Origin of the sequence: Clostridium sp. AM34-9AC (assembly GCF_003480225.1) — a bacterium.
Taxonomy (GTDB): Bacteria; Bacillota; Clostridia; order Lachnospirales; family Lachnospiraceae; genus Acetatifactor; species Acetatifactor acetigignens.
In genome coordinates this window covers 1-57,671 of sequence record NZ_QUIU01000026.1, presented here as the reverse complement: position 1 = coordinate 57,671, position 57,671 = coordinate 1, and the positions used below count along the sequence as shown (strand labels likewise).

The following is a 57,671-nucleotide window of genomic DNA, read 5'->3' as shown; positions in this document are numbered from 1 at the left end:
GCAGTGCTGTCTCTCCAGACCGCCTGCCCCTCACACCGGTTTACTTTCTACTTATTATACTCTTGTCTTAACATACCTGTTCCGCACACTCACACGGCCTGATCGTCACGTTACTCACCCTCTGGTCTACGAGGTAACCGCAGGACTTCAGTCCCGCCCGGATCACGGAATTCCATTTTTTTGCTGAAAGATGATGTATCGAACCGTCATCCAACTCAATGGTGCAGGCATTTTCCATCATACAATTTTCAGAGTAAGCTACCTTATACATGTTCTTACGGCTGATAGCACCGATCTCTTCTAACAGGTTGACCATGCGGTATACGGTTGCAACTCCCAGCTTGTCATCCTCTTCCAATGCCCGGTAGAAGATTTCCTTACAGCTGGAGCATTCATTCTGGAGGATAATATCAATCAGCCGGAGACGCTGCTTCGTAATACGGCAGCCTTTTTCTTTCAGCTTGGTCAATATGATCTCTCTCTGCATTTTCGTGGTCTGATAGCTTACCTGTTCCTTAGTGTCCACAATGACCTCCGCAGTGGCTGCAATCGCCACCGCACTGAATAGATTTTCCATTCTTTTTGTCTTTTATCATTTTGCGGACAATCAATGCGACTACACCGGCCAGTATCGCCAATACAACTACGGTTCCCATAGACTGCCTCCTTACTCTTATTTTGAAATCCTGCGGATCCTCTTATCGAAGATCCGCAAGTAATGTTACGTTTCTATCTGTTTACTTCTCTCACAGGTATCTGGCTTTGCCTGCAAGCAGTCACGCCGGACACCTGTGGGAAAGTTCTATCATTTATTTTACTTATGCAGCCTTCTCGGTGTCAACCTTCAGAGTGGTGCTCTCCTTGTAAGGGCGGAAGAGCAGATAAATGAAGCCGATGATCAGAAGGAATGCTACAACAGTTCCGATACCGAAAGAGCCGTTAAGGATCAGGCTGCCGATCTGGTTTACACACAGGGATACCACATATGCCAGACCACACTGATAACCAACTGCGATCCAGAACCATCTGGTGTTGTTCATCTCACGCTTGATCGCACCCATTGCTGCGAAACAAGGTGCGCACAGCAGGTTGAATGCCAGGAAAGCATAACCGCTTGCTGCAGTAAAGTGAGATGCCATGTTAGCATATATGGAACCCTCGCCTGCGCTGTAGAGGATACCCATAGTACCTACGATATTCTCCTTAGCTACCAGACCGGTGATGGATGCAACAGTTGCCTGCCAGTTACCGAAGCCCTGAGGGATGAAGATCCATGCCAGGCACTGACCGATCTTGCCCAGGATACTCATATCGATCTCATCCTCAGCCAGCATACGGAAGCCGTCCTCGGTGAATCCGAAGTAAGTAGTAAACCATACAACGATGGTGGACAGAAGGATGATGGTACCTGCCTTCTTGATGAAGGACCAGCCACGCTCCCACATGCTGCGCAGTACCGTACCTACGGTAGGCCAGTGGTAAGCAGGAAGCTCCATAACGAAAGGAGCAGGATCGCCCTCGAAGATCTTGGTCTTCTTCAGGATAATACCGGAGCAGATGATTGCTGCGATTCCCAGGAAGTATGCGGAAGGAGCAACCCATGCTGCGCCGCCGAAGATAGCACCTGCTACCATGGCGATGAAAGGAAGCTTAGCACCACAAGGAATAAATGTGGTAGTCATAATTGTCATCTTACGGTCTCTGTCGTTCTCGATGGTACGGGAAGCCATGATACCGGGAACACCACATCCGGAACCGATCAGCATAGGAATGAAGGATTTACCGGACAGACCGAACTTACGGAAGATACGGTCCATGATGAAGGCGATACGTGCCATGTAACCACAGGACTCCAGGAATGCCAGGAAGATAAACAGTACCAGCATCTGAGGTACGAAACCAAGCACTGCACCGACACCGGCTACAATACCGTCAAGGATCAGTCCTTTCAGCCAGTCGGCACATCCGATCGCATCCAGACCGGACTCTAACAGTACGGGGATACCGGGTACCCAGATACCGTAGTCTGCGGGATCGGGAGCTTCTCCGCCGTCTGCTACGTATACATCAACTGCCTCTGCCAGCTCAGCACCGGTGTAAGTAACATCCTCGGTTGCCAGAGTCTCTTCATCTTCCAGAGTATACTCTGCGGTAGCGGATGCATCGATGCCTGCCGCGAACTCCTGAACAGCTGCTACTGCTGCTGCGGGATCATAGTCCTCAGACTCGCTGTCGATGACTGCTGCCAGAGCTTCATCGCCGTCAGCTTCTACGAATGCGTTGATCACATTCATTGCATCGTCATAAGGCTCGGCTGCTTCTTCATAAGCACCGGTTCCGATGGTGAACAGATGCCAGCCATCACCGAATACGCCATCGTTTGCCCAGTCGGTAGCCCAGGTACCGACGGTAGTTACGGATACATAATATACGATGAACATAACCACTGCGAAGATCGGCAGTGCCAGCCATCTGTTGGTCACGATTTTATCGATCTTATCAGAAGTCGTTAACTTCTGACCTTCTTTCTTGGTATAACATTCTTTGATGATAGAGGAGATGTATGTGTATCTCTCGTTGGTGATGATACTCTCAGTGTCATCATCCATAACAGTTTCCAACTGCTTGATCTCTGCGGATACATCGGGAACGCTCTTCATCTGTGCCTGGATCTTGTCATCCTTCTCTAACAGCTTGATAGCGAAGAATCTCTTCTGTTCCTCGGGAACATCGGTCAGTTTCTTCTCTACGGTCTCGATCACGCTCTCAACCTCAGGTGCGAATTTATGTACCGCAGCTGCTGCACTCTTCTTCTGTGCCAGTTCGATCGCTTTTTTGGTAGCGTTCTCGATACCGGTCAGTTTCAGAGCGGAGATCTCAACAACGGGGCAGCCCAGCTTCTCAGAAAGCTTGCCTACGTTGATCTTGTCGCCGTTCTTGTTCACGATATCGATCATGTTGACAGCCATGACAACGGGGATACCCAGTTCCATCAGCTGTGTGCTCAGATATAAGTTACGCTCGATGTTGGTACCGTCTACCAGGTTCAGGATTGCATCGGGTCTCTCACCGATCAGGTAGTTACGTGCTACCACTTCCTCCAGAGTATACGGAGACAGGGAATAAATACCGGGTAAGTCCATGATGATCACGTCATCACCGTTACCGCCGTACTGTTTCTTTAATTTACCTTCCTTTTTCTCAACGGTTACGCCGGGCCAGTTACCTACGAACTGGTTGGAACCGGTCAGAGCGTTGAAAAGTGTTGTTTTACCGCAGTTAGGGTTACCTGCAAGTGCAATCTTAATTGCCATTTTTCTACCTCTTTCCTCTAAAATCATACTTCTCATAACTATTCAGAGCCTCATTCACAAAATCGTCTCTTCGAGACTTTCCTTTTGCTCATGTGATTAGCCTTCACTAATTAGTTCCAGCTAACCTTCCTGTTAAAAAAAAGATCATTTACTCAACGCAAATCATCTCAGCGTCTGCCTTACGAAGAGACAGCTCATAGCCTCTGACAGTTACTTCCACGGGATCTCCCAAAGGAGCAACCTTTCTCACATAGATCTCAACACCTTTGGTAATGCCCATGTCCATGATACGTCTCTTGACAGGACCTTCACCATTCAGTTTGGTTACCTTTACGGTCTGTCCGCAGGGAACTTCCTTCAATGTCTTCATTTTCTCCTCCTATTAGCATCTTTTGGTACAGCTGCCCGCTACACCATGATTTTATTGGCCATATCCTTGCCGATGGCTACTCTGGATTCCTTGATATTCACAATCAGGTTGCCTTCGGTCTGGGACACAACTGTCACTTTACCACCTACTACAAATCCGAGGGTCTCTAAAAACTTCCTCGTCTCCTCTTTGCCGCCGATCCTCTGGATCGTGTTCTCTTCACCGGCACCTACCATACTCAGGGGCATCATACACACTTCCTTCCCTTCAATAGTATTTAACTGCTTGTGGTTTCTCATTAGCTCTTAATGAGATTCATTCTCAATTCACGTGGTTAGTATATACTAACCTTTTTTTACTGTCAATATATTTTTTCGATTTTTTTCATAGAAATCTCGTAGGAATTTCTTATTGATATTTTTTCTCATTAAGTTGAAATCTTGCATTTCCTACCCTTTTCTGCTATGCTTATTGTAATGCCTGCGGATGGTTAAGTTTCCACATGTAGAGCAGGTATTTCGGTTCAAAATGCTATGTATGGGAAGGGTATGGTCATTACATGAAAATACAGGAATCTGCTGAGAATTATCTGGAAACGATCTTAGTGCTGAAGAAAAAGAACGGTGTGGTCCGTTCCATTGATATTGCCAACGATCTGGGTGTGTCCAAGCCCAGCGTCAGCGTAGCTATGAAGAATCTCCGCAATGGGGAATATATTGAAATGGACAAGGAAGGCTACATCACCCTGCTGGATAAGGGGCGGGAAATTGCAGAGAAAATCTATGAACGTCACACATTTCTTACGGACTGGCTGACTTCCATCGGCGTGGATCCCACCGTGGCTGCTGAGGATGCCTGCCGGATCGAGCATGTGATCAGTGCAGAGACTTTCACTGCTATGAAAAAGACATTGAAGACGAAATAGAACTCACAGTAACTCATTGCATATATTTGAACGCAAGAACTCCCGGTGCGATATTGCTCCGGGAGTTTTGTTATTATCATAAGCTCATTACCTGCGCTCATTAAATCTTAATTGTCACCCATTTTCCCTGTCGGAACCGAATCGACGCAAACAGAAATCTGGATACCTGATCCGCCAGAATACCCATCCAGATACCGGTCATTCCCAGTCCCAGAGTAAACCCGAAAATATAGGATGCCGCCGTACGGATCAAAGTAACGCTGATCGTAGAAGCTACTGCCGTGTATGCGGTATCTCCCGCACCGCGCAGGCAACCCATGTAGATGACCTGAGACACCTGGAACAGGACAATGATACAAATGCAATGAATAATATTCACACCGTACGTAATAATATTTTCTTCTCTAAAGAACATCCGGTAGATGGTCTCCCCTCCGAAGAAATAGATAACCGCCAGTGCAACAGAGATTCCCATACCGATACGTCTACAGATAGCTCCATAGCTTTTCGCTTTCTCCGGGTCACGTTCGCCCAGACTCCGGCCGATCAACGCCACCGCCGCTACCTGCATACCGTCACCGAATGAAAACGTCAGACCGAGGATATTCATGCCTACCTGGTGTGCCGCCATGGCTTCCGTACCCATTTTCGCTGCCATCATAGCAGTCGACATGAATCCGATACGCATCAATACCTGCTCAATAAACACGGAATAGCCGACTTTGATGATCTCCAACAGCGGTTCCAACCGCAGTCTGATGTGATGTTCGATCATATACGGAATACTGATAAATCCTTCTTTCGGACAGATCGAGATGATGCTCATCACGCATGCCACTACCGTACCGAATACCGTAGCAATGGCGGCTCCGGTGATTCCCAGTGCCGGGAATCCGAAATGGCCGTTGATCAGCAGGTAATTGCCGCAGATATTCACCAGATTGGAGATCAGGTTCGTCCTAAGGGCGATCATCGTATTGCCCGCGCCGCGCTGTGCCGCATTGATTCCCATGGACAATACATTGAAGATCATGCCACCCATGATGATCCGGTAGTATCTCGCTGCCATGGCATGCGTGTCCTCACTCGATCCGCAGAATTCAATGATCTGATCCGCGAATCCCACCGTCAGTGCACTGATGATCACCGCTGCCACAATGCAAAAGCAGATCGTCATCACCAGAATCTCGTTGGCCGCCTGCTGCCTCTTCTCTCCAAGTCGTCTCGCCACCAGGGCGGAGATTGCCACATTCGCTGCAATGAACAGTGCCAGCCCCAGGAACTTCGGCTGTGTGGTCAGCCCTACCGCTGCCACCGCATTGGCTCCGAGCGTACTCACCATAAAAGTATCCACCATACCCGCCAGTGCGATAAAAAAGGATTCGCAGACCGCCGGCCACGCCAGCCGGATTGCTTCTTTTGTCAGGGAACCCTGTGTGTGTTCTGTGCTCATAGCTATGTTACCTATTACCTTTTCTTGGATATTTCCTTTTGCTGATAGTCATAATGCTTTATTACACTCTTAATCATACACCAAAACCTCCGTTTGCCGATAGTCCCAAATTTTTGTCCTCTTTTTATAGCCAGACACATAATTTTTATCTCATTTTCATACAATACTAATCAGACCATACGCGGATATTGACACATGCAAAATCGTATTTTCAAAGGAGGCTCCCATGCAACTCTCCGACAAATTTCACAATATTCACTGGAAAAACCTCATCACTGCCGTTGCCATCCCTCTGGCGGTAGGCGGACTATCCGCCTGGATCACCAAAGACGGCATGAAAGCCTTTGAAGCAGTGAATCAGCCTCCACTGACGCCGCCCATGTGGCTCTTCCCGGTGGTGTGGAGCATCCTGTTCGTCCTCATGGGAATCGCCTCTTATCTCGTTGTCATGCAAAAAGGTGAGGACACGAAAGCCCTCACCCTGTATGCTGTACAGCTTATCTTTAATTTTTTCTGGTCCATCTGGTTCTTCAACCTGGGATGGTATCTTTTCGCCTTTTTGTGGCTGGTCGCTCTGTGGATCCTGATCATCGCCACTACCGTTGCCTTTTACCGCATCTCGAAGCCTGCCGCATGGCTGATGCTGCCTTATCTGGTGTGGGTTGCGTTCGCGGGGTATCTGAATCTGGGGGTGTGGTGGCTGAACCGGTAAGTACGCATTTTTATTAGTTTTTCCCCTAGTGCACACATAATACTGGATTAAAAAATGTGGGAAGACGAATCTTCCCACTCGTTAATGTTCATCTCTTTATGGCTTGATTACCAAAGGTTAATGGAGACCTCTCTATAATTAGAATATGGCAATTCACTGACTGTGTCGACTGCATATTGAAAAGTTTAAATTTTTCTGTGCTTTCCTTAAGCTCTTATTTTTCTAATCCGTATGTCCTTATCCGCCATCCGCTTTCTTGCTTCTCAAAGTCCATAAAAAGATAGAACGAGGAGTCTTCTCCTGCCGGCAAAAATTCCGCCTGTACTGTGTAGGTTACCCCCGTTTCATCCCCAACATCCGCTAATCCTTTTATCCAATTTATACAAACAGTTTCTTTTCCTTTAGATTCCCGGAACTCTGCATAAGTATCCGGTGTTCCACTGTAATCTTCCACTAAATACTTTTTAATTGTTTCCGAATCACCTTGAAAATAGGCCTCCGAAAATTCTTTTGCTATCTCGTATACTATTTTTCTATTCTCGCTCCCCGCCACTTCTCCTCTTATCGTCAGTGTATCATCCTGCGGCGCTAATAGTTCTTCTCTCTTATCGTAATAATTATCAATTAATCTAATATCTTCTATATACCACCCATCTTCCCGATAGGATGCCTCTGTACATTTTACCGTGCTTTCGTCATCGACTTCATATTATAATGAGATAAAACGAACCATCGTTTTTCCGTCTTTTTCAAATATGGTTGCCCCGATATAACTGTCTATCGGCCGCTTGTCATCAATCTTAACATCTCCGAATTTATCCGGCTGTTCTGAATCAATATTGGGATTGTGTATAAAGCTGTATGGATATTCCACCCAACCGCTATCCTCTAAATGCAGAATATAAATTTCAGTAGCACCATAATTGCTTCCGAAGATGTATCTTTCCAATAATACATCCGCTTTACCATCTCCTGACAGATCACCGGTAGTAATACGTGAACCATAAACGTATCCTTCGTAATCCTTTATTGCCGTATCTACGCCATTCACATTCGCTATGAGTCGTGTACCATCTTTTGCCAAGCCATCGATATCGCCGTTATCTACAACACGCACTATATCTTCTTTCCCATCTCCATCTAAATCTACACTTATTTCGGTTCCAGCTTCGATAGGAATGTGGGTCGTCTCTTTTTCTTCAGATGTGCGTCTGAGGTTCCGATGTCTCAACTTCCCGTGTTACATCCGCTGCCTGGGTCTGCGGCTCGGTATCGGTGATTTTAATCTGATCCGCCTGGGGCACACCGTCCCTGTGTTGATTTCTCGCCCCAAAAATGTAAGACAAAATAATCCCCAGCACAAGCACTGCTGCCACAACCGCAAATACTACTTTCTGCTTTTTGGTCATCTTTTTGTTTCTCCCCCAATTGTCTTCTATTTTCTTCTCTCGCAATATTTTCTTCCGTAAATGAAAAATATGGAATCTCCAGTTCTTCAACATTACCTTCGTTTGCATTCAGCCATTCCCTATAGTCCGTCTCATCGCCTTATATATTTTCAAAAAATTTCTAATCCTCTACAATCTCTTCTCCATAATCGTAGATAGGCATCTGACCGGAAACATAAACATCAATATTATAGATTTCACCGGTTGCTTCCCCCGGTATGCCGAATTCATGGAAACATTCTCCTAAAGCATAACGATAAATGGTATATCTCTCTTTGCCCATATAAGTATGTTTTTCATAAGAATCTCCATATTGTTCGACCATTTGAGAATAAGTATTTCCGGAATATATGCCTCTCGAGGTATATGCAAATGTTTCATTACTGCTGATTCTTATTCTGACACATTCTTTTTCAAGAAAATAAACTTGTATAAATTGAGTTTCCCCATCACCTACGTTATAATAATAATCATATTTTTTGTTATCCGAATCCTCAACCTTTTCATACAACAGCCCCATCTTATCCAACTTCCCCAATATTTCCTGCTCACCTTCATATAAGGAAACTGAAAAATCCCCTATATTGATAACGGCATCCCTATCTGTCTGTGCATTTGTTGCATTCGGCATTTCATCAATTTTGTTCCTTATAGCCGCTGCTGTTTCTTCTATACTTTTTTCTCCGTTAAAATAATACAACACCTCTTCCTGCGTAATCCCTATGAAAGGAAGGTCACTGCGTTGCATTACCTTCGTATTATTTATCATCTCCCTTACATCCTGTATATCCTCATCTTGTGCCGCATAAACATTTTCATAGGTACCGCCAATTTCGTATGTCAGAATAGGAAGTTTCTCTCTTTTTCCATCCGATGTCTGATAATATTCCTGCTTTCTGCTATCACTAAGCTGTTGGTCCAACACATCTTGCAATATTGAGAAATTCCAATTGGGAGCAATCGTTTTCTGTCCTTCCTCAGTAAAATAGCTTTCCACAAACTTCCATGCTTCTTCTTTGTGCGTGCTTTGACTGTTAATGGCGAAACAGTTGTCAAAAATAAATATTCTTCCCTTTCCCTCTGCTCCCGGAAATCCTGTATAGACTGCATCCTCACCCCATACGGATTTTTTATATAAATATTGTTGCATGTCACCTATGCACTCAAGATTGAATGGAATTTTTCCTTCCCGCATCAAAAGGTCATTCGTTTGAAACATCGCCTGTTGCGGTAATTGTTCTGCAATTTTTATATATTGTTCCAATCTGTTATCTTCCGTTTCCCCGGAATATCCTCCGCAGATTGCCCCTTCCTGTAAAAATAAATCCCGTGAAATCATAGGATCCTCTTCACATTCCCGAACGGCCCGCAAGGCTTCCTCGAAGGTAAAATTTTCTTTGTTCCTGCACCATTTTTCTTTTGTTATCAATGTATATAACACAAAATTCGTTGGCAACATATACAAGCCACCATCCGCTGTCAAAACATGATACGCAGAATCAACGATGTCCTCTTCCCCAATCACATCACTTTTCTCCAGATAGGGAATAAGATTCTCTATTGCGCCCTTTTCTCTAAGCACTTCCACATCCATCTCATCTGTCGAAAAACTAATGATATCAGGTCCTTTTCCTGTCAAAATATCATCATACAAACGACTAATTCCGTCGCTTGTATTTTCTTCGTAATAATCATGTATTGTGATTGTTATTCTGTCATTTTTACTATTAAAATCTGCTATTGCTTCCTGTAATGTCGACGCTCCCCCTATATCTCCAAGTATAATCTCCGTTTTAGGTTCTTCCAGCACAATTGTAGCAGTCTCTTTCTCCCATGCAGATGTTTTCGTCCCGGTGTTTATTTCTCCACATCCCATTAACAGCAAAGATGATACTGTACCTACAAGCAATAATGCTATTGTTTTAAAAGTTTTCATTCGTAATCCCCTCGCACGTCATCGCAATATCATTCTTTTTCCAACAGGTAAAAAAACAAGCACTGCTGCCACAACTTCCCACTGTATAACTTAACTTGTCTTCCGTAAATTCAGAAAAGGACGCACCTCTACGTTCTCCGGTCTCTTCCCATCATATAACAATTGCACATACTGTTCCGCTTCTTCATCGGAGACATCTTCCTGATCCGTAAATACTATCATTATTAGTTCAATTTCACTTTGTTCCGGCTGCTTTCTAATTATGTTCAGGGAATGGAAATACATCTCTCTGTAATCATCTTTCCAGGTGCCGTCTTCCGAATCGTTTTCAAACATGAAATAATCCGTTCCATCAAATTCTATATAACTTAAACTCCATAGTTGACTCGCTGTAACCAATTCCTCACTCACTAAATAGTGTACAATCACTAATTGCGCCGGTTGATTCTCTGATGTCTGCTCGTAAAATTCGTCCAGCAATTCTGCTCCGCTGCATTCCCTTGACTGCCAATCCAAGACATACACCGGATAATCTTTGAGTTCATCTATATTTAACGGAAGGACGGATAATTCCTGTCTGATTACTTCCGGATCGGTTTTCCCTTTTAAATTTTCCAAACTGAAATCTTCCAATAAATCAACCGGTTCAGTCTCTTCATTTGATACAGCTGTAGTCGTTATGGTATTAGGTGTCATCTCCTCGGTAACTTCTGAAGTATTCTGTTCTGTATCATTCTGTTCCGGTCTATTCTGCCCACAGCTTACCATGCTTAACATAATTATTAATAATGCCACACACCTCATCTTTGCTTTGTACATACTTTTTCTGAATCCTCCTCCCACAAGATTTTTCAAAAGCCTTTTACACAATCAATCATCCTTCTCTGCCATGAAATCCGGCATCTTTTTTCAGAAGCAAGCAGCCGATCACCTCTCCGTTATTTTTATTCAAATACTCTTCTAAGTACTGCAACAACCTCTTGATTCTCAATCCCATAATTTTTCAAGGAATTCTCATCAAACGGCTCTTGCTCCAACAATTTTATGAAAGTGTCTATCTCCGATTTCACTGTTGCAGGAAGATTTGCTGTGTTCTCCAGCATAAGTTCTGTTACAATTCTAAGAATATCTTTTTTATGCTTTTTGATATCATTGGAATCTACTGTTTCACCGCTTTCTTTCCTCTGTCTCAAATCAAGGTATGCTTTCGCCTTGAACAAAATCAAACACTCAGGTCGGAGAACGGAAAGACCTTTTACATTAACTTTTCCTTCTAACAACACCTTGTAATAATCGTCATTAAGCAGAATTGCTGACAGACTTGATACCGTATCATCAATGTGTATGGGGGTGATTCCGGTCATCTCTCGTAATTCAAAATCATTTCTGCAAAATAATTCAAGCATTTTAGGAAAAGATTCATCCTCTGGCTTGTCAAATCTATAGAACTGCGGTTTTTCTCCATTGGTTGCCTTATTTCTGTACTTTCCATCTTGAACAAAATTCCAAAATTTTTCTCCAAACTCAGGAGTCAATGCCTCTACGATCAAAACAATGTCAAGATCTCTTGTTGCTCTAAACGCTGTCTCGCTGTTTTCAAATACAATGTCACAGGCTGCACCGCCTATAAGTACATATTGGTTCTCATATCCCTGAAAGTATCTTCTAAAAGTATCCAGTCCTTTTACCATACGTATTCCTCCAGCATCCTCTTTATAGAAATACCAATTCTTTCATCCTGTTTCTCGCTCTCTGTAAGCGACAATGTCACACTCAATGGATCTTCCAGTTTCTTATTCTTAAAATCAATAAAGTATCCGAGTTCCAGAACAACGCATCCTATTTCTTCCCCGGAATGTACCTGCTTCATTTTTCTAATTCCGGATTCTGTTATTTCTTTTTTGGTAATTGCATAAGTCGGATATTCATTATCCGAAAGTAATGAGTACTCACATAGTGCAGTGATTCCTGCCTTTTTTCCCAATTGAATATCCTCTTTTAGTTCATACCTTGCAATCACAGGGTTTCTCAATATGACCCGTACATCATTCCACAGTTTCTGAATATCCGCTGGAACAGTTATCACCCTGGATTTACCCTTCATACCCAAAATATCCACATTCAGATACTCAATTTCATCAAAGCACCTGTTTGCAGACATTTTCGTAACGCCTAATCTTATTGCAGCTTTTGATGCAGTAACATTTTCCCATTTTTCATATATTGCAACCAATATAACTTTTTGTGTTAAAAATGAAATCAAATGAACCGGAGAAATTTTCCTTTCATTCTCATTGGACAGCAAATATCCGATAAAAGGCAAGTACACCTGCTTATCTTTCAGTACAAAGGGAATTCCCTCTTCCAATAATTTTTCTTTAATATAAAATGATGTAGAATCAAAAAAAATGGCACAATTAAGACCTGCTGCCTTTTCAATTTTAATCCAGTCCTTTCTAAGCACTGCCAGGCCAACATCTGCCTTGGGTTGAATTGCTATCCAGGGTGAACCGTTTGTTTCAACCTTATAAAAAGTGTATCTTCCACGAAAGGCTAGAGGCAGCTTCTCATTCAAATATTCAGTTTCTTCTATCATCACATTTTGACGCAATGTTTTTTCCAAAAAATTCTTCATATAGTCACCATTTTAAAAATGTAACTCTTTTTATGTTACATTTTTAAAATATCATATTTTTATTGCACATGCAATATTTAATGATAAGATAGTCGACCGATATCAATTATTTTGATATTTTCAATTTAAAATACCTGGATCACATAATCATAACTATAGGTATGCACATACAACCGGCCGTCCTTCTCTGCCATGAGATCCGGCATTTTTTTCAGAGGCAGGCGATCGATCACTTCTCCGGTGTTTTTATCCAGCTGATAGAGATAATCGTCCTCTGCGGTAAATCCATAGCCGCAGAAGATCACGTCCCCTTTCACGAGAAAATTCATGCTGTTATAAGTCTGGTCGGCACTTCGCCACAGCAGTTTCTCATTTTCCAGATCATAGGCAAACATAAAGCAGCTGTCCGGCTGCGCATAACCGTTCATTACCGAAGCCCCGTAAAAAATTCCGTTCTCAAGACAGGCATTATTACCGTTGACGTACCATTTGTCTGTCGGATATTCCAGCACGTACAGACAGTTCTCGCCATCAAAAATGCTGAGTTTTCCATCCTCCCACTGATAGGTATAATTTTCATCATAGAAGCAGTCCCAGTTTTCTCCGATCATGGGAAGGGAAACATCTTCCGTTGCATTGTACCATTCATCAGCAAAAGTAATATTGTTATACGTCTCGGAAAGGATTTCCAGGGAATAGGGCTGCGCCGCAGTTCCTTCCGGGTGAAATTCCGATACTCCGGTGAAATCTATCGTAATTTCTTTCGGTGCAATGGGTGTTTCCCGGGATTCTGACTCTGTGAGAGCTCCGGAAGTCTCTGTCTCATCTATTTTAGTGTCTGTATTGGAAATATTTTCGGTTTGTTTCTCCGCTTCGTTGTTCTCCGGTGCATTGGTCTCCCGGGCGCCACATGCCATTAACAGGCAGGCGGACAGTGCAAATGTTGCTAATCTGTATTGTTTTTTCATGATAATCTCCCTTACTGCTTAAAATTCTCGTAACTATTCAGAACCCCATTCGCGAAACCGCTACTTCGTAGCTTCTTCATTGATCATCTGTTCCTCTTCTATAACAGTAACAATACCTTCATATACGGTAAAGTAATATCGAATCTGCTCCTGTGTGTCCTCATACTGCCAACGTTCCCAGGAAGCTTCCTCAACAGACTTCACCAGTGTCAATGTACCATCGGCATCCGCGATGTTTTGCTGTAATTCCTCCAACATTGTCTTACCGACAAGGAATCTCCCATCCCGGCTGCTGCCGGCCTGAATCTGTATCCTGTCTAATCCACCGTTCTCGTCAAAATAACAATAGTATTTGCTGTTCTCTATATAGAGACTCGCATCCTCACTGGCGACATCGCATTGCAATCCGGCATCGGTACACAATGTCCGTACTTCGTCTCTTCGCATTCCCCATTGCATCCTTGACAGGACCTCTCGATTATACTCCAGGGAATAGACCACTGCCTTCACCGGCACAAAGGAAAAGGAGCAGCGGTGCGATCCTGCCTCATCCAGATCCCCCTCCATCACTGTGGTCACAGAATCCTTGCCAAGATTTTCTCCTGCTCCCAACAACGTACCATCTTCCAATAAGGCAAAATTATTATATCCATATCGAATAGCAGAGATATCTGCATCAAAGGTGCGGGCATCATCGCTGTGCCGGATTCCACCCAGCCATACCATACTGACCTTATCCAGTACCTTTTTGGGTTCTCTGACAAAGTCATGAACATTCTCACTCTTAGAAACACCGCACTGTCCAAAGATATTTAATCCCCAAAGATATAATTCTCCGTCTTCCGTGATTGCCGCTCCATTCCACGCATTGATGTCCACATAGATACAATGATCCAGAACTTTATGTGGTTCCAGATACATCATTTTTACCAGATTCAACGGATTCTCTGTTACTGACCAGTATTCATCATATCCCCCAACGGTCGTGCTGCTTGTCGTCCGAAGCTGTCCCCACCAATATACGGCTCCATCTTCCTTGAGTACGATAATGGCTTCCCTGCCGGCTCTGGCATATCTGACATTTTTCATTAACAGTGTGGGAGTACATACCCTGTCGTTATCCATGTCGCTATATACCTGCTTCACAGTGTCTTTTCCCAACAAAAGTCCTGCCATATTTAATCCCAGTCCGTAGAGGTTTCCATCCTCCGTCAGATAAATGCAGAAATTATTATTCCAATCGGCATCTACGGAAACCACATGATCTGCAATCCTCACATCATCAAACTGCCCCTTGTCAAAATCCGTCTCGTAACTGCCTGTTCCCAACTGACCATTCTCATTATAACCGTTCCCCCAGAGAATACCATCATTATCAATATAATAATGATTATAGGCAGTGACCCGCTCAGTGATATAATAGTTTTCAATACGAAAAGGACTGGGAGCTTGCAGTTCCTCTTCCTGCTGTATGTAAATTGTTGGCAGATTCTGTTCCTGTACTTGTCCTGTTTCTTCCGTTGTCACCATTTCTGTGAAGTCTTCCGATGTTTTCTGAGAAGAAACCGCACTTTTCTGTGTGAGCAGTACCAGTGCTGCAATGATACACAGTTCCACTGCCAGCGCCGCAAGCTTCCCTGCGGTCTTACGGCATTTTAAAATATGCCGGATCCTGCCCCGGATGTCACCTTCATCAAAACACACCGGTGCTGCAAATATCCTGCGTGCGGTCGTATCGGTTGCCATGGATAGCAGTACGGCGGCATATTCCTGTCGGTCCTCCGGCTCCAGATGTTCCGTCACTGCTTCATCACAGGCTTTTTCTATATCACAGCACAGCAGATAATATGCCAGCCAGACCACCGGATTCATCCAATGCACAATGCTAATCAGATAGGCCAGTATTTTCCACAGATAGTCCCGGCGGTGCAGATGGATCCGCTCATGCTGCAATACACAGTCATAAAATTCCGGCTTCATCTCCACCGGCAGATAAATCTGCGGCCGCAGAATTCCGAATACCATCGGCGTGCGGATGCCGTCCACGTAACGTACGCCCTCCTCTCCGGGGAGACATTCCGCCAGACGGCGTTTCATTCTTATATACGAAAAAATAAAATACGCGAGAAAGCAGGGGATTCCTGCCAGCCACAGGTATCTGACTGCAAATATCACCTGTGTAAAGGCGGCCGATAGGAAAGGCATGACTGCTGTGCCGTTGGACTGTGCAGCCGTCACAGGGAGCTCGTTCGATCCCGCTTCGAAATTCGTACCCTGCACGGTCGTCGCATCTGTTCCGTTCACCTGTTCCGGCAAGGTACTCTGTCCAGGTGTAACATTTTGCTCCGGCACAGCACTTTGCCCCAACACAATGCCCGTCCCAAGTCCCGTCACCACTGTCGGTCCATCCGTGCTCACCGCCTCTACCATCGACTCCGGCTGTGCCCACCAAAATCCATGCTCATTCTCGATCTTCCAGGGAAATATGAGATAGAAAAAGGCGATTCCCCACAACAGCACACAGTAGCGGTAGGAGATCCGCAGTCCTCTAAATACCATTCTGAGGATCCATACGATTCCTACGATGATGCTTCCCTGAATGCTCATTCTGATCAGTATCTGCATCATTGCCATCCCTGTCATTCCTTTTCTTCCCCGTTATTTTCTATGATCTTCTTCAGTTCTTTGATCTCTTTCGTAGACAACTTTTTCCGGGAGGTAAACGCCGCCACAAAAGCAGGCAGGGATCCCGCAAAGGACTCTTCGATGATCTCCTCACTCTGTCTCGCCTGAAACATCTGCCTCGACAGTAACGAAGTTACGGTTCCGTTCTCGCTGGTAAAAATCCCCTTCTGGCAGAGGCGCCGCAGGACTGTATAAGTTGTGGATTTCTTCCAGTTCAACTCCTGCTCGCATAGTTTCACCAGTTCCCCGGAAGAGACCGGCTCATGCTCCCAGATAATCTCTGCAAAACGCATTTCGATGGCGCCCATAGTATATTCCGACATTGCAATTCCACACTTTCTGCCCTCTGTGGCATCCGTTAAGTCTTATTATGCAAAATGGTTTACAAGTTGTAACACTTTTATGTTACATCCTGTAAACCATTTTTGTCAATGTCTATTTTTTCCTACAAAAGTAAAAGTTTCTCTTATACCGGAAACTTTTTTCATTTTTATCAAATGTATCCAGTATAAATTGTTCTCATCCCCCATTCGGCATCAGATCATTGAAAGTATCCCATGCCTCTTCCGCCGTATAATCCGCCAGCTTAAGCCACCCGGTGACACCATTCTCGGTCTCCACGCAGAGCCACTGCCTGCCGGCATCCAGATAAAGGAAATAGACTCCGTGATCTGCGTTGATGGTAAAGCGTTCACTGCCTGCGTCCGGAGTCCGATAGACTTCCAGATCTTTTCTGATCCCGTGCAGGGTCGACTGCTCCGGCAGATCATAGCGGTCTGCCGGAAGTTCCGCCAGTTTTCCGTCACTTCCAATGCGGTATACGATCCGCAAATTTTCTCTTTGCAGAATATAATCATAGCTCTGAGTGGTAATAATCTGGCCGTTTTCCACCCAGATCTCCCGGATATCCTGTGCGAAGCTTCCTACCTCCTGTAATTCCCCGTTCTCATAGCGGAACAGGAAACTCTCGTACTGTCCGAACTCGTCCCTTCGCATCAGCGCCAACAGGATCTGTCCGCCATCGGGACTGAAAGCGTAAATGCTGTTCCCCAGATTCTGTGCCGTCCGTGTCTCGCCTTGCATGGTATTCACCGCAAATATATATTGATCCAGCGGCGAATGATCCACTTCGTTTACTACCTGTGCCATTCTCGAACGCAGCAGAAGTTTCTCTGCGGTTCCGTCTCCGTCCAGATCCAACAGGGCATAAGTCTCCTGCTCCGCTCGCTCAGACAGATCGAATACAACTCCCACATTCGTCATAATATCCCGTCTCTGTGCTGCTGCATAAGCATCCGCTTCCTCTGTCGTCAGATCTGCCGCCACCTTCCCGTTCCAGACCGGCTGATTGGACAGAAGCGGAAGTTTCCTCTGGGCGGTTCCGCTGCTCTGACTCAGGATCCAATAGCCATCCTCCGCCGTAAGTGTATCTGCGGAGAAATCCTGTGCCTTCGACGGCAGCTTCCAGTCCGTGACCCCGTTTTCTCCGGTCTGTCCCGAAGTATCATATTCCCGGATCGTGTCGATCCAGATGTCCAGATCTCCCTCCTGATAATCAGAAGCTGCAAAATAGTACAATCGGACACTATCCTGTTGCTTCAGATAAGCCATCTCCTGACTGTAACTGTCAGACGTATAATATTTTCCCATATTTTGATAAACCGTGGACCGTCCCTGTGCCGCACATCCCGGGGCTATATATCCCGGAACCATACAGTTCAGTCCGGCTTCCTCCCCGGTGGCCGCATAAATACCGTAGCTGGAAACCTGATAAGTAGCAGCAACATCCGCAAAAGATCCGGGGGATACCTTTACATACACCCATTTTTTCGACAGTTCTGCCACGGTAGCCCAATCTTCATCCCTGGGTCCGTATTCCGCATAGACCACTCTGGCCTGATTTTCTCCGTCCAGAGGACCGGTAGAATGCCTGCCTATACTGTCGATATCTCCCAGTGACAGCAGCCAGATCTGACTGCTCTCCTCCGCAAATACCATCGGAATGTCTATAGCAGTGCCATCGGCAAAGGTATACTGTACATTCGCCACTGCTCCCTCCCCGGGACGATTCGGATCCTCCTGATAAAAATAATACTGCATTCCCGGCTCATAAAGCAGTTCCGTCATTTCCCCGCTGCCACCCTGTAGATTCAGCAGAGCTTCCGCAGCCTTCACCGGATCCTTGTAGGTCTCATGGGCAGCGGCATCTCCGTCTAAAATCCGCTGATGCAGTTTCCGCGCCGCAACACCATTGTAGCCAAGATATTGGATGCCGTCCTGTCCGGCAAAAGACTGGGCATCCTCCAAGGCAGTCACATCAAACAGGGCACTGAACTCTTCCCTGCTGTGGATACCCTGCTCAAATACCGTCAGCCATTCCGTTTTGGCAGCCTCATAATCCACTTCATCCGTCGCAAACTCCCCTGTTGCAGCTTCCTCGGTTGCATCTGCCCCGTCGGTTGCCAGCGCCGCATCTGCCTCAGTCTCTGCACCGCTATCCGCATTTGCAACATCCGCTGCATCCGTTCCACTACCCGGGTTACTGCACAGGCACACCACCAGTACCACGATCACTGCTGCCGCGCCAATCATGACCCAGAATGGCGGCTTGCGATAATCCAGTACATGACGAATACGATTCTTCACATGGTCTTCGCCAAAAGAAAGCAGTGCGCAGATGGAACCGCCCCGATAACGCTTCCACTCTCCGCCGGAAGCCTCCTCCAGCAATGTATAGGAATAGATCTTCTTGCTCTCCTCGCCGAGAAGCTTCACAACTTTTTCATCGCAGGACATCTCACAATCCATGTTCATCAGATAAAATGCCAGCCATACCAACGGGTTAAACCAATGCACACAGCAGATCAGCAGAGCTGCCGGTTTGAAAAGGTAATCCCTGCGCTGCAAATGCACTCTCTCGTGGCACAACACGACTTTTCTGCTCTCCGGATCCAGTCCCGAAGAGAGATAGATCACCGGATGCATCAGTCCCATGACAAAGGACAGATGCCCTCCATCGATCTCGCAGATCCCCGGTTCCACCTGTCTGACACCGCTGTCAGGTCTGCGAAGCCGGTTCCGCATACGCAGGTAGGAAAAAGCATGATACCCCATAAATCCTGCCATTCCAAGTAACCATGCGATCGACAGGACACGGAAAATTTGCAAAAATCCGTCCGCATTATCCCGGTTATCCACCGGGTAACCATCATCCAAGGCATTCGTAACATTACCCGGTGCCTGAATTTCACCGACACCGTCATCTCCAATTTCATTCATGCCTTCTACGTTTCCATCCTGTCCCAGTGTTGGTGCAGAACCTTCCCTATTTCCGGTGGCTTCTAAAGTCCCGGCATTCAGATTTCCCGTATTATCCGCCCCGGACAGCACGGCATCCACAGTATTGTCTCCACGGTGGCTGCCATTATAAACTCCCTCATTGTCAACTGATCCGGCACTGTTCCCGGCAGTCAACTGTGCAGAGGTTGTCGCCGTCCCTACGGTCAACAGACGCTCCGGGATCAGACTGATTCTGGTCCCCGGCAGCACCGGACAACATAACCGCACAAATACGATTCCCCACAGCAGATAGGAACACCATTTCGGGGCTTTTTTCAGTAAAAATCTGGCCAGTATCACCAACAAAATACAATAGCTTCCCACCAGACTGAGACGCCATATACTGTCAAACAAACGATAGATGCCTTCCACCATAAAGTCCCTCCTATGTTCTCTGCTTCCCTATCCGCGGAAGCTCCGCTCTCTGTCGTCCCTGTTCTGTAACGCCCCGAAGCTCACTAATTTTCCGTCCCGGCAGCTGAGGCTTCCACAATCGCCTTCCTGCAATTCGCTGTAGATTCTGTCGGAAACTTCCAAGGTGATCTGTTCGCCCTCTTTTTCCAGATTTTCAAAAATGACAGTCTTGACGTTTTCCGCCTCGGTTACTCCGGAATTTACTGTGCCGTTTGCCAGATATACCGGCTGATTCACAGCGGTAGCCTGTGCCTTGCTATAGACTTTTGCACGGTTCACCGTATGATATCCCCGTTGCCTGTTCCGTAAGCTCCGCACCAGAAGGTACAGAAGATATCCCAGAATTGCCGCTGCGAACAGGACTGTCAATATGTTTTCCACCGGACTGAAACTTAACTGCTGCATCATAAGCACAACCTCCCCATTTTTCATTATTTATCTCATTTCACAGTATCCTTTATGATATCCTTGTATACTTCCAACAGCCACCAGGAAAATGCCTGTGATTGTTTTGCTGCATTGTCGATCATGCCATCTGCAGTTGCTTTATCCTCAGCCGGTACTACCAGCAGGAACTCTTCCTCTTCTATTTTTACTCCACATAATACGGTTTTTAGATCTTTTGAGATAAGGAACATATTACCGACTGTATCTCCTTTTCACACTTTACCCGGCAAAATACAAGCCACTGAAATAATCACTGTAATCCTTACCATCCTGTAACCGAAACCATCCCTTCACACCATCCGTAATCTCGATGCAGATCCAGTCCTGTGTTGCATCCAGCTTTGTCATGCGTACCTTGCTTCCTTTGGGCAGCACAAAGGTCTCATCCCCGTCCGGTGTACGGTAGAGCGTTATATCCTGCCGCAATTCCACTTCCTCCCAGGCACTTAATACATATTCCTCCTGTGGCACTTCCCGAAGTCTTCCGTTCGATGTTACCTGATAGATTTTCTGGATGTAATCATTCTGCACCGCAAAATAGGGTTCAGTGATAACCATCTGTCCATCCTGTATCCATGCCTTTCGCAGATCCTGTGCGAGCCGGTCTGTTTCCACCGGTTTTCCGTCTTCATAGTGGTAGATTCGTGTCAATGGATCTGCGCTTTCTCCGTCATCGTACAATGCGATCAGGAGCTGTTCCCCATCCGGGCTGAAAGCGAAGATCGAATTGCTCATATTTCCCGTGCTGTCCGGAATCTCAATCGTCTGTCCGTCTATCTCCAACACTGCATCCCGCAGGTCATAGCAATTCATCTGACCCAGTCCCAAATTTACACAAATCTTATATTCCTCGAAAGAATATCCCGTTACCGGCTCCGCAGGATGCAGAGAAATCTTCTCCGGCACACCATCGCCATCCAGATCCAGCTGCGCCGATGTCTCAGTTTCTGTCCGCTCCGATACATCAAATACCACACCCGGATAGGCCAGAATGTCTGCTCTTTCGATGTGCTGGCTATCCGCCCCGCTAAGTGCAAACCGCATACTTATGGATGGATTACTATTGTAAATGTCATAATATCCGTCATGAACATGAAGCGTCGTGCCGCTGTTGAGCTGCAAATTCACCGGCAGAACCGTATTGGTGACAGTATGGGTACTCATGTCAAACTCCCGAAGTACCCTCGGCATCCACTCATCCGTCATAAGATGCGCCTCATCGGGATCTGTCAGATAATAGACCTTGCCGCCGCTCCATTCCGTCACATCCGGCAGATCTTTTTGCAGCTGTGTATAGGCATCCGATGTGTCATATGCGCCCCGCTCACAGGTAACGTCATACCAGCCCGTTGCCATGATGCGTTCCGCTTGAATGCAGCGAAATACACTGCCGGACGTTCCCCAAAGTTCACTCATGGTATAGATCCCGTAATTTGAAATCTGTACATGGGGATAATAAGTCGAATAACTGCCGGCATCCACAGGATACCAGTCCATCCAGCCCCAGTAGACCGCTCTGTCCGGTTGTCGGAGTTCGTACTCCCCATAGACCATTCTGGTACAGATATCACCGGTGAGCGGACCATATCCCGAGTCCTCCGCACTGCCCGGATCTCCAAAGGATAAGAGCCACAGCTGCGTCATCTCCTCCGCCATGACCATGGGAATATCTACAGCAGATCCATCCGCAAAAGTATAATGTACATTCACCACAGAGCCTTCTCCCGGCCGGTCAGAGTCCTCCCGATAATAAGGATATTGCCGCCCTGCCGGATACAGCGTCTCGGTCACGGCTCCGCTTCCATCACCCAGGTGCAACAGTGACACCGCTGCCGTTACCGGATCTGTATATTTTCTATAAGTCTCGGATGCAGGTTCCTCCGCCAGTGCTTTGAATATCGCATACGCGGCATTCGTATTGTTTTCACGAACCAGCAGATCATAAGCCACTTGATCCGCTGCAAAGGAATGCTTTTCTTCGATTTCTTCCACATCAAAAACAGCGGCAAAATCTTCTCTGCTATGAATCGTTACCTTTGCAAAATCTTCCGGTGTCTTGATGCTGTCCGGAAACTGCGCAATATTTCCACTCGTCTCCGCATTGCTGTCTACATCCATTTCTGCTCCTGCGCTGTCGTCTGTATCTGCACGATCCGCCGTGCCTGCCCCGTTCCCACTTCCACCGGGATTGCTGCACAGACACACCGCCAGTACCACGATCACTGCTGCCGCGCCAATCATGACCCAGAACGGCGGCTTGCGATAATCCAGTACATGGCGGATCCTGTTCTTCACATGATCTTCACCAAAAGAAAGCAAGGCACAGATGGAACCGCCCCGATAGCGTTTCCATTCCCCACCGGAAACCTCTTCCAGCAATGTATAGGAATATATCTTCTTGCTCTCCTCGCCGAGAAGCTTCACAACTTTTTCATCGCAGGACATCTCACAGTCCATATTCATCAGATAAAATGCCAGCCACACCAACGGGTTAAACCAGTGCACACAGCAGATCAGCAGAGCTGCCGGTTTGAAGAGATAATCCCTGCGCTGCAAATGCACTCTCTCGTGGCACAGCACAACGTTTCTGCTCTCGGGATCTAAGCCCGAAGACAGATAGATCACCGGATGCACCAGTCCCATGACAAAGGACAGATGCCCACCGTCGATTTCGCAGATCCCCGGTTCCACCTGTCTGACACCGCCGTCAGGTCTGTGAAGCCGGTTACGCATACGCAGGTAGGAAAAGGCATGATACCCCATAAATCCTGCCATTCCAAACAGCCATACCATTGCAATGACACGGAAACCTACCGGGCGATACAGTGTGTTTGCGACAGCTGTGCCATTTGTATCGGTAACCGATTCCTCCATGGCTGCACCACTGCTTCCGTTTTCTGCTCCTGTGATTTGCAAAGACCCGTCCGCATTGTCCCGGTTGTCAGCTAAGCAGCCACCATCTACAGCATTACCTGCTGCCTGGCTTCCATCGGCTCCGTCTGTTCCGAATGCATTCGCATCGCTTTCGTTATCGATTGCATTCGCAACATTTCTGTTTTCGTTCGCTAATCCTGCGGCTCCCGGCATATTTCCTGCCGTCCCGGCATGCAAATTTCCTGCCTGTTGCCAACTGCTCTGTCCGTTAGGATCCACATCTGGAAGCACACCATTATTACCATAGCCGTTTGCTGACTGTCCGTACATCGTCTCCGTTCCAACCGCCAGCAGCCGCTCCGGAATCAGACTGATCCCCGTCCGTGGCAACACCGGACAGCACAAGCGCACAAATACGACTCCCCACAGCAGATAAGAACACCATTTGGGGGCTTTTTTCAACAAAAGTCTGGCCAGGAGCACCAGCAATACGCAGTATCCTCCTACCAGACTTAATTTCCATACAACGTCAAATATTCTGTAGATGTTCTCACCCATAAGCCCCTCCGCTCTGCTGCACCAGCCATCGATAGTCGATAGAATATAGACTTTATAAGCATAGTCTACATTCTATCGACCTGTCTGTCAAGCAAGAAATCTATTTTCCCAACATTCCGGGATACAATACATCGGATATTTCATACGCTTCTTCCAATGTCGTCGCCGGGTACAAAATATAGAATATCTGATTCTCTTCCGCCGAATTTGCGGTGGCAGAAATCATCCCTTTTTCCACACCTTGCACTGCCTCATAAATTGCTGCACACGTGCTCATATCCGGCGTCAGGATCTGTCCGGCACCTCTCCCACTTTGGAAAACGCCTTTTCTTCCCCCGTACAGAAAGAAATAATCCTGTGGCTCCTCTCCCTCTCCTGCAAAGGATATCTTCCCGTTAAAAGAACTTGCATAAATCCAGGGCAATACGCGATAAGAATACGTTCCACTGACATCTACCTGTACCTCTTCCTGCTTTCCGGACGCATTTTCCTTCAGCATCCGTATTCCCGATGCCGTAAAATCCAACGTCTTGCGGAATTCAATAAAATTCAGTAAAAGGATTATCACTGCCAATACGATCACACTAAGAAAAACCGTTACTTTTACATTAATTTTCTTCATACACACTCCCCCGTTTCCTTTCGGACCTTTCAGACATCTCTATTTTACTCTGTTTTCTCAATTTCCAGATTCGCGGACACCGGAAAATCAATCACCACCTCTTTGTATATCTCCACATTTTCATTCTCTAAAGAAGTTGCCGTTCCCTGATAGGTAATCTTCGCGGTTCCATCCATAATTTCAACTGTGGATGACACATCCATGGGTGCTTTCAAGTCATTATGAAGCCATAGGTTTACTTCATTTGTGGCTTCCCACCAGTCTTTCATCTCCTTGTCGTAGCGGGCTGCCTGCCCAAATCTTGACTTTGGATTTATCGCATAGACTGGAAGAGAGCGATGTGATTCCTCTGTGTTTTCATTGCTATATGTGATGATTACTTCGGGATTGTTGTACAAATAAATTTCCCTGATACCCCATATACTGATTAGTATGATACATACCCCTATTATCCATAATACTTTTTTCTTCATTAGCTTTTCCCCTCTCTAAAGTCGAAAACGTATATGCTCCCGGTATGTCTGTGCGCTTGCCGAACCGCTGTCTTTTCTTGAGACATCCCAGACCATTCGATATTCTCCCGGTTCCAGTGCTCCGTAGAGCCACTCCCAATTATAGTAGATCGAGGCTTCCTCACCACCGGGGACATTATAGCCCACCATTGGAAAGCCATAATTATCCGGCACCGTCTCTGCATCCTGCCACTCTCCGTCTACCTGCCGTTGGAGAATATAAGCCTCTCCATAGATCACCTCTGCCCCGTCATCGTCATCCTCACGTCTGATGATAAGATTAGCACCCACATTGGAAATATCCCGCAAAGTCGCCGTTACACCTGCTTCCGGATCATAAATCGTCTCCGCCTGTCCCTGCTGCCCCTTCTCTTTCGGATCCCAAACGTTTTCTACCAGCTCCGGTGTTTCTTCCAAATGTAACACCTCTGCGTCCAGTTCATACTCCAGCACGCAGTCCCGGTTGATTTCCTCCATCTCTCCGGTCTCAATAGATTTCCCTGTTCCCCAGAAAGTGATCACCGTTTTTCCTTCACCTATTGTTACATCCGATGACACGGATAATGGGGAATCATACTTTTCGTTAATCCATTGAAACACTTCCCCTGTTGCATCCCGGAACTGCTATATTTCCTCATCATAACGTACCGCATATCCCTGTCCGATATGAGATCTGCCACGAATAACGCAAAAAGGATAAGAGCGATATATATTTTCTCTCTTGTCGCAGCTAAAGGTAATCCGGATCTCCGGGTGCTCATACAGCCAGACCTCACGCCCGCACAGGATACCTGCCGTCAACAGCACAACCGCAATTAAGCTAAGAAAAAACGTCACTTTTACGTTGATTTTCTTCATACATCTTTCGTCACTCATCATGCCAAATAAAATCTCTCCTGTTATTTACTTCTTTGCAATCCACTTCCCGTTTCTATTAGAACCACGTCTTTCAACCAAACCTTCTTCTCGCATGTCTTTTATAAGTCTTTGAATTTGTTTTCTTGAAAGATCAAATCCCTCCATAAGTTTAACCTGCGTTACCTCTGGATTTTCTTCCATTTGATATAATATATCTATCTTTCTATCGGCTCCATTTTTAGCTCCTTTTTGGCTCCTTTTTGATTATATCCTAATTTTTCTTCTAAAGTTGTTTTTTTCATATATACTTCGTTTTCTTTCGACTGCTTTGTGACCATTTTCGTTGCCATTTATTCTTATTTTCATTATACATGATAACGTATTATAGGCACAATAGAGCGAGTGGAAATTTCCCATTTTCCACTCGCTCAACCCATCTCATTATAGCTTTTTCTGTTACTTCAGCGGTTCATAATAAAAATATGTCTTCGCCGGGTCTTTTCCGGAGATGTCCACGCCGGCTGCCGTCTGTCCCTGCACACCGCCTGTGGCTCCGATATAGAGTATCCGGCCATCCGGAACGATTACCGCGCAGGTTCCTTCCGTACCGCAGGGCATCTCCCAGACTTCCTGCGCTCTGGTAAATTCCGCATCTTCCAAACGGTAGGTATCAACGCCGCTGTATCCCCACAGGATAAAATCGGAGCCATCACTCACACCTGCTGCCACCATATTCCACTGGTAGATCGTCCCTGTGCTTTGAACAGCCTTCGCATTCTCCGTTGCATCCCCCTGCACCGGTAGAAAACACAACCTCTCCGGGTCTACTGACACTAATGTCACAGGGTCATCCTCTGCTGTCACATTCTCCGTTGCCAGTGCTGCTGCATAGACTTTTCCGTCCTTTCCCTGTCCCAGGGCTCCGGCACCTTGCACAGCATACACACCATCATCCGCCATCGTTCCGATGAGGTCTCCCTCTGCCGTGTAGATCCGCACATAGCCGCCATCCTCCTGCATTCTCATTCGTGTATACAGCCTGCCCTGTGCATCCGTTGCCATACTATCTACAATATTCCACTCCCGGTCTCCGGCCGCAAAGCAGTCCAGAAGCGTTCCCTCCGGACTGATATGGTAGATCACAGGCAGCCGGCCATGTTCCGCTCCCGGAGATGCCAGTCCGCGCAATGCCGCATAGACACTTCCGTCCGGTGCGATGCACAGGCTATACACCTCGCCGTCCTCATCGAAATCATCATAAAACTTTTCCGGGGTCCCGCTGCCGTAAGCCAGATATTCCACCCGTGCTTTCCCTTCCATGGTGAACCCACCGACATACAGCCCCTGTTCTGCCGCCACAGCACACCGGATACTGAGTTCTCCCTCATAGGCGACCTGCCATTCTTGTGCTGCCGTATCTGCCCCCGGGACTACACTTGCCTCTCCTGCGCCCTGTGTCTGTTGCGATCCGCTCTCCTGTGACATATCACCCGGTAATGCACTATCTTCCGTCTTCACATATTCATAGTCGCCCGCCTCGATCTCTTCTGTGATTTTCGCCAGACTATAATCTCTCTTCTCACGGAAATCGATCAGCTCCAACAGTTCCTCCTCCGTCATTTCCTCTTCCGGCAGGAAAAATGTACTCCGCGCTGCATAGAAAGCCACGCCCTTTTTGTATTTTTCAGGACTATCAAGCATGGCAAGTTCCTTTTGGGGGAAATATCCTTCCTCCAGATAGGCCTGCCTCAGTTCTTCCAGCCTGTTTTTTCGCCGTCCGTAAGCGGTCTGCTGTAGCTATCCGCTGCAACATCTGCATCCTGCAACCCGGAAAAATATGTTTCCAGTTTTTCATGATTCATGCTCTCCATCCGCGCCCGGTACAATCTCGATTTTACGGTTCCCTGCCTGCATTCCAATATCCTGCTGATCTCCGGGATTGTGCACTGTTCATAGTAAAACAGTACGATCACATCCCGGTATCCGCCATCCAGCTGCATGACAGCATCCCACAGTTCATGGTGTTCGTCATAAAATGCCGGGGACAGATTCTCTTCCCATGCCACCGCACCGGTCCGCTTATTTTGCCGATAAATCTTTTTCACTTCATTTGCCGTGATCTGTAAGATCCAGTTTTTAAAGCTGCCCGGATCCCGCAGTGTCCTTAATTTTTCATAGGCATGCAGCACCGCTTCACTGACAGCGTCCTCCGCATCCGTACTATTATTCAGAATAGAATATGCCAGTCGGTACATATGCAGGGTATAGCCCCGCACTTCCCGCACAAATTCCTCTTTTGTCATAACTGACAAAGTAACACCTCCTTCTCTTCGCCGGCTTCATACTATATGAGTCGCCGGACGGTAAAAAGGTTCCTGTATTTTAAAAAAAGGCACCGGATGTTCCGATGCCTTTAAATCCAATATACTCTATAACTCTTTGAATTTGTATTTTCCTTTTCCATGCCCGGATACCGGTTCGATTACATCAGCCTGTACCATATTGGATATTATTTTAGAAGCGCCTGAACTTTTCAGCCCAAGCAATTCCATAACCTCTCCTCTGCCAAAAAACTGACAATCTCCGAATTTTTCATATAATACACGGATATGCATAATTGTTTTTGTTGAAAAATTCAGCGTTTTTTCAGCCAATCTTGTTTCAATGTCCACTTTTGATGTTTCAATGTCCATTTTTTGAGTTCCAATGTCCACTTTTGAAGTTCCAATGTCCACTTTTGAAGTTCCAATGTCCACTTTTGTATCCTTTAAAAGTCCACTGATATGCATATTTCGATTGTGCAGCTCGTTGTGTTCATTTAAAAGCATATTTCTGAGGAAGAGTTCCAAATATTCCGTTGTCTCATGAATTCCTTTTTGTAAATTCGTATAATTGGCCCTGACAAGTGCATTTCTGAAATACCATGCATTTTCCGCAAAAATGTCATTTGTTGCAAAAAAACCAAGTGTTCTCAAATATTTTATGAAAAAAACCGCTGTGGTTCTTGTGTTTCCCTCACCAAAAATGTGAATTTGCCATAGCCTTGATACAAACAAAGCCAGATGATGAATGCTCTCTTCTATCGAAAGTCCTTTATAACTAAAATCCTTTTCCTGCGAAAAATCATATTCCAATGTAGCACGCAGTTCTGAAGCACTCCCATAAACGACCGTTGCGCCATCAAGCACCCATTCTTTCTTCGTAATATTATAATCTCTTATTTTTCCGGCATGCTTATATATTCCACGAAAAAGCTTACGATGAATAGCTATATACTCATTCGGTGAAAAGGAAAACGCCGTTTCGGAAAGGAGCTCCGCAATACGGCTGGAAACTTTATCTGCTTCTTCCGTGCGTTCATTATCTGATACACGGACAGGTCTCTCATTGTAATAGCTTTCTATAAGACTCTGTGCCTCTTTTAGCGTGATCTTACCTTCAATATTTTGAATTGCAGTGTCAATCAGATATTGCGAGGGTTTCAGACCATCTACTGCCTGAAGTCCAACCGCCGTGCTCCACACATACCCTTTTGTTGCTTTATTCGGTTCGGATTCTCTCAGATATTCTTTAAATGGGTCTTTGTCCATATTCATTTCCCCGCTATATATCACTATCTTAGTTTTCCTGCTACTATTTTTATTATATCTTAAAATAACGATAAACCAAAACATTTTTGTAGAGATTTTTGCGGAAATCAAAAATATTTTACCTGTAGATTTTTTCTTGACCCTCGAGTTAGTCTATGCTAATATAACAATTGTTATGGAGACAGATCGTAAGAAAATCACGGAAGAAAACTTAATCCGCTGCGGCAGGGAAGAATTTCTGGAAAAAGGCTACGCCGGGGCGAACCTCCGGGATATCTGCAAACGGGCCGGAGTTACTACCGGGGCTTTTTATTTCTCTTTTGAAAATAAAGAGGCACTGCTGGGGGCAATTCTGGATCCCCTGATTGCCGAATATCAGAAAATGATGTATGAAATTACCAAAAGAGAACAGGAACATCCTGAGACCGCAGAGCAGAATGAACGTGAGATCATGGAATATATCTGTGCGCACAGGCAGGAATGTGAACTGGTACTGGAGAAATGCTCCGGCAGCAAATACGAATCCTTCCGGGATGTCGTCTTCAACAATATGTTCACGGCCTTTCAGGGCTATTATGAAAAACAACTAGGCTATGTGCCCGATAAAGAATTACTACGGATTCTGACATCCATGAGGTTACACGGATTTCTGGAATTGATCAAAGGAGATTATGATATGGAACACCGCCTGTTCCTGACGAAAGCCATCGGTATTCACGCCGATGCCGGAACGCAGGGTTTAATTGCATATTTTAAGAGCGAGAAGGATGCTCACCGTTAATGCGGTGGGCATTTTCTTTTATAAAAAATAACAAATATAACTTTTGTTATATTCAGAAAACAAGTAGGAGGATTAGTTATGAACAAAAACGTGAACTACGGAAACTGGGTACCTGAAAAAATGTTGGCGCTGTGCTATGTCGCTGCTGCCGTACTCGGCATTGCCGCCTATGTGACCGGACCGGTGCTGCATCTTGCCATTCCGACATGGATCCTGGGCATTCTTGCCGCGATTTGCCTGGTCTATGGCATTTACATGCACATCTGTCATGAATTGTTTGCCTTCGGCAAAGGCAACATGATGGCAAAAGTCCATCAGCATCTCGTAGATCATCTGGAATGGGACGGCGAAGGCACTCTGCTCGACATCGGATGTGGTGCGGCTGCCCTGACGATCCGCTGCGCCAAGGCTTTCCCCAAGGCAAAACTCGTCGGTATGGACTACTGGGGTGCCGAGTGGAACTATGCCAAAGAGCAATGTGAAGCCAATGCGAAAGCGGAGGGTGTTGCCGACCGGATCACCTTCCACAAAGGAGATGCCGCCCATCTGGAAGATCCGGATGAGACCTTCGATGCCACTGTCAGCAACTTTGTCTTCCACGAAGTCCGTTCCGCCAAGGATAAACGGGATGTGGTCAGAGAAGCTCTGCGCATAGTCAAAAAGGGCGGTGCCTTCTCCTTTCAGGACATGTTCTCCCAGAAAGCACTCTACGGTGACATGGAAGAATTTGTCGAAGAATTGAAAAAAGAAGGAATCACAGAAATTCACTACATCGGCAATCTTGAGAAGAAACTGGATTTTATCCCGGGATATGCCGCTGCTCCCTGGATGATCTCCGGCATGGGAATCCTATACGGGCGGAAATAATCACGAAAATCAAAAATGTTTTTGTATAGTTTTTCACGAAATCCAAAAATGTTTTCACGTGGTTTTTCACGAAAATCAAAAATGTTTTCACGTGGTTTTTCACGAAAATCAAAAATGTTTTCACGTGGTTTTTCACGAAAATCAAAAATGTTTTTATATAAAACCATCCCGGACACTGTGTCTGTCTCACAAGCACAGTGTCCGGGATGTCAAATTTCTTCTTATATGTCCACCCTATAATGTAATATTGATCACCGGCACAGGCGCCGCCGATACACCTACGCCGACAGCATCTGCGGAAAATGAAGTCCCTGTCATGCCGGAGGAAACCGCTCCTGCATTCCCGGTGGGAATGACCACGTTGTCTTTCATTTTCTCCAGGTGGTTGAAAACTGCTTTCAGGTACTCCGCATCGGCCTTGACGATGTCTTTCATCTCTTTGTTGCGGTGTTTGATCTTCATCATCTTGAGGTCTGCGGGATCCATCTCCCTATTCACAGAGACCGCATTATCTGATAATCCATCCAGCCCCATCTCTTCCATCAAGTCGCGTAAGCTATCGGACATTTCCTGCATCATCTCCGAAGTGAAATCGCTCATTTCCGACATAAAGTCTCCCGTCTGCGCATAGAATGCATCTATGCCAAGATCAATATAGTCGGATATATCATAGCTATCCCCTGCATGCACCTCATTGCCTGCATACTCATATGCGGAGAGATCCCTTGACATTTCATCCGCAGAACTTTCCGCAGACATTTCTTCCGCATTCCGCGCGTTTTCAGATTCTGCGTCCTGCGCATCCTTCGTTTCTTCTTCACTGATCCGGTCTCCCTGGCAGATTCCGCCGGCAGCCTTCATCATTTCCTCTTCTTCGAGATGTTTTGCTTTCTTCTTCGCCACACGTTCCATAGCCTGTGCATGAGCGATTGCTGCGTCGATCTCTTCACTGTCGCTGTCACTGTCACTGTTCTGCTTCTGACGCTTCAGGCGCATGATCTCTCTTCTCGCCTGTCCGGCTGCCTGCTTTGCCGCCTGGGACGTCTTGCTCCGCAGTATCTTGGACGAGATATTTTTGAACTGGTACTTCAATTTCTTCAGCGCCAGCGTCGTGTTCTTCGTCTGCTGCCTCTGATTGCGCAGCGATTCACTGTAACTCAGGGAACTTGTAACGATGGAATCCTGTCCCCAACTGTTCGCTGCCTGCGTCTGCGTACTTTGACTGTTTCTGGACAGCATTCTACGAATATCGGTAACAGAACTTTTATTTTTTGCTCCGAAGATACTCTTCTGATTGTTCTGCGTCTTCTTTCCTCCGGAAAATGCCTGCGGCAAACCGGTATTGCCGCTCCCGTAAACACCTCCGGACTTCCCCATAGAAATCATACAGCATCACCTTACCCTCTGAAGTCAAAGTTCTGGCCGACCTGCCGTTCGTCTGCGGTCTGCACACTGTCACTCCGTGTGTTGAAATTGTAGGTTTCTATCTTAGACAACAGTTCTTCTATGGAACCAGCACTGATCGTTACCGTATCCTCTGTGCCGGCTTCCTCCTTGCTGTCTGCTACCTTATCCGACTTCTTGTCTTTTAGCCGTTCTTCCTTTTCTTTCTTAGCAGCCTTCTTCTCCGCAGCCTTTTTCTCTGTTTTCTTCTGCTCAGCCTTTTTCTCGATCCGGGCCTTCTGCTCGGCGCTGGATTTCTTCAATACAGCGAAAAATGACAGTGTTCCTCCATCATTTACCTGCATTCCAAAGCCCTTGACCTGCGCACCGGAACTCTGCAGGCTGGTCTTTAACTGCTGTATCTGTGCAGCGGCACCGCTCAGGATTCCCTCATACTGTTTGCGGAATTTCTCGTCTGTTGCCATCTGTTCGATCTTGTCCTCATCAATGAGAACAACCGTCTTATAGCCATTGGCATATTTTGCAGCATTGGCTTTTGCATTCTCCTTCTGATCTCTGCTGACCAGAATAAAATCATAATTTCCGTACCTCTTCTTCAGCTGCTCATAGTATTTCGCAGCCTTCTCCGACAGCTCCGGCTGACCGATGGTTCTGCCGTAATCCTCAGTCTTTCCCCTGGTCTGTGCCGTTTCGGACGTCTTTCCCGTACCTGTTGTGCCGGCTGTCTTATCCGGCGTTCCGAATACCTCAGGCTTCTTCGTCTTCGTACTCTTGCTGTAATCACTCTGCGCAGCATACGCACCTACGCTGCCGGTTGCTCCGATTCCCGCCATAATTATTTCCTCCTTGAAAATAAATGCCAAATCCGTTTGTTTACCTGGTTCCTCTATTGAGAATATCGGACAACTTCTCCGACTTTTTTATACACACCAAAAGGAAACATGCAAAAATGTGCAAAAAAACCGCCTTTCTGCGCCTTTGTGGATCAGAAAAACGGTTTTCCTGTAAACTTTATCCTAAATTACTATTGATTCAAATGGTTGATCGTAACATGCAGCTCTCCCAACAGCTTCTTAATGTCCGCACTGGAGGTCGCCATATCTCTTGCTAACTTCTGTACTTCCGTTGCCACCACGGCAAAGCCCCTGCCCTGATCTCCGGCTCTTGCAGCCTCAATCGAAGCATTCAGTGCCAGAATCTGCTGTCTCTTGCTGTAGCCATCGATTTCCTTGGTCTTGTCCGTTGCTTCCTCGATCTGTTCCGCAGCTTTCGTAATGCCACCCTTTAGCTCACCTACCAGATTCTCGTTTTTCCTGTTGACGTAGCTGGCTCTTACGAACATGTTGATCACATCTCCCAGCAGATTTGCCGAAGCGTCGATCTGCTCCCTTGTCTTTACATTTACCTTTTTCAAGGCCTTGATATATTTATCCTCATCAATGCCAAGTTCTCTTGCTGTCTGACGGAACTTCTCCTCATCCGGATTCTCCGGCAGCACCTGTCCTCCGATAATACTGCCCAGCACAGTTCCATCCTCCAGTGTGATCGGAATACCGAAATCCACAAGTCCCGCATGGCAGGGATACACACCATGGCCTTCTCTGTCACACTGCTCGCAGCGCTTTTTCCCCTCTGCGCTTCCTCTCGTCAGATCAATACAGAACTCCGTAAAATTATAACAGTCACTGATGTATTTTCCGTCTGCACCCACAGCCACGGTTGCCAGTCCTGTACTGCTTGCCCAGTTCTTCATGATTTGCTCAAATTTGTCCATGTCACAAAAATCCTGAATCTTCATATAACTTCCTACCTTCCCGGTTGTCTTAACCGCTGAACGCATCAAATCCGGGGGCTTTTTGTCCCGGTATCATCTTATATTTGCATAAAAAATTATACCACATTTTTCAAAATTTTTCGCTCTTTTTAATATTTTTACAGATATTTTTTTCGACATTATCTGCCTGAATGCAGTATTTTGTATGGCTCTGAATAGTTAACAAAAATAAATGAAATGTAGAGCCATCTATAGTATAATTATCTGGATACAAATATTGAAGCGGATCAAGGGAAAAAGGAGGTACCGTTAATTGAGTAAAACGAAGCTATTCATAAGAATAATATGTGTTCTCGTTCTGATATTATCTACAGCCCTGCTCAGTGCCTGCTCTGCCAGCATCTCCGATAGTACAGGAAAATACGTTGTCCTGATCGGTGAAGATTCTGAAATCACAGAAAAACTTTCTGACATTGATCTGCTTGTCATAGATGCGGAATATTTTTCCCAAAATGACATTGCCCGTTTAAGAGAAAATGGTGTCCGTGAAATCTACTCCTATATCAATATCGGATCGATCGAGAGCTTCCGGTCCTATGATACAGACTTTGAGAAATATACACTGGGCGCTTATGAGAACTGGCCGGAGGAAAAATGGATCGATGTCTCGGCTCCGGAATGGCAGGCGTATACAGCTTCCAGAGCAGACTCCCTTGTACAGAAAGGTGTGGACGGCTTTTTTGTCGATAACACGGATGTATACTATAACTATCCGCAGGAATCCATCTATGACGGAATCCTTACAATTCTGGACTATATGAACCATACAGGCAGAAAGATCATGATCAACGGTGGGGACTGTTTTGTAAAAAAATATCTTACAGCTGAAAAAAACGTTCTCATCGATGGGGTAAACCAGGAGAACGTTTTTACTGCGTACGATTTTTCAAATGATACCTATACCATAAACGATAAAAGTACACGTGAATACTATACTGATTATTTAGATTTTGCTATGTCACACGGCTGTACCGCTTATACTCTGGAATACGCAACGGTTCCTGCCATCCGCAGACAAGCAGCCACCTACGCCGCGAAACATGGATACATCTGCTGCATTTCTGATAATATTGGGTTATGTCTGGAAAAATAACATATTCCTATCAGCCGCCATCACAGAAATGTAATGACACAAGTATCCAGATGCTTTTGCTTTGTCTGTTCATCCGCATCAGCAGCTGTGCACAGATCACAATAATAGCATATATTGTAACCTCCCTGACCCCTGGTGTTTTCTGTCACAGCATAGTATCCTGCCTTCAGCTTCACAGTCTGCCCACTTAAAAAGTGAATCTCTCTGAGTTCATAACCGCCTTCTCCAATATTATCCACCAGCGGCACCTGCGGATTATACACTCCTGTAGAAGCATAATCCAGCTGAATCTCCGTATAATAATTCTTCAGATTCGCCTGATCTGCCGCCACCTTTGCCTTATGTATATAAGACAGATACTGCGGTGCCAGTACTCCCACCAGCACTGCCATGATAGCTATTACAATGATCAGCTCTACTAATGAAAATCCCCCGTTTCCCTTCTTTCCTTTTGATTTTTTCATGACTTTTCTCTCCATTACATTACAATACATTCCGCAGGCATCAGGCCCACTGATTTTCTCCGTCATGATTTTATCATTTCCAAAGTAAATGTCAATAAAGTAATTATTAAATATATATGATGCCAGGGTCAAAAGGTCTAAGCCCACATGAGCTTGCTCATAAGTGGGTGAAAGACCTTATGACCCGCCCCGATATGAGCATAAAAGTGGGATGATAATCCCACGATATGCGAATAGAGGGTAGGATTGTGAGAGTGCATAGCACGGAACAATCCGTAGGCATCAAAGTCGGGGGCTTTTGACCCCGACATCATATATAAGAAAGACCCGCGTGGTCTTCCCAGGCAGGTCTTTCTTCCGGTCATATATTCAGTTTTATCAGTGCTTTGTTATTCGCAAAGCTTGGAAAATGCATCTGCTACGAACTGAACCTTAGGTCCGATGATTACCTGAACGGAGGTCTTACCGGGTTTCATGACACCGGCTACACCTGCAGATTTGATCACCTTATCATTCACTGCGGTAATGTCTTTTACTTCCAGTCTCAGTCTTGTGATGCAGTTGTCAATGCTTGCAATGTTGTCCTTGCCGCCGCAGCCTTCCAGAATGGTTGCTGCGATTGCTGCGAAATCATCATTTGCCAGCTCGATCTTCTTCTCTGCTTCTACATCATCATCTTCTCTACCGGGGGTCTTCAGATCCCATTTCTTGATAGCGAAGAGGAATACGAAGTAGAATACAGCAAATGCTGCGATACCCAGAGGGATGATCAGCCAGATTCTGGCTGCTGCAGGCAGGGAGGATGAGAACAGCAGATCCATCGCACCTGCGGAGAAGCTGAAGCCTGCACGGAAGCCAAGAGCTACAGTGATCATGGTGAAGATGCCGTACAGTGCTGCGTAGATCACATACAGTCCGGGAGCTAAGAACATGAATGCAAACTCAAAGGGCTCGGTAACGCCGCAGATGAAGGAACAGATTGCTGCGGAAGCTACCAGACCGATCGCTGCCTTTTTCTTGGCGGGCTTTGCACATTTTACCATTGCCAGAGCTGCACCGGGGATACCAAACATCATACAAGGGAAGAAGCCGGACATATACATTCCAAGGCTCCAGGATACATCAGCGCTTGTCTCACCTTTCCAGAAGTGCTGCAGATCTCCAAGTCCAATGGTATCGAACCAGAATACGTTGTTCAGTGCGTGATGTAATCCGGTAGGGATCAGCAGACGATTCAGGAAAGCATAAATACCTGCGCCGACTACATCCAGACCTACGATAGCTTCACCGAGAGCTACCAGACCGCCGAACAGTAAAGGCCATACGAACAGCAGTACAACAGATGCCAGAATAGATACTACACCTGCTATGATAGCTACACAGCGCTTGCCACTGAAGAAGGACAGCCAGTCAGGAAGCTTGGTATCCTTGAACTTGTTGTAGCACATGGAACCGATAATACCGGCAATAATACCGATAAAAGGATTCGCAATCTTATTGAATGCCAGTGTCTTGGTAGCATCCTCAGCGATGGAGGGCATAATGGTCGTAACAAATCCGGTAGACAGAAGTGTTGTGAGCATCAGCCAGGAAGCCAGAGCTGCGATGCCTCCGGTACCGTCATTTTTCTCTGACATGCCGACACCTACACCAATTGCGAACAGGATCGCCATATTGTCGATCAAAGCACCACCTGCTTTTACGAGGAACAGACCGATCAGATTTGCTACACCCTGGATCTCACCACCCTGCATCGTTGCCGGGCACAACCAGTAACCAATACCCATGAGGATACCGCAGATCGGCAGAACCGCTACGGGAAGCATTAACGCTTTACCCAGTTTTTGAAGAAACTTCATACATTTCTCCTCCTTTACATTATACTAAACCGGAACAGTTCCGGCCAGTTTCATTAGTTGATACGGACGTACCGCTCTTAAGAGATCTGGAGCACGTCCTCGCCGGGAGATACCTCTCCCTCTTTCAGAATACTGATCTTATTATATTCATCGGTATTGCAGACCAGGATCGGAGTGATGATATGCAGTCCGGCTTCCTGAATCTTCTCCAGATCCGCATCCAGCAGAAGATCACCCTTTTTGACATGGTCTCCGGCAGCAACATGTGCCGTGAAGGGGGCTCCCTTGAGTGTCACGGTATCCAGTCCGATGTGGATCAGAAGCTCCGCTCCCTGATCCGTTGTCATGGTGATCGCATGAAGCGTATCAAATACCACGGTCACCTCTCCGTCTGCGGGAGCATATATTTTCCCCTCAGAGGGGATCACTGCAAATCCGTCTCCCAATATCTTCTCGGAAAATGTAGGATCCGGTACCTCCGTAAGAGCAACTGCCTTCCCCTTACAGGGAGATCCGATACAATTCCCTTTTCGTTTACCTTTCAAAAAATCTAACATGTGAACTCCTTTCCGTCGATATATACCGCTGCAATGTTCAGTTCCTGATCCAGGAGTACGAAATCTGCCCTCTTACCAACGGATATACTGCCCACTTCATTGAAAATGCCGATCTCCTTCGCCGGATTCTCCGTGGCACACATCACTGCCGTCTCTAACGGCAGACCGACCGTTTTTACTACAAACCGCATACAATCCATCAGATTCGTCGCCGATCCGGCGATTGTACCGTCATGCAGGGTAGCCAGATTGCCTCTGACGGTAACCGGCTGTCCTCCCAGAGTATATTCACCATCCTCCAGGCCCGTTGCACGCATACTGTCACTGATCAGGATCATGCGGTCAGCACCAAACATCGCAAATGTTGCACGGATCACTGACGGATGAATGTGTACACCATCACAGATCAGCTCCGGATGACATTTCTCTGAATCTCTCACTGCTCCGATCACGCCGGGCTCCCTGTGGTTCAGCGGCGGCATTGCATTATATAAATGTGTCGCATGCGATGCTCCATGTTCAATGGCTTCCCTTGCTGTATCATAACCGGAAGCTGTATGCGCCAGTGAAATGACCACTTCTCCTTTGGCTCTGTCGATAAATTCCATCGCTCCCGGCTCCTCCGGTGCGATATCTACCAGCTTGATCAGCCCTTTCGCCGCTTTCTGCAGCCGGCTGAAATATTCATAATCGCAGTGCATGATATTTTCTGCAGCCTGAGCACCCTTTTTCGCCGGACTGATAAAAGGTCCTTCCATATTGATGCCCACCAGGTGGGATCCACCGGAATACTCATAGCTGCCGGCATTTTTCATGACCTCCAGCAGTTCATCCTTAGGTATCGTCATGGTAGCCGGGCAGACACTTGTCACACCGACAGAGGCTTCATATGATGTGATGACATCCAGTGCTTCCTTCGTACCGTCACACATATCCGCGCCCTTACATCCATGGAAATGAATATCCACCAGTCCCGGTATCAGATACATGCCTTTGGCATCCACAACAGCTTCCTCACCCGCCGGATCCCCGGTACAGCTTACGAACCTGCCGTTCTCCACGGCTGCATCCCCTCTGACAAACCGATGCTCTTCTGTATATATATTTGCATTTCTGATTCTCATGACCTATCAGCTTCCCCTTTCTTATTCAGAAAGCTTACTGAGTGCTGCTTCGTCTGCCACCAGCGTTACATCATTATGAAGCTGTAATACCGATGCCGGCACCTGCGGTGTAATGGGGCCGAAGAAAGCTTTCTGTACGATCTCCGCCTTGTCTTCGCCGCTGGCTACGATCAATATTTTCTTCGCCTGCATAATGGTCTTGATCCCCATGGTATATGCCTGCTTCGGAACATCCTCCGCTGATGCGAAGAATCGCTTGTTGGCTTCGATCGTAGACTCTGTCAGGTTCACGCAATGTACCTGCTTGTCAAAACTCTCTCCCGGTTCGTTGAAGCCGATGTGCCCGTTATGTCCGATTCCCAACAGCTGCAGGTCCACACCGCCCAGCGACTGGATCAATTCCGTATATCTACGGCATTCTTTCTCCGAATCCGGCTCCATTCCGTTAGGCAGATGTGTATTTTCCACCGGGATATTCACATGGTCAAACAGATTCTGGTGCATAAAATAATAATAACTCTGATCGTTTTCCCGGCTCAGCCCCTTATATTCATCCAGGTTCACCGTCATAACCTCAGAAAAGTCCAGGTCTCCCTTGCGGAACCATTCCACCAGCTGTTTGTACAGGCCGATGGGAGTAGATCCCGTAGCCAGTCCGAGAACACAGTTCGGTTTCATGATAACCTGTGCCGATACAATATTTGCAGCCTTTCTGCTCATATCTGCATAATCTTTTGCTTTGTATATTCTCATGAATCTCTCACTCCATTTCACATATTTTACTACGGACGTTCAGTACCATGGACGGTGCCACACTGAGCTCATCAATTCCCATCTGTACAAATCGTGTGGTCAGTGTCGTATCCGCTCCCAGTTCTCCACAGATGCCGACCCATTTTCCATGCTTATGCGCTCCGTCAACAGTCATCTGTATCATACGCAGGACTGCCTCATGATGTGGATTATAGAATCTGTCCAGTCTGTTGTTCTGCCTGTCGATAGCCAGCGTATACTGTGTCAGATCATTCGTGCCGATACTGAAGAAATCAACATGCTCCGCCAGTTCTTCACTCATCATGACAGCTGCAGGCGTCTCGATCATAATTCCCTGTTCCGGAATTGCGTAAGGAAGCTTTTCTTGCTCCAGCTCCTTAGCCACCTCAGCCACAATTTTCTGAATATCCAGCACTTCCTCCACGGAAATGATCATCGGATACATAATGGCCAGTGTTCCGTATTTTGCCGCCCTGAGAAGTGCTCTCAGCTGGGTCTTAAAGATCTCCGGCTGCTCCAGGCAGATTCGGATCGCGCGGTATCCCATGGCAGGATTATCTTCCTTGCCCAGTCCGAGGTAATCTACATTTTTGTCCGCGCCGATATCAAGGGTACGGATGATGACCTTTTTCCCTGCCATCATCTGCAGCACCTGACGGTAAGCATTGAACTGTTCTGTCTCATCCGGAAGAGAATCCCTTCCGAGATATAAGAATTCACTGCGGAACAGGCCGATACCCTCCGCATCATTCTCCAGTACATATGCCACATCTGATACGCTGCCGATATTTGCATATACATTGACCTTGCGTCCGCTCTTTGTCACGGATTCCCGTCCCTTGTAATCTGCCAGCAGGCTTCTCTGTCTCTGCTCTGTCTGCTGTGCCGCTTCTGCCTGCCGGAGCTGCTCTTCCTCCGGATCCAGGTAAAATACCGCTTCCCTGCCGTCCACAATAGCACGGGTTCCGTTATGGATTTTCTCCAGTTCCAATGGTACCCCTATCAGTGCCGGAATATTCATCATACGTGCCAGGATCGCAGTATGGGAATTCGTTGAGCCATGTACTGTGACAAAGGCCAGGATCTTACTCTTATCCATCTGTACCGTCTCACTGGGTGTCAGATCATCTGCCACAATGATCGACGGCTCCATGGTACTCCAGTCAATCTGCTCCTCCCCGGACAGATTGCGGACGAGCCGGTTGGAGATATCCCTGACATCCGCAGAGCGGGCCTGCATATATTCATCATCCATGTTGGCGAACATCTCTGCAAAATTATCACCGGTCACTGCCACCGCATACTCTGCATTCACTTCTTCGTTCTGAATCATGCTGTGAATGGCATCCTGATAATCGTCATCCTCGAGCATCATCTGATGCACCTCGAAAATGGCTGCATTGACTTCTCCGACCTCCTGCAGCGCCTTCTCGTATAACTGCCCCAGCTGCGTCATCGTACGTTCCTTAGCCGCATCCAGCCGTTTCAGTTCTTCCGCTGTGTTGTCGATATGGATCCTCTTAACGAGGCTGTCCTTTTTCTTCAGAACACTGACAGGTCCGATCGCTGTTCCCTTATATACGGATTTTCCAATATATTTTTCCATTTTCTACCTTCCAAACTCCGTTGCGCAGGTCTTCTCCTAGAGGTTCTCGCGGAAAAACTTCTGAAGCTCTGCTGCGGCGGTATCTTCATCCGCTCCTTCTACCGTAACTTCCACGTTGTCTCCGTGCTTCACGCCCATTCCCATGATCGCCATCAGCTTGCTTGCTGCAGCTGATTTCCCCTTACAGGAAAGTGTCACTGTACTCTGATACTTTTTCGCTTCCTTGGCGAGCAGTCCCGCAGGACGTGCATGCAGACCGATTTCATCCTTAATAACATAGCTGAACTGTTTCATCGACAACATTCCTCCCTATTTTATATTTCTTGCTTTAATTATGTAGCATATTGTACATACTTTTTGCCTGTCGAGCTTATTATATATACATATTACCCACTTTTTTATTGTTTGTCTACATCACTTTTGATAAATTGTATATTTTTGAACATTATCGTAAAATTTTGTAAACTTTTTAATAAAAAATTTGCTTAAAACAGGCACATCAGCTGAGCCGATGTGCCTGGGTTTTTTGATATGATTTCATATGATTCCATGTAAGCACCCGTCATGGAGCTTACAGCATGCTTTTTAATCTTCATCTTCTGTTTTTCCCGGGATTCCATCTGATGCCTGTGTCATCTTCCTGTACTCATACTGGGGAAGAAAATCATTCCTGCCGTAGGCATCATAATAATTCATGAATATCCGCTGTAAAATATCCGGGATATACGATTCTTCTGCTTCCACCAGTATGATCAGGTGCTGGAGAGAGCTGTATCGGGTGCATATATCGTTCTTCCGGATATTTTGCCGGATTGCTTTCTCCATGCACTCCATTGCTTTATCGATATGATCAATGTACATCGTCTGGTCTGATTTTGCATCCATGGTGACCAGCACCAGATAACAGCGGTGCCGGTATCGTTCTCCCAGGCTGCTTACATATTGATACAGTCTGGCAAACTCACGATAGTCAAGATCTAATGCTCCTGTATAGCTTCCGCTCTCCAGCAATGCTCCGGCGATTACCTCCAGGTCATTTTTTCTGGCCTGTGTATCCAGCTGCTGTTCCTCCAGCTCCTCATAAAACCGGTAACTGTTTTTACCGTTCTGTTTGACATAATACAACGCCTTATCCGCTTTTATATAATATTCTTCAAAGTTTCCTCCCTGTCTGCACATGCACAGACCGCAGGACAAGGATGCCGGTGAAGTCTCCGCCGTGACATTTTTTGCCGCACGAAAGCTGTCAAACAGCTTTCTTATCCGCATGCTCACCTCTGCTTCTGATGCCGCCGGCAGATAGAACAGGAATTCATCTCCTCCCAGCCGGCAGACCACTGCGTTCTCCATGCACTCTGTGAGCATTGCTCCTACCAGCCTGAGAGCACGGTCCCCTGCCTTATGTCCATAGACATCGTTGATCTTCTTCAGATTATCCATATCGACAAATCCCAGACAGCCATCATGCTCCTGCATTTTCTCAAGGATCAGCTTTTCACCCTTATGACGCATGGGAAGACCAGTCAGATAATCCAGGCTTTCCCTGGCCTCTCTCTGCCTGGCCAGCTCCAGCTCGCGGATGCGGTCCATTGTCTGGATCAGCGTAACGACCAGCAGGACCACCAGTCCGGTTGCGATAAAGATCCCGGACAATGACACCACTCGATACACCGCTGTCACTTCCAGCATGACTGCGATCATGGCAGCTACCAGTCCGATCAGCGGAAGCTTGTAATGTTTCGCCGTTCCCTTGATGAGATCCCGGCAAATGGTGATAAATATCGTCAGGAACGTTCCTGCGATCACTAGGTGGGACAAGAACATTGTCGAGATAAAATCTGCGATATTCAGTAGCTGTAAGGCCGTGCATAGTACAAAATTCACACAGGTGATACACTCTGCCACATGATAGACCTTCCGGTACCTTCCCTGCTGCACACTGTCAATATAGAACATGATCGGAACCGGGCAGAGCATCACAACGAAGAAGCACATATTCGACAGAATAGAAGCATTGGAAACAAACAGCTGGCGCAGCTTCGATTCTCCCAGCATCCACACTGCTCCCAGGAGCATGCACCATCCCAGGTACTCCAGATCAAATCTCGTCTTATATATAATATCAAGCACCAGACTGATGATCAGCACGACCAGTCCGGCAAACAACATCGTACAGGCGATCAGAGTTACCATAAAATAGCAGTGGAACATATATGCCCAGATATCTGATTTATCCCCACAATATACCGTGTTGACGACACCGGAATACTTGTCGGTAAAGGACTGCAGTTCAATCCGCACTTCCTGTCCCGCATCCTCGCCGGATGTCTCGCAGAACACATACCCACTGGCAGAATTTTTCCCAAAAGGTCTGGTATTCTCCGTATCATACACCGCCCTCAGTTCCCCACCGATGTAAATGCGCACATTCTCCAGAGAGGACCTGATGGCGATCGTATTTTCATGATAATCCTGTGGGAGCACTGACCGGATGACCAGAGGCTCTCCGGCAGGCACATCACATTTGCCCGGAACCGGGATTTCCTCTTTGGTTCCGTCTGCCAGCACCCGGTAAAAGGTTCCGGTATAAGTAATGCTTTCCTCCGTGACCGTTTCCCTTTCACTTGGGTAAATAGATTGTCCCAAAAGGAATGCCGCAAGCAGCACAAGTATTACCACATAAAATAAAATTCTTTTATACTTTCGAATCGTATATTTCTCTTCTGTCAACTTTTCTACCTCATTAAATGATACCGGGCAGCCCCTGCTTTTATGCCTATATCCAGGTGTAGTCCATGATCTTTCATCCATTTATGAATAAGTTTATCACATGCAGCTGGAAAAAATAACTATCTATTTTCCCCCGTAAAATGTTTATGAAAAATTCATTCGACAAATCATGCTTTCCGAACTAAAATAGGAATGCGATATGATAATTTCATGATCCTATGAAAGGAGACAACATGATATGAAGAATAAAAAATGTTCCATCGTTTATAGCAGCTTAACAGGTAATACCAGGATGCTGGCTGACGCAGTCCATGAAGCATTACCTCAGGATGAATGTGAGTATTTCGGTGAGGCCGACACTGTGATCCCTTCCTCCGAACTGCTCTATATCGGATTTTGGACAGACAAGGGAAATGCAGATACCAAGACATTACAGCTATTATCGCAGTTAAAGAATAAACAGATTTTTCTGTTTGGAACTGCCGGCTTTGGTGGCAGCGATATCTATTTCCGGAAAATCCTGAGTCAGGTTAAGCAGTTCGTTGATGCAAGCAATGTTATCGTCGGAGAGTATATGTGTCAGGGCAGAATGCCGCAGTCTGTCAGGGAACGCTACTTGAAAATGAAGGAGGCTCCCGATCATCCGGCAAATCTTGATGTATTGATCCAGAATTTTGACTGTGCATTGTCTCACCCTGATGCCAATGACCTGGAAAAACTGAAAGAAGCCGTTATGAATTCATCCTTCTGATAAGACCATAAAATAAGGCAGCCCCACATAGCTGAGTCTGCCTTACCTTCTTTACTTAACGTTGATGCCTTTGGCATATTGTTGTAGAAAATGTTCTTTTCCACATGGTCTGCCAAAATAATATCCCTGCAGATAATCAACCTTCATTTCTTTCATTTTCAGAAGCCATTCTCTTTCCTCGATGCCTTCTGCACATATCCTGACGTTAATACTATGTACCATCGGGATGATATTTTTATATAATTCATAATCCCTGGCACTGTTCATCGCCTTGGCCGTAAAATCCCTGTCCATTTTCACATAACTCGGATTCATATCACGGATACAATGAAGATTTGAATATCCTGTTCCAAAATCATCGATCACGAAGGGGATCCCGTTCGTGTCCAGGCTCTTACGGAATTTGCAGAACGATGGTGTCATATCCATAAATCCGCTTTCTGTCATTTCAACGCATAAACATTCCGGCTTTAAAGCATACTTTTGAATTGCATCCAGAATATCCCGCTCCACATTGCCCTGCAGGATCTGAACATAGGATACATTTACATTCATCCGGAAGTCCGGAATATATTTCTGCATTTCACAGCACATTGCTGCGGCTTCGTTCAAAATATATCTTCCGGCGGGAATGATCAATCCGGTCTCTTCCAATAGTGGGATAAACTCCATCGGTGAAACAAACTCCCGTCCCTCTTCCGTTATCATGGAAAAACGCATCAGTGCCTCTGCTCCAATGATCTGTTCCGTCTGGCAATCCACGATCGGCTGATAATTGACTTCAAAGCCTTCATAATTGTTTACAATAGCATTACGAAGTGCTGCTACAATTCTTCCTTTTTGCAAAAAGACCTCATAGTCATCCTGGTCAAAAACATAGAATCCGTTTTTACCCATGCTTTTTGCCTGTTTCAAGGCAAATTCAAACTTTTTGCGGCATTCTTCGGTTCCCTCACAAAATGTTGCTGCATCTATAACACCAATAGAAATAGAAAATATAGCTTCATAATTTTCGGTTACTATGAAATTATGAAGTTTATCTGTGATCTTTTCTTTCAGTGCCACAGCGTCTTCCGCGGAAGAGGCGTCCAGATCCACGATCACATACTGATCCGCTACCAGATGGTAAATTCTCTGCTTGTCTGAAAGGCATTCCTTCATACAGCCGGCTACGCTTTTCAGGATATAATTACCATAATCAGCTCCCCTGGAGCTATTGATTGCTCCGAAATCATCAATTCCTACATGCATCAAAAAGCCCTTGGAAATGGGTTCCTTTTGTGAACACAGGTAAGCAAGGAATTCCGGCCCGCCAAGCAGTCCTGTGACATTATCGGCTCTTCTCTTGTTGCCGGTCTCATTCAGACATCCAATCAGATACACTGCCTTTCCCCGCTGATCATCGATCACGATACCACGGCAGTTGATCCATACAGGCATACCGCCTTTATCGAGCCACCTGTAATGAAGATTATGTACCTTTTCTCTTCCTTCACATATATCCGCGAGATGCTTTGTAAGCATCTCGCGGTCTTCCTCATACACTACCTTCATAACTTCATTTGCAGCATCTGTCAGGACATTTTCCGATATATGAAACCGTTCCACAGCTGACTGTGAAATCTCAAAGGAATTATTCTGCAGATCAAATATATACAGGTAATCATCCATACATTCTGTAATGATCTGAAATAAGATTTCTGCTGTCTGCTCTCCAAACACTTTAAATATATCATTAATCACAACAAGAACCTTCCTTCCGACAGCTTCACTCTATTCCTGCCATTTTTCTAGAATAGCTTAAAGATATTCACGCGGTCATGCATCTTGGCTGCTCCCTCTGCCAAATTAATACTGATCGCGGTATTCTCTTCTGAGGATGCGGCATTGCCCTGTACCACGCCGGACAGCTGTTCAATTCCCTTGCCGATCTGCTCCAGGGACTCTGCCTGGGAGTTGGCTTTCTCCATGGTATTCTCTGCAATCTCTGCAAAGGACTCCATATCTGCAATGATCTGATTGAATGCGTCTGCTGTTGTTCTTGTAATCGTATTGCCCTTTTCAATTTCCACTAAGGTCTTATCGATCAGATCTCTCGTATTTACAGCGGACTTTGCACTGTCTGCTGCCAGCTTGCCGATCTGATCCGCAACCACCGCAAAGCCTCTTCCTGCTTCTCCTGCTCTGGCAGCTTCAATGGAGGCATTCAGGGATAACAGGTTGGTCTGGGATGCAATATCCTCGATATCGGTGATAATATTACCGATCTCCTTGGAGATTTCTGTAATGTGCTCCATCTCCGTCAGCAGCTCGTTCATCTTTTCTTTTTCTTCGTTTGCTTTATTTGCAGAGGTTTTTACACGTGCAGATGCGCTCTGCGTTTCCTTCGCTGTATCTGCAGCCAGATCCACGACAGTGTCAATGGTGGCATTCAATTCCTCGATGACTCCTGCCTGCTCTGTTGCACCATCCGCCAGGGATTTTGATGCATTTTCCACCTCTGATGCATTCGATGATACCTGTTCTGCCAGATTTCTGATCTCAGTCAGGGTACTGTTGAACCGCTTCAGGATATACAGCAGTGATGTCTTCAATTCCGAGAAATCGCCCAGGAAATCCGTAATGTCATCACCATTTCTGGTCAAGTCACCCTGTGCGATTGCCTTTACCTCCACAGAGATCTCGCTGACATAATCTGCCAGAATACCCATGGCTTCTTTCAGATTCCTGATGGTACCACCCAGCTCATCCTCAGACTCATAGGTAAGCATTTCTACGTTGGACAGTTCGCCCTTGCGCAGGCTGGCAACTGCTGCCTCTATCTGTTCTACCGGCTCTGTAATGGAATTGGTAATGATCCTTCCGATCAGTGTCGTCACTACAGCAATCGCAAGACCAGTTGCCACGATCACGACAAATATGATGATGGTGCATACATTGGCCATGGTCTTTGCCCGGTCTAATTCTACCTGGAACGCGTCACGTAATGTAGCTAATTTCTCAGCAAATGCCGTATACTCTTCATACACCTCTCCGGTCATCAGTTTCGCTGCTTCCTGCTGTTTGCCCTCACGGCTTAAATTCAGAATTTCATCCGAAGCAGCTCTGTATTCTTCCCATGCAGCGTTTGCTACTTCGTAATCGTCCTGTCCTTCTTGAGCATCTCTGTCTGCAGACATGATTGCCTCCAGATTCGCATCGGTATCCTCGATCTGACTCTCCAGCTTCTGAATTTCTTCTTCGCAGGAGGTCATAACAGCATCATCTGATTCTACCAGATGTTGATACTGTTTGATTCTATATTTTGCAGTCATTGTTTCTAATTCCTGCAGATATTCCAATGCCGGAGACCAGACCTCCGTGATCTTCTCTATATTTGAACGGATCACTAATGTCGAGATCAGTGCCACCAACACTAAAAAGAATGTCATAACAAGCACTGTCATTCGATACAATTTTAATTTTCCAGCAACCTTTAAGTTAGCTATACGCTTTTTGATCTTTTCCATGATAGTTTTCCTTCCTTTGTAAATTATTAATTCAACTTCTATGTACTCAAATGATTACAATATAGCACTGTTTATCGGGAAAATCTATTAAAAAAATATATAAAATTTTTTTCTAGTTTAAATTCTTTTTGTAACTATTCAGAGCTGCAAAACTGCGTTCTGCGAATGGTGTTCTGAATAGTTACTCTATTTTTGAGCTCCTTGACGTGAACATAAATTACGCTTCTTACATAGTTGTTTATTTTCATACATATAGGAATCTGCCTTATCCAATAACATCTGCAGTGTGCAGGTTCCTTCATCCGTTGAGTGTGCCCATCCGCATGCATAGTCGATCGGGATTTGATCTTCATTACTATTTAATCTGTCTTTTTCTCTGCTTAAGCTTTGTAACAGTTCCTCAATCTCCGTTTTGCTTGTATGATAAATCACAGCCATGAATTCATCTCCGCCATATCTTCCCACAAAATGCTTGTCCGGGATCACGCTACGTAAAAGCCGGGCGAAATCCATGATCAACCGGTCTCCTGCCGAATGTCCCATGGTATCATTTGCAGTCTTCAGATTATTCAGATCAAACATGATGCAGGCTGTAGGCTCAACAATGGTATCCTGATCTCTAAGCAGAGCCTCACAGGCGCCTTTATTAGGCAGTCCGGTATGGGCATCCGTATATGCCCTCTGTTCTAACAGCTTATTTTTCATTGCCATCTTCATAGCTGTCAGCGTCTGCATAATAACCAGAATCACCAGACACAACATATCCAGCGCTGACAACAGCTCTATCGTACGTATCTTTACTGCAATTTTTTCTGAATAATTTTCCGCAGCAAATACCGTTTCATCTGCCATATGAAAATAAATTTCGCTCATATTCACAATATCTGTATTTTGATAGCCCTTGCTTCTTACTGCCTCGATTTCTGTTTTTAATTTCTCCCAATAATCACTCTGAACCTGCAATTTATCCTGATATTCTTTATCGTGAAGTTTTACCAGATCATAATGTCCATCCTGATATCTTAATCCGCTCAGAATATCGTCCAGATATTTTATCAATTCATCGCTCCGGCTTCCTGTAATTTCTAATTTCACCATGCGCTGCGTGTCTCCACGCACCAGACCTGCATAATTGATCACACGTGCAGTCCCTTGTAACCTGGTAATCTGTACCTTTATCATAATAATAAGAACCACCAGGATCAATATAAGACAGCTTTGCATCATACCTATTATATTTTTGTTTTTCCTGTCTGATTGTATTTCTCTGTTTAACATGTTAACCCTTACGAATGCTCTATGTCAAAATCATATGATCTTTTTCGGTTATTTTGCGAATAACACGGCATGGGTTGCCGGCTGCCAGGCTATAGGGAGGAATATCTCTGGTCACAACACTTCCTGCTCCTATGACGCATCCCTCCCCTATGGTAACACCACCACAAACAACCACATTGGATGCCAGCCAGCAATTATCTTTTATAGTGATCGGCTTCGCATACTCAAGAGTATAAAGGCTGCCATCTTCTCTTTTCCTGACATTACGCTCCTCAGGCAATAATGGATGCATAGGAGTTGCCAATGTAACATTAGGACCGATCATCACATTATCCCCTATATGTATTTCACCTACGTCTAAGCATGTGAAATTAAAATTAGCAGAGCTATATTTTCCGAAGTAAGTATGACATCCATAATCAAAATAGACCGGTGCCTGCAGATACGGAAGTTCCTCTGTTGCCGGCAATAATTCCCGCAATATCTGTGTCTGCACCTCTTGCTGATCCTCATCTGTCAAATTATATCTTCTTGCTAATTTACGTGCATGCAAACGTAATTGTTCCAATTCGTTATCCGACGAATCATACAACTCTCCACGTAACATTTTTTCTCTTTCCGTCATTTCTGATAGCCTCCTGATCTCGTTTTTTATATTGTTATGTTCTCTGGTCAAAGTCTCGCATTATCTTGCTGTGATAAAGTCTTTTTTGATGTCAAGAAACGCTTTCATGTCTTCCAGGATATGATACAGCATGGACCGGTTTTCAAATTCCTGTCTCGTGACCGGGAGCGGCTGCTGTTCATAATAGTGGTGCAGTGTCTCTAACTCCGACAGCAGGGTTTCCACATTATTTTGTTCTTCAAATTCATCGGCAGTCTGACGTATAAAATCTGCCAGTGCTTTCCCCTGCTCCGGCGTAGTGGTCAGACGGATGATATCTGCATATATTCTTTTCAGTATCACGCACTGTCTCGCTCTCATCTGCATATATTCGTAATAGTAATCATCCTCTGTGATCAGATGATTATTCATATATCGTAATGCCTCTTTTTTCAGATTCACAAGCATTGCGTCCAGTTCATCAAAGCAGCTTCCAGTATAATCCGTCTTGTCCTCCAGTTCAATGTAGATCGCCATTCTGTGTAAGATGTACACGATTTTATCATCCACAGTTTTCTGATAATCCAACAGTTGTCTTCTGCCATCCGGCATATAGAGATTCCACAGTGTGCCTATCCCCGCTCCGATCACCAGGATCAGGAATTCGTTCAGAATCATGGACGGACTGCAGCTCTTAGCTGAAACATAATGTGTACAAAGTACTGCAATAGGAGCAATCGCTTCCTTCATGTCTAATGCCATGCAGCTAAACAGATATGGGATCAGAACAATACCAAATGCCCATACATGATATCCGGCAAACGGAAAGATCACTGCTGACAAGATCGTCATGATCACAAATATGATCATGCGCTTCGCTGTTATCCGCACAGTTTCCTTCTTCGTGTCCTGGATCGTCAGGAGAGTGATAATCCCTGCGGCATACGCAAACTGAAGCTGCAGGGCTGCTGCAAGCAGTACGGCAGCTACGGAGCCGGTAACATATTTGATCAGTTTTATGGTTTCCTCAGTTTTCATTTTCATAGGTATGGTTTCCATTCTTACTATTTAAAATTCAGCACCCACCTGCCCTCTGACATATAGTATATCAGCTTTGCGGCTAGCTGTCTGCCTAAAATGACAATCGTACAATCAAACTCTATGGATGGAATACCTGCATAGTTCTTTCGTTCCTGGGAGTGTATCTGCAGCTGTTTGATGGTCCGGATCTCTCCAAGCGGATTACTTTTTCGATTTCTTCTGCTGTTTCGTCATCCACATAATACCGTCCACACATAATGATCTCCTAATAAGCTACGCTATGTTCTTATTTCATCTTATCATAAACACCTGATCCAAACGATTCAAGAGGGTCTTTTCAAATTATAATCTATCATATTGATATTATTTATTCCATGATTTTTATACGATTCATGAATCACATCGGTTGACAGAGAAACCGGAACCGCTTCGTCACAGAAAAGCGTGGAGCCGAAGAATTGATGATGTAAACAGACTCGTCTACAACATTGATGAAAATGGATTTTTGTGGATTATTTCCTGCCGTGGACACTATGCGGATTGATAAAAGAGGGCAATGAGCCCTCTTTTGAGTGGAATCGTGGCTCGTCTTACTGGAGACGGAGTATACTTTCCACGATAAATGCGGTCGGTTAACTCTTGTTGATGTTCCTTTAGATATGGAAGAGCCTCCTCAATGGTCATGCCATCAATTCCCGGTGCTCCCTTGTTTGCCTTAACTCTCTTATACGCTCTGTTAAAGTTGTCTTTATACAGTATCGCTTCCAAAAGTCTCGGCTGTGCACTGTCTCTTTCTTTCCATATCCGATTGAATGACCTAGACGCTTTCACATATTACCGGGAATACAACCCCTTACTTTTTTATGAGCATAACTAACGGACGCTCTCAGCCTCCCACTCTATGACAGCTCCACTGGATGCATCGATCGTAAAGTCATATTCCGTTCCGCCATAGATGATCTTGCCTTCGTATTCCGGACGTCCATCATCATAATCGAATTTCCATTCGCAGATGTCCTTTTGTGTTGCACCGCTTACACGGCCAAGTGCCGTCTGCTTTGCATCTGCCTCACTGACAGTAACGTTACTGCTATTGCTGACACTCCATCCGGATGTTTTTTCATCGTATGCGGAACTTAAAATCTCACCGGTATCCACGGCTATTTCATAGTCGTACTTCTTACCGCCTGCGTACCATTCAATTTCATATACCTGGCGTCTGCCTTCATAGTCCAGCTTTGACTTGGTGATCGTTGCATCCGTTGCCTTCACTCCGGCATGCTCAAGAGCTATCTTCTGTGCCATTTCCTCATCCACTGTGCCGGTTACCGTCTGTGCGGTAGCTGCGGCAGAACTCTGCGTTGTGGCAGAATCGGCAGCGGGGACTGTCGCCTCCGTCTGTGCCTGGGTATCTACCGCATTCTTCTCCCGGCTGCTCATTTCCATGACTGCACCCGTTTCTGCATTTACAGTGTAGGCATAAGCATAATCGCCCGAAGTAAACTCAACCTTATAGCAGGACGTCCCTGCTACTTCATTCAAGGTCGTCGCTGAAATTGCTGCATCCTCCGCAGCAATATTGGCTGCCTTTAACGCTACCTCCTGAGCTGCTTCCATGCTGATCAGCTGTGCCTGGCTGCTTGGCTGCTGATTTATCACTGGTTTACCGCCACATCCGGTCATAGCCACTGCCAGGGACAGTGCTGCGCCGGTTAAAATCAATTTACGTTTCATCATCTATCTTTACCTCCTTCTATTCAAAGTGAATTGCGTAGATTGTAGCAGGCAGCCTTTTGTTGTGTCAATAGACGATTTTTAATTTTTCTATTAAATTTTCATGTAATCTATTGCGGTAATCATAGCGGAGAGCGTAAGGCCGGAAAAAAGAACCAGGTTATAGGGAACTCCAAGGTTTTGGGAAAAATCCCTTCCCAGACCTACGATATTGAAATGGTTTGCAAACAGGAATGCCAGTATCACCAGTGGCACTGTCAGCCACACGATTTCATAGCGGCCTTTCAGTATCAGTGAAAAATGCCCTACCAGCCATGAGGACAGCGCCTGTGTCATCTCATATTTATAGGCAAGATAACTGGTAATTCCGCCGATCACATTTCCAAACATGATACCCACCAGCGGAACCATAACAAGATCCTTGAACCGGATCCTCTGGATGAACCAGACAAAAACCCATGTGCCTAAGATTGCCGTAGCAAAGGCAAAAAGGGCGCGACTCCACAAGTTGGAAGCCGGCATAAACAACAGCGCAAGCAAAATGCCAAGCTGGGCAGAGGAGATCGTTGCACCGGTTGTGGGAGAAATAAATTTGTTGCTGCACAATTGCTGCATGATCAGCCCCGCCACACTCATTCCTATACCTGTACACAAAATTGCCAGAAGCCGGGGCAGCCTGGAGATGAGAAAGATCCCCATTTGCTCCGGATCTCCATTAAAAAGATCTGCAGGCATAATATCGATGACTCCTACAAATAAGGAGCAACAGGACAAGAGAAACAGTATCGTAAGCAGGACAATGGTTGATCGATGCGACTTGATAAAATCAACTCCTTTCTTTTCTAGGTTAGTCATTACTAACCAAATAGTAAAATAAATACGCAGCTTTGATCAGACTTACCATGCCTCTCGCACTGCGTATTGCTTTGCTATAATATCATATACAGTTAGTCTTGTGCAACGCAAAAGCACTGATTTTTTCCATGAGATAGTGAATAAATTGTGCAAATTGCTATTTTTTAATTTTAATATTCTCACATATCGGTCTTCATCATACTCCCATCCGCAAACATCACAATAATATTTTTAGTCTGTTCATTTTCGTTCAAATACATATTCCGATTCAGTTGACAAATCTCTTCTGAAAGTATATCCAAGTCTGTCAAATTTTCGTATCTCTTCAGGATTCTCAATTTCTCTTTCTGCCATGAACCGGACCATTTCCCCTCGGGCCATTTTGGCATATGTCCCTTTCGTTACCAGTTTATTTCCCGATAACTCACAAAAGGAGATCGTAATATAGGTATCCTTAGGTGTCAGATACTTTTCTATGCACTTTGAGTATTCTTTTGATGCCAGATTAATGATAACCCTGCTGTCATCAATCACTGAACGATATAATCTCTCCCCCCAGTAATCATACAGATTTTTTGCATCTCCTATCCCGACCTTTGCCTGCATTTCTAACCGGTACGGTGTCACCCCATCCATCGGTTCCAAAACACCATAAAACGCAGACAGGATTCTCAAGTGCTTTTGTACATATGCAAGCTGTCTATCCTCAAACACAGCTGGTGCCATATACTGAAATGCGATTCCTTCATAGGATAATACTGCCGGAGTAAGTCCACGGTACAGATCCATAGTTTCCAGTCTGTGAAAGTTCTGTTCGGCAATCTTATCGTTACATTTCCAGACTGCTTTCAGCTCCTCTTCAGACTGACTCTTCATAAAACTCAATATCTCTGCTGTCTGATCCATATGTTTTGGCACATTAACCGGTGCAAGGCTGTCCGTATCGCTTACCATCTTTTTTGCAGGAGACAGTATGATTTTCATCCTTCTAATTCCTTAAGCATATTTTCAGGGTCATCTGCTGCTTTGACTTTATCATTAGCCTTGATGATGACTCCCTGTTCATCGATAAGATATGTGGTCCTAACCACGCCCATAGATATTTTTCCATAGTTTTTCTTTTCTTTCCAGACATCATAGGCTTCAATAACTTTACGTTCCGGATCAGCTAAAAGTGTAAATGCCAGACCATATTTTTCTTCAAATCTCTTATGAGAAGCCACGGAATCTTTACTGACTCCAAGAATGACCGCACCCTTTTCCGCAAACTGCGGATATCTCTCTGAAAAACCGCATGCCTGTTTCGTACATCCTGGTGTGTTATCCTTCGGATAAAAATATAAAATCACTTTTTTCCCTGCATAATCACTTAATTTATGCATTACACCGTCCTGATCCGGCAATTCAAAATCGGGTGCTTTTTTTCCTGCTTCTAACATATATGTTTTCCTCCACTTTCTTATCTAATTTGGTTTTTACATTATAATACATCACCTTGCTGTGATAAAGTCTTTTTTGATGTCAAGAAACGCTTTCATGTCTTCCAGGATATGATACAGCATGGACCGGTTTTCAAATTCCTGTCGTGTGACCGGGAGCTGCTGCTGTTCATAATTGGCGAAATAACAGGCTTCCCTTCTCTATCCAATAATGGTGTCAAACCTCCGGAATAGCCACTTGCATGATATAAATAATTTACCCCGGTCTCTTTATCCACCCAAATTTCCGTAACAGTTATCGTCCCCTGTGAATATACGATCTCAAATCTTTGATCCTTTGCTATTTCTGTCTACCTCCGAATGATTCCTTTATAAAATATTACCGCATCTGCCAGATCTTTGTCATTGGGATGTCCCTTGGCAATCCCTCCAACCAGCTTGAACGGTCCGAAGGTATCGTATCCTTTACAGGAGAATTTCCCGACAATCTTCCCCTGCTTGCTTTTTACAACTTCTTCTATTGACTGGAATGCCGCACTGCCACCACAGGTACAGATTAGAAATACATTTTTATTTGCCGGCAAATTGACAGAAGCAAAATTGAGTACTGTCTGATGAAATTTCCCATAATACACCCCGGAAGCAAAGCCGATCAGGTCATATCCTGACAAATCTCTTTCTTTTTCCTTCGTGGCATCGATCAGATCTACCACGTTTTCACCGGCGATTGCTTCCACCACCTTTTTGGTATTTTCGTGATGAACCGATGCATAAATAATTGCTGCTTTCATGTACTCATTCTCCCTTGTGTAAACTCATATACACTACAACCAGATAGTCCAGTTCCTGATTTCCCATAGTCTTTCCCCAGCAATACCTTCTTTTACATTTTTATTTCAATTATAAAACAGTCATTTAGGAAATACTATAAGTATTTCTTATGCTGTCCGGATCTTGAATGGCACTTCTATTTGATCTTCTTTTTGTATGCAGGACGGCCTGAGGAATGCTCTCTTTTTCTAAATTCACTTGAAAATTACTGAATTGGTTCTCTGAATATGATTTATTATGTTCAATACTTAATTATACAAAAATATAACTTTTGTTTGCACAATATTTCCTTTTTAAATCTTTATATAATCCGCTAATATTATCATTTTCTGACTTATCTAACCGTATCAGAAGCATAAGAAAATCCCTGTAACCATTGATTTTACGCAGGTTTCAGTGATATATAGGTCTGTTATGCGTAAGTTTTTCTGGATAAGAAAAACCCCAGAAACATTACATTTCTGAGGCCCTTCAGGAGAGGCGCAGACCGGATTTGAACCGGTGGATACTGGTGTTGCAGACCATTGCCTTACCACTTGGCTACTGCGCCATATTTAATTAAAATGACTCCAACGGGAATCGAACCCGTGTTACCGCCGTGAAAGGGCGATGTCTTAACCGCTTGACCATGGAGCCGCGTGTTATCGCCGCTTGGCGTATCTAATGTATCTGATAAAAAAACTCCCCGAGTAGGGCTCGAACCTACAACAACTCGGTTAACAGCCGAGTGCTCTACCATTGAGCTATCGAGGAAAATATCTTGCTTCGCAAGCTATTTAAGAGAATGCTACGCATTCTCAGAAAAAAGCTACAAAGCTAAATGTGAAGAAATTTTATTTATTCCTTCAAAACCGAACACTGAAACTCTATCTCTTA

Annotated in this window: 57 protein-coding genes, 3 tRNA genes and 2 pseudogenes; 7 read left to right on the top strand and 55 right to left on the bottom strand. The window is 45.5% G+C overall.

The features are described from left to right. Window positions 1–67 precede the first annotated feature (67 nt). The 5 genes from DW835_RS14460 to DW835_RS14440 form a co-directional block, all read right to left on the bottom strand. Window positions 68–577, bottom strand: coding sequence for a transcriptional repressor (locus DW835_RS14460; protein ID WP_347559387.1), 510 nt, complete (start codon window positions 575–577; stop codon window positions 68–70). Further along, a complete protein-coding gene (locus DW835_RS14455; protein WP_022154449.1) occupies window positions 516–656 on the bottom strand; it encodes a FeoB-associated Cys-rich membrane protein in 141 nt (46 codons plus the stop codon). Before DW835_RS14455 ends, DW835_RS14460 begins: the two co-directional genes overlap by 62 nt. Before the next feature lie 162 nt (window positions 657–818). Then, entirely contained in the window at window positions 819–3,314 is a 2,496-nt protein-coding gene (locus DW835_RS14450) for a FeoB small GTPase domain-containing protein (RefSeq protein WP_118669448.1), read from the bottom strand. Window positions 3,315–3,462: 148 nt separating this feature from the next. After that, window positions 3,463–3,684, bottom strand: a complete 222-nt coding sequence (locus DW835_RS14445) for a FeoA family protein (RefSeq protein WP_022154451.1) — start codon at window positions 3,682–3,684, stop codon at window positions 3,463–3,465. Between the two features lie 38 nt (window positions 3,685–3,722). Then, window positions 3,723–3,935, bottom strand: a complete 213-nt coding sequence (locus DW835_RS14440; protein WP_118669447.1) for a FeoA family protein — start codon at window positions 3,933–3,935, stop codon at window positions 3,723–3,725. Window positions 3,936–4,243: 308 nt separating this feature from the next. Here DW835_RS14440 and DW835_RS14435 point away from each other — a divergent pair, with 308 nt between their 5' ends. Beyond that, window positions 4,244–4,609, top strand: coding sequence for a metal-dependent transcriptional regulator (locus DW835_RS14435; RefSeq protein WP_022154453.1), 366 nt, complete (start codon window positions 4,244–4,246; stop codon window positions 4,607–4,609). Between the two features lie 100 nt (window positions 4,610–4,709). Here the strand turns inward: DW835_RS14435 and DW835_RS14430 are convergent, their stop codons facing one another. Then, on the bottom strand, window positions 4,710–6,062 hold the full coding sequence (locus tag DW835_RS14430; RefSeq protein ID WP_117466610.1) for an MATE family efflux transporter: 1,353 nt from the start codon (window positions 6,060–6,062) through the stop codon (window positions 4,710–4,712). A gap of 226 nt (window positions 6,063–6,288) precedes the next feature. Here DW835_RS14430 and DW835_RS14425 point away from each other — a divergent pair, with 226 nt between their 5' ends. After that, complete coding sequence (locus tag DW835_RS14425; RefSeq protein ID WP_118669446.1) at window positions 6,289–6,774, top strand: TspO/MBR family protein; 486 nt, start codon at window positions 6,289–6,291, stop codon at window positions 6,772–6,774. Window positions 6,775–6,988: 214 nt separating this feature from the next. On the opposite strand, the gene DW835_RS14420 is transcribed toward DW835_RS14425, so the two are convergent. From DW835_RS14420 to DW835_RS14315, 23 genes are all read right to left on the bottom strand, one after another. Next, window positions 6,989–7,327, bottom strand: coding sequence for a hypothetical protein (locus tag DW835_RS14420; protein ID WP_118669445.1), 339 nt, complete (start codon window positions 7,325–7,327; stop codon window positions 6,989–6,991). A gap of 156 nt (window positions 7,328–7,483) precedes the next feature. Next, on the bottom strand, window positions 7,484–8,005 hold the full coding sequence (locus DW835_RS14415) for a VCBS repeat-containing protein (protein ID WP_147353732.1): 522 nt from the start codon (window positions 8,003–8,005) through the stop codon (window positions 7,484–7,486). Continuing rightward, window positions 7,974–8,183, bottom strand: coding sequence for a hypothetical protein (locus tag DW835_RS14410; protein WP_118669443.1), 210 nt, complete (start codon window positions 8,181–8,183; stop codon window positions 7,974–7,976). Before DW835_RS14410 ends, DW835_RS14415 begins: the two co-directional genes overlap by 32 nt. A gap of 160 nt (window positions 8,184–8,343) precedes the next feature. After that, window positions 8,344–10,158, bottom strand: a complete 1,815-nt coding sequence (locus DW835_RS14405) for an extracellular solute-binding protein (protein ID WP_118731332.1) — start codon at window positions 10,156–10,158, stop codon at window positions 8,344–8,346. Between the two features lie 90 nt (window positions 10,159–10,248). Continuing rightward, the gene (locus DW835_RS14400) at window positions 10,249–10,977 is read right to left on the bottom strand and encodes a hypothetical protein (protein ID WP_118548114.1); all 729 of its coding nucleotides are present in this window, start codon (window positions 10,975–10,977) and stop codon (window positions 10,249–10,251) included. Window positions 10,978–11,102: 125 nt separating this feature from the next. Further along, window positions 11,103–11,849, bottom strand: coding sequence for a hypothetical protein (locus DW835_RS14395; protein ID WP_118548116.1), 747 nt, complete (start codon window positions 11,847–11,849; stop codon window positions 11,103–11,105). Next, window positions 11,843–12,754 carry a hypothetical protein gene (locus DW835_RS14390; RefSeq protein ID WP_347559386.1) on the bottom strand — a complete coding sequence of 304 codons (912 nt, stop codon included), beginning with the start codon at window positions 12,752–12,754 and terminating at the stop codon, window positions 11,843–11,845. The genes DW835_RS14395 and DW835_RS14390 overlap by 7 nt, the downstream gene beginning before the upstream one ends. Before the next feature lie 164 nt (window positions 12,755–12,918). Further along, a complete protein-coding gene (locus DW835_RS14385; RefSeq protein ID WP_118669440.1) occupies window positions 12,919–13,761 on the bottom strand; it encodes a hypothetical protein in 843 nt (280 codons plus the stop codon). 60 nt (window positions 13,762–13,821) lie between these two features. Further along, a complete protein-coding gene (locus DW835_RS14380; RefSeq protein ID WP_118669439.1) occupies window positions 13,822–16,404 on the bottom strand; it encodes a M56 family metallopeptidase in 2,583 nt (860 codons plus the stop codon). Further along, window positions 16,401–16,769, bottom strand: coding sequence for a BlaI/MecI/CopY family transcriptional regulator (locus tag DW835_RS14375; RefSeq protein WP_117466619.1), 369 nt, complete (start codon window positions 16,767–16,769; stop codon window positions 16,401–16,403). Before DW835_RS14375 ends, DW835_RS14380 begins: the two co-directional genes overlap by 4 nt. Window positions 16,770–16,965: 196 nt before the next feature. Further along, window positions 16,966–20,160 carry a M56 family metallopeptidase gene (locus DW835_RS14370; RefSeq protein ID WP_118669438.1) on the bottom strand — a complete coding sequence of 1,065 codons (3,195 nt, stop codon included), beginning with the start codon at window positions 20,158–20,160 and terminating at the stop codon, window positions 16,966–16,968. Between the two features lie 27 nt (window positions 20,161–20,187). Next, a complete protein-coding gene (locus tag DW835_RS14365) occupies window positions 20,188–20,607 on the bottom strand; it encodes a DUF2500 family protein (protein WP_172594684.1) in 420 nt (139 codons plus the stop codon). A gap of 32 nt (window positions 20,608–20,639) precedes the next feature. Then, the gene (locus tag DW835_RS14360; protein WP_118669437.1) at window positions 20,640–20,837 is read right to left on the bottom strand and encodes a hypothetical protein; all 198 of its coding nucleotides are present in this window, start codon (window positions 20,835–20,837) and stop codon (window positions 20,640–20,642) included. 28 nt (window positions 20,838–20,865) lie between these two features. Beyond that, entirely contained in the window at window positions 20,866–24,078 is a 3,213-nt protein-coding gene (locus DW835_RS14355; protein WP_118669436.1) for a M56 family metallopeptidase, read from the bottom strand. 100 nt (window positions 24,079–24,178) lie between these two features. Beyond that, window positions 24,179–24,700, bottom strand: coding sequence for a hypothetical protein (locus tag DW835_RS14350; RefSeq protein WP_118538826.1), 522 nt, complete (start codon window positions 24,698–24,700; stop codon window positions 24,179–24,181). 44 nt (window positions 24,701–24,744) lie between these two features. Then, the gene (locus DW835_RS14345) at window positions 24,745–25,173 is read right to left on the bottom strand and encodes a hypothetical protein (RefSeq protein WP_118538824.1); all 429 of its coding nucleotides are present in this window, start codon (window positions 25,171–25,173) and stop codon (window positions 24,745–24,747) included. 15 nt (window positions 25,174–25,188) lie between these two features. After that, a complete protein-coding gene (locus DW835_RS14340; RefSeq protein WP_145985581.1) occupies window positions 25,189–25,812 on the bottom strand; it encodes an immunoglobulin-like domain-containing protein in 624 nt (207 codons plus the stop codon). A 24-nt stretch (window positions 25,813–25,836) separates the two neighbouring features. Further along, the gene (locus DW835_RS14335) at window positions 25,837–26,091 is read right to left on the bottom strand and encodes a hypothetical protein (RefSeq protein ID WP_118538820.1); all 255 of its coding nucleotides are present in this window, start codon (window positions 26,089–26,091) and stop codon (window positions 25,837–25,839) included. A 24-nt stretch (window positions 26,092–26,115) separates the two neighbouring features. Continuing rightward, window positions 26,116–26,271, bottom strand: coding sequence for a helix-turn-helix domain-containing protein (locus DW835_RS14330; protein WP_118538818.1), 156 nt, complete (start codon window positions 26,269–26,271; stop codon window positions 26,116–26,118). Between the two features lie 14 nt (window positions 26,272–26,285). Next, window positions 26,286–26,420: a hypothetical protein gene (locus DW835_RS18650; protein WP_262593662.1), complete on the bottom strand. Its 135-nt coding sequence runs from the start codon at window positions 26,418–26,420 to the stop codon at window positions 26,286–26,288. 106 nt (window positions 26,421–26,526) lie between these two features. After that, entirely contained in the window at window positions 26,527–27,771 is a 1,245-nt protein-coding gene (locus DW835_RS14325; RefSeq protein WP_118538816.1) for a hypothetical protein, read from the bottom strand. A 47-nt stretch (window positions 27,772–27,818) separates the two neighbouring features. Continuing rightward, window positions 27,819–28,373: a sigma-70 family RNA polymerase sigma factor gene (locus DW835_RS14320; RefSeq protein WP_118731331.1), complete on the bottom strand. Its 555-nt coding sequence runs from the start codon at window positions 28,371–28,373 to the stop codon at window positions 27,819–27,821. Window positions 28,374–28,499: 126 nt separating this feature from the next. Next, a complete protein-coding gene (locus DW835_RS14315; RefSeq protein WP_347559385.1) occupies window positions 28,500–29,744 on the bottom strand; it encodes a Fic family protein in 1,245 nt (414 codons plus the stop codon). Between the two features lie 91 nt (window positions 29,745–29,835). Between DW835_RS14315 and DW835_RS14310 the strand changes: the two genes are divergently transcribed. Then, window positions 29,836–30,441, top strand: coding sequence for a TetR/AcrR family transcriptional regulator (locus DW835_RS14310; protein ID WP_118538812.1), 606 nt, complete (start codon window positions 29,836–29,838; stop codon window positions 30,439–30,441). A 78-nt stretch (window positions 30,442–30,519) separates the two neighbouring features. Beyond that, window positions 30,520–31,308, top strand: coding sequence for a class I SAM-dependent methyltransferase (locus tag DW835_RS14305; protein WP_022312346.1), 789 nt, complete (start codon window positions 30,520–30,522; stop codon window positions 31,306–31,308). Between the two features lie 234 nt (window positions 31,309–31,542). Here the strand turns inward: DW835_RS14305 and DW835_RS14300 are convergent, their stop codons facing one another. From DW835_RS14300 to DW835_RS18645, 3 genes are all read right to left on the bottom strand, one after another. After that, window positions 31,543–32,694, bottom strand: a complete 1,152-nt coding sequence (locus DW835_RS14300; RefSeq protein WP_118669435.1) for a hypothetical protein — start codon at window positions 32,692–32,694, stop codon at window positions 31,543–31,545. Window positions 32,695–32,705: 11 nt separating this feature from the next. Continuing rightward, complete coding sequence (locus tag DW835_RS14295; RefSeq protein ID WP_118669434.1) at window positions 32,706–33,545, bottom strand: DUF6033 family protein; 840 nt, start codon at window positions 33,543–33,545, stop codon at window positions 32,706–32,708. A 191-nt stretch (window positions 33,546–33,736) separates the two neighbouring features. After that, window positions 33,737–34,510, bottom strand: a complete 774-nt coding sequence (locus tag DW835_RS18645) for a PocR ligand-binding domain-containing protein (RefSeq protein WP_118669433.1) — start codon at window positions 34,508–34,510, stop codon at window positions 33,737–33,739. A 289-nt stretch (window positions 34,511–34,799) separates the two neighbouring features. Here DW835_RS18645 and DW835_RS14285 point away from each other — a divergent pair, with 289 nt between their 5' ends. Then, window positions 34,800–35,639 (top strand): endo alpha-1,4 polygalactosaminidase, encoded by an 840-nt coding sequence (locus tag DW835_RS14285; RefSeq protein ID WP_118731330.1) that lies wholly within the window; start codon window positions 34,800–34,802, stop codon window positions 35,637–35,639. A 20-nt stretch (window positions 35,640–35,659) separates the two neighbouring features. On the opposite strand, the gene DW835_RS14280 is transcribed toward DW835_RS14285, so the two are convergent. From DW835_RS14280 to DW835_RS14245, 8 genes are all read right to left on the bottom strand, one after another. Next, window positions 35,660–36,169 (bottom strand): prepilin-type N-terminal cleavage/methylation domain-containing protein, encoded by a 510-nt coding sequence (locus DW835_RS14280; protein WP_243037197.1) that lies wholly within the window; start codon window positions 36,167–36,169, stop codon window positions 35,660–35,662. 323 nt (window positions 36,170–36,492) lie between these two features. Next, on the bottom strand, window positions 36,493–37,962 hold the full coding sequence (locus tag DW835_RS14275; RefSeq protein WP_118669431.1) for a PTS transporter subunit EIIC: 1,470 nt from the start codon (window positions 37,960–37,962) through the stop codon (window positions 36,493–36,495). Between the two features lie 77 nt (window positions 37,963–38,039). Further along, window positions 38,040–38,519 carry a PTS glucose transporter subunit IIA gene (locus tag DW835_RS14270; RefSeq protein WP_118731329.1) on the bottom strand — a complete coding sequence of 160 codons (480 nt, stop codon included), beginning with the start codon at window positions 38,517–38,519 and terminating at the stop codon, window positions 38,040–38,042. Then, window positions 38,513–39,643, bottom strand: a complete 1,131-nt coding sequence (gene nagA, locus DW835_RS14265) for an N-acetylglucosamine-6-phosphate deacetylase (RefSeq protein ID WP_118731328.1) — start codon at window positions 39,641–39,643, stop codon at window positions 38,513–38,515. Before nagA ends, DW835_RS14270 begins: the two co-directional genes overlap by 7 nt. A 21-nt stretch (window positions 39,644–39,664) precedes the next feature. Beyond that, on the bottom strand, window positions 39,665–40,396 hold the full coding sequence (gene nagB, locus DW835_RS14260) for a glucosamine-6-phosphate deaminase (RefSeq protein WP_117466638.1): 732 nt from the start codon (window positions 40,394–40,396) through the stop codon (window positions 39,665–39,667). Between the two features lie 7 nt (window positions 40,397–40,403). Then, the gene (gene ptsP / locus DW835_RS14255; protein ID WP_118731327.1) at window positions 40,404–42,023 is read right to left on the bottom strand and encodes a phosphoenolpyruvate--protein phosphotransferase; all 1,620 of its coding nucleotides are present in this window, start codon (window positions 42,021–42,023) and stop codon (window positions 40,404–40,406) included. 36 nt (window positions 42,024–42,059) lie between these two features. Then, entirely contained in the window at window positions 42,060–42,317 is a 258-nt protein-coding gene (locus DW835_RS14250) for an HPr family phosphocarrier protein (RefSeq protein ID WP_118538796.1), read from the bottom strand. Between the two features lie 291 nt (window positions 42,318–42,608). Continuing rightward, the gene (locus tag DW835_RS14245; protein WP_243037195.1) at window positions 42,609–44,753 is read right to left on the bottom strand and encodes a GGDEF domain-containing protein; all 2,145 of its coding nucleotides are present in this window, start codon (window positions 44,751–44,753) and stop codon (window positions 42,609–42,611) included. A 238-nt stretch (window positions 44,754–44,991) separates the two neighbouring features. On the opposite strand from DW835_RS14245, the gene bilS reads away from it, so the two are divergent. Continuing rightward, entirely contained in the window at window positions 44,992–45,504 is a 513-nt protein-coding gene (gene bilS, locus DW835_RS14240) for a flavodoxin family protein BilS (protein ID WP_118731326.1), read from the top strand. A 51-nt stretch (window positions 45,505–45,555) separates the two neighbouring features. On the opposite strand, the gene DW835_RS14235 is transcribed toward bilS, so the two are convergent. From DW835_RS14235 to DW835_RS14215, 5 genes are all read right to left on the bottom strand, one after another. Continuing rightward, window positions 45,556–47,247, bottom strand: coding sequence for an EAL domain-containing protein (locus tag DW835_RS14235; protein WP_118731325.1), 1,692 nt, complete (start codon window positions 47,245–47,247; stop codon window positions 45,556–45,558). Window positions 47,248–47,294: 47 nt separating this feature from the next. Then, window positions 47,295–49,013 carry a methyl-accepting chemotaxis protein gene (locus DW835_RS14230; RefSeq protein ID WP_118731324.1) on the bottom strand — a complete coding sequence of 573 codons (1,719 nt, stop codon included), beginning with the start codon at window positions 49,011–49,013 and terminating at the stop codon, window positions 47,295–47,297. A gap of 186 nt (window positions 49,014–49,199) precedes the next feature. After that, entirely contained in the window at window positions 49,200–50,195 is a 996-nt protein-coding gene (locus tag DW835_RS14225; RefSeq protein ID WP_347559384.1) for a diguanylate cyclase, read from the bottom strand. Between the two features lie 115 nt (window positions 50,196–50,310). Further along, the gene (locus tag DW835_RS14220) at window positions 50,311–50,916 is read right to left on the bottom strand and encodes a sugar O-acetyltransferase (protein WP_118538784.1); all 606 of its coding nucleotides are present in this window, start codon (window positions 50,914–50,916) and stop codon (window positions 50,311–50,313) included. 60 nt (window positions 50,917–50,976) lie between these two features. Next, entirely contained in the window at window positions 50,977–51,939 is a 963-nt protein-coding gene (locus DW835_RS14215) for an aromatic acid exporter family protein (protein WP_182430325.1), read from the bottom strand. 412 nt (window positions 51,940–52,351) lie between these two features. On the opposite strand from DW835_RS14215, the pseudogene DW835_RS14210 reads away from it, so the two are divergent. Beyond that, window positions 52,352–52,480, top strand: a pseudogene (locus DW835_RS14210) (type II toxin-antitoxin system YoeB family toxin); the annotation flags it as partial. A 41-nt stretch (window positions 52,481–52,521) separates the two neighbouring features. Here DW835_RS14210 and DW835_RS18485 read toward each other — a convergent pair. From DW835_RS18485 to DW835_RS14155, 10 genes and pseudogenes are all read right to left on the bottom strand, one after another. Beyond that, a pseudogene (locus tag DW835_RS18485) lies at window positions 52,522–52,767 on the bottom strand (group II intron reverse transcriptase/maturase); the annotation flags it as partial. A gap of 42 nt (window positions 52,768–52,809) precedes the next feature. Next, complete coding sequence (locus DW835_RS14200; protein ID WP_118731321.1) at window positions 52,810–53,673, bottom strand: PepSY domain-containing protein; 864 nt, start codon at window positions 53,671–53,673, stop codon at window positions 52,810–52,812. Between the two features lie 90 nt (window positions 53,674–53,763). Beyond that, window positions 53,764–54,525, bottom strand: a complete 762-nt coding sequence (locus DW835_RS14195; protein ID WP_279221286.1) for an iron chelate uptake ABC transporter family permease subunit — start codon at window positions 54,523–54,525, stop codon at window positions 53,764–53,766. A 240-nt stretch (window positions 54,526–54,765) separates the two neighbouring features. Then, a complete protein-coding gene (yaaA, locus tag DW835_RS14190; protein ID WP_118731320.1) occupies window positions 54,766–55,509 on the bottom strand; it encodes a peroxide stress protein YaaA in 744 nt (247 codons plus the stop codon). Continuing rightward, entirely contained in the window at window positions 55,506–55,964 is a 459-nt protein-coding gene (bcp, locus tag DW835_RS14185) for a thioredoxin-dependent thiol peroxidase (RefSeq protein ID WP_117467542.1), read from the bottom strand. The genes yaaA and bcp overlap by 4 nt, the downstream gene beginning before the upstream one ends. A gap of 95 nt (window positions 55,965–56,059) precedes the next feature. Further along, window positions 56,060–56,308, bottom strand: a complete 249-nt coding sequence (locus DW835_RS18480) for a DUF6440 family protein (RefSeq protein ID WP_347559388.1) — start codon at window positions 56,306–56,308, stop codon at window positions 56,060–56,062. A 6-nt stretch (window positions 56,309–56,314) separates the two neighbouring features. Beyond that, the gene (locus DW835_RS14170) at window positions 56,315–56,755 is read right to left on the bottom strand and encodes a flavodoxin family protein (protein ID WP_117467540.1); all 441 of its coding nucleotides are present in this window, start codon (window positions 56,753–56,755) and stop codon (window positions 56,315–56,317) included. Between the two features lie 518 nt (window positions 56,756–57,273). Further along, window positions 57,274–57,345 (bottom strand) — tRNA-Cys (locus DW835_RS14165). Window positions 57,346–57,359: 14 nt separating this feature from the next. Next, a tRNA-Glu gene (locus DW835_RS14160) sits at window positions 57,360–57,431 on the bottom strand. A 45-nt stretch (window positions 57,432–57,476) separates the two neighbouring features. Beyond that, window positions 57,477–57,548, bottom strand: a tRNA-Asn gene (locus tag DW835_RS14155). Window positions 57,549–57,671 lie beyond the last annotated feature (123 nt).

Bases quoted from the DNA above. Each gene is read 5' to 3' on its own strand.
- DW835_RS14435 (WP_022154453.1), top strand. From the start codon at position 4,244: ATGAAAATACAGGAATCTGCTGAGAATTATCTGGAAACGATCTTAGTG.
- DW835_RS14275 (WP_118669431.1), bottom strand. From the start codon at position 37,962: ATGAAGTTTCTTCAAAAACTGGGTAAAGCGTTAATGCTTCCCGTAGCG.
- DW835_RS14335 (WP_118538820.1), bottom strand. From the start codon at position 26,091: ATGATGAGTGACGAAAGATGTATGAAGAAAATCAACGTAAAAGTGACG.
- DW835_RS14310 (WP_118538812.1), top strand. From the start codon at position 29,836: ATGGAGACAGATCGTAAGAAAATCACGGAAGAAAACTTAATCCGCTGC.
- DW835_RS14230 (WP_118731324.1), bottom strand. From the start codon at position 49,013: ATGGAAAAGATCAAAAAGCGTATAGCTAACTTAAAGGTTGCTGGAAAA.
- DW835_RS14220 (WP_118538784.1), bottom strand. From the start codon at position 50,916: ATGACGGAAAGAGAAAAAATGTTACGTGGAGAGTTGTATGATTCGTCG.
- DW835_RS14315 (WP_347559385.1), bottom strand. From the start codon at position 29,744: ATGTTTTGGTTTATCGTTATTTTAAGATATAATAAAAATAGTAGCAGG.
- DW835_RS14425 (WP_118669446.1), top strand. From the start codon at position 6,289: ATGCAACTCTCCGACAAATTTCACAATATTCACTGGAAAAACCTCATC.
- DW835_RS14445 (WP_022154451.1), bottom strand. From the start codon at position 3,684: ATGAAGACATTGAAGGAAGTTCCCTGCGGACAGACCGTAAAGGTAACC.
- DW835_RS18645 (WP_118669433.1), bottom strand. From the start codon at position 34,510: ATGAAGATTCAGGATTTTTGTGACATGGACAAATTTGAGCAAATCATG.
- DW835_RS14440 (WP_118669447.1), bottom strand. From the start codon at position 3,935: ATGATGCCCCTGAGTATGGTAGGTGCCGGTGAAGAGAACACGATCCAG.
- DW835_RS14225 (WP_347559384.1), bottom strand. From the start codon at position 50,195: ATGATAAAGGTACAGATTACCAGGTTACAAGGGACTGCACGTGTGATC.
- DW835_RS14395 (WP_118548116.1), bottom strand. From the start codon at position 11,849: ATGGTAAAAGGACTGGATACTTTTAGAAGATACTTTCAGGGATATGAG.
- DW835_RS14170 (WP_117467540.1), bottom strand. From the start codon at position 56,755: ATGAAAGCAGCAATTATTTATGCATCGGTTCATCACGAAAATACCAAA.
- DW835_RS14320 (WP_118731331.1), bottom strand. From the start codon at position 28,373: ATGACAAAAGAGGAATTTGTGCGGGAAGTGCGGGGCTATACCCTGCAT.
- DW835_RS18650 (WP_262593662.1), bottom strand. From the start codon at position 26,420: ATGGCAACGAAAATGGTCACAAAGCAGTCGAAAGAAAACGAAGTATAT.
- DW835_RS14215 (WP_182430325.1), bottom strand. From the start codon at position 51,939: ATGAAAATGAAAACTGAGGAAACCATAAAACTGATCAAATATGTTACC.
- DW835_RS14430 (WP_117466610.1), bottom strand. From the start codon at position 6,062: ATGAGCACAGAACACACACAGGGTTCCCTGACAAAAGAAGCAATCCGG.
- DW835_RS14330 (WP_118538818.1), bottom strand. From the start codon at position 26,271: ATGGAAGAAAATCCAGAGGTAACGCAGGTTAAACTTATGGAGGGATTT.
- DW835_RS14200 (WP_118731321.1), bottom strand. From the start codon at position 53,673: ATGATGAAACGTAAATTGATTTTAACCGGCGCAGCACTGTCCCTGGCA.
- DW835_RS14365 (WP_172594684.1), bottom strand. From the start codon at position 20,607: ATGATGCAGCAGTTAAGTTTCAGTCCGGTGGAAAACATATTGACAGTC.
- DW835_RS14385 (WP_118669440.1), bottom strand. From the start codon at position 13,761: ATGAAAAAACAATACAGATTAGCAACATTTGCACTGTCCGCCTGCCTG.
- DW835_RS14400 (WP_118548114.1), bottom strand. From the start codon at position 10,977: ATGTACAAAGCAAAGATGAGGTGTGTGGCATTATTAATAATTATGTTA.
- DW835_RS14410 (WP_118669443.1), bottom strand. From the start codon at position 8,183: ATGACCAAAAAGCAGAAAGTAGTATTTGCGGTTGTGGCAGCAGTGCTT.
- DW835_RS14325 (WP_118538816.1), bottom strand. From the start codon at position 27,771: ATGCTTGATAGTCCTGAAAAATACAAAAAGGGCGTGGCTTTCTATGCA.
- yaaA (WP_118731320.1), bottom strand. From the start codon at position 55,509: ATGAAAATCATACTGTCTCCTGCAAAAAAGATGGTAAGCGATACGGAC.
- bilS (WP_118731326.1), top strand. From the start codon at position 44,992: ATGAAGAATAAAAAATGTTCCATCGTTTATAGCAGCTTAACAGGTAAT.
- DW835_RS14370 (WP_118669438.1), bottom strand. From the start codon at position 20,160: ATGGTGGAAGGCATCTATCGTTTGTTTGACAGTATATGGCGTCTCAGT.
- DW835_RS14350 (WP_118538826.1), bottom strand. From the start codon at position 24,700: ATGAAGAAAATTAATGTAAAAGTAACGGTTTTTCTTAGTGTGATCGTA.
- DW835_RS14450 (WP_118669448.1), bottom strand. From the start codon at position 3,314: ATGGCAATTAAGATTGCACTTGCAGGTAACCCTAACTGCGGTAAAACA.
- DW835_RS14300 (WP_118669435.1), bottom strand. From the start codon at position 32,694: ATGATTTCTATGGGGAAGTCCGGAGGTGTTTACGGGAGCGGCAATACC.
- ptsP (WP_118731327.1), bottom strand. From the start codon at position 42,023: ATGGAAAAATATATTGGAAAATCCGTATATAAGGGAACAGCGATCGGA.
- DW835_RS14375 (WP_117466619.1), bottom strand. From the start codon at position 16,769: ATGTCGGAATATACTATGGGCGCCATCGAAATGCGTTTTGCAGAGATT.
- DW835_RS14455 (WP_022154449.1), bottom strand. From the start codon at position 656: ATGGGAACCGTAGTTGTATTGGCGATACTGGCCGGTGTAGTCGCATTG.
- DW835_RS14345 (WP_118538824.1), bottom strand. From the start codon at position 25,173: ATGAAGAAAAAAGTATTATGGATAATAGGGGTATGTATCATACTAATC.
- bcp (WP_117467542.1), bottom strand. From the start codon at position 55,964: ATGTTAGAAGCAGGAAAAAAAGCACCCGATTTTGAATTGCCGGATCAG.
- DW835_RS14360 (WP_118669437.1), bottom strand. From the start codon at position 20,837: ATGTTCCTTATCTCAAAAGATCTAAAAACCGTATTATGTGGAGTAAAA.
- DW835_RS14270 (WP_118731329.1), bottom strand. From the start codon at position 38,519: ATGTTAGATTTTTTGAAAGGTAAACGAAAAGGGAATTGTATCGGATCT.
- DW835_RS14305 (WP_022312346.1), top strand. From the start codon at position 30,520: ATGAACAAAAACGTGAACTACGGAAACTGGGTACCTGAAAAAATGTTG.
- DW835_RS14460 (WP_347559387.1), bottom strand. From the start codon at position 577: ATGGAAAATCTATTCAGTGCGGTGGCGATTGCAGCCACTGCGGAGGTC.
- DW835_RS14355 (WP_118669436.1), bottom strand. From the start codon at position 24,078: ATGGGTGAGAACATCTACAGAATATTTGACGTTGTATGGAAATTAAGT.
- DW835_RS14405 (WP_118731332.1), bottom strand. From the start codon at position 10,158: ATGAAAACTTTTAAAACAATAGCATTATTGCTTGTAGGTACAGTATCA.
- DW835_RS14390 (WP_347559386.1), bottom strand. From the start codon at position 12,754: ATGATAGAAGAAACTGAATATTTGAATGAGAAGCTGCCTCTAGCCTTT.
- DW835_RS14280 (WP_243037197.1), bottom strand. From the start codon at position 36,169: ATGACGGAGAAAATCAGTGGGCCTGATGCCTGCGGAATGTATTGTAAT.
- nagB (WP_117466638.1), bottom strand. From the start codon at position 40,396: ATGAGAATATACAAAGCAAAAGATTATGCAGATATGAGCAGAAAGGCT.
- DW835_RS14295 (WP_118669434.1), bottom strand. From the start codon at position 33,545: ATGGCGGGAATCGGAGCAACCGGCAGCGTAGGTGCGTATGCTGCGCAG.
- DW835_RS14250 (WP_118538796.1), bottom strand. From the start codon at position 42,317: ATGAAACAGTTCAGCTATGTTATTAAGGATGAAATCGGTCTGCATGCA.
- nagA (WP_118731328.1), bottom strand. From the start codon at position 39,643: ATGAGAATCAGAAATGCAAATATATATACAGAAGAGCATCGGTTTGTC.
- DW835_RS14195 (WP_279221286.1), bottom strand. From the start codon at position 54,525: ATGACTAACCTAGAAAAGAAAGGAGTTGATTTTATCAAGTCGCATCGA.
- DW835_RS14380 (WP_118669439.1), bottom strand. From the start codon at position 16,404: ATGACAGGGATGGCAATGATGCAGATACTGATCAGAATGAGCATTCAG.